The organism is Chitinibacter sp. ZOR0017 (assembly GCF_000799095.1).
In the GTDB taxonomy this organism is placed as follows: Bacteria; Pseudomonadota; Gammaproteobacteria; order Burkholderiales; family Chitinibacteraceae; genus Chitinibacter; species Chitinibacter tainanensis.
Map to the genome: position 1 here is coordinate 1 of NZ_JTLG01000029.1, position 55,719 is coordinate 55,719.

At 58.7% G+C, this 55,719-nt stretch carries 57 protein-coding genes and 1 riboswitch (1 of these 58 only partly in view); of the genes, 34 read left to right on the plus strand and 23 right to left on the minus strand.

Annotation, left to right across the window (positions count from 1 at the left end; genetic code table 11):
* Window positions 1-244, plus strand: a 244-nt coding sequence (locus L991_RS17745; RefSeq protein WP_231550530.1) for a hypothetical protein, incomplete at its 5' end; no start/stop codon positions are given.
* 28 nt (window positions 245-272) lie between these two features.
* On the opposite strand, the gene L991_RS10035 is transcribed toward L991_RS17745, so the two are convergent.
* From L991_RS10035 to L991_RS10045, 3 genes are read right to left on the minus strand one after another with little or no spacing between them, the layout of a single operon-like run.
* Window positions 273-707, minus strand: a complete 435-nt coding sequence (locus L991_RS10035) for an SCP2 domain-containing protein (protein WP_047394865.1) — start codon at window positions 705-707, stop codon at window positions 273-275.
* Complete coding sequence (locus L991_RS10040; RefSeq protein ID WP_047394868.1) at window positions 707-1,591, minus strand: U32 family peptidase; 885 nt, start codon at window positions 1,589-1,591, stop codon at window positions 707-709. The genes L991_RS10035 and L991_RS10040 overlap by 1 nt, the downstream gene beginning before the upstream one ends.
* A gap of 33 nt (window positions 1,592-1,624) precedes the next feature.
* A complete protein-coding gene (locus L991_RS10045) occupies window positions 1,625-2,632 on the minus strand; it encodes a peptidase U32 family protein (protein WP_047394871.1) in 1,008 nt (335 codons plus the stop codon).
* 307 nt (window positions 2,633-2,939) lie between these two features.
* Here L991_RS10045 and gnd point away from each other — a divergent pair, with 307 nt between their 5' ends.
* The 3 genes from gnd to L991_RS10060 all read left to right on the plus strand — a co-directional run bounded on the left by gnd (window position 2,940) and on the right by L991_RS10060 (window position 5,786).
* Window positions 2,940-3,851: a phosphogluconate dehydrogenase (NAD(+)-dependent, decarboxylating) gene (gene gnd, locus L991_RS10050; RefSeq protein ID WP_028450281.1), complete on the plus strand. Its 912-nt coding sequence runs from the start codon at window positions 2,940-2,942 to the stop codon at window positions 3,849-3,851.
* Between the two features lie 211 nt (window positions 3,852-4,062).
* Complete coding sequence (locus L991_RS10055; protein ID WP_052190801.1) at window positions 4,063-5,061, plus strand: succinylglutamate desuccinylase/aspartoacylase family protein; 999 nt, start codon at window positions 4,063-4,065, stop codon at window positions 5,059-5,061.
* 359 nt (window positions 5,062-5,420) lie between these two features.
* Window positions 5,421-5,786, plus strand: coding sequence for a DUF1801 domain-containing protein (locus tag L991_RS10060; protein WP_047394874.1), 366 nt, complete (start codon window positions 5,421-5,423; stop codon window positions 5,784-5,786).
* An 89-nt stretch (window positions 5,787-5,875) separates the two neighbouring features.
* Here the strand turns inward: L991_RS10060 and L991_RS10065 are convergent, their stop codons facing one another.
* Window positions 5,876-7,342 (minus strand): phytase, encoded by a 1,467-nt coding sequence (locus L991_RS10065; RefSeq protein ID WP_047394877.1) that lies wholly within the window; start codon window positions 7,340-7,342, stop codon window positions 5,876-5,878.
* 319 nt (window positions 7,343-7,661) lie between these two features.
* Between L991_RS10065 and L991_RS10070 the strand changes: the two genes are divergently transcribed.
* Window positions 7,662-8,402: a tetratricopeptide repeat protein gene (locus L991_RS10070; RefSeq protein ID WP_047394880.1), complete on the plus strand. Its 741-nt coding sequence runs from the start codon at window positions 7,662-7,664 to the stop codon at window positions 8,400-8,402.
* Between the two features lie 37 nt (window positions 8,403-8,439).
* Here L991_RS10070 and L991_RS10075 read toward each other — a convergent pair whose 3' ends face one another.
* On the minus strand, window positions 8,440-9,699 hold the full coding sequence (locus tag L991_RS10075; RefSeq protein WP_047394883.1) for an Hsp70 family protein: 1,260 nt from the start codon (window positions 9,697-9,699) through the stop codon (window positions 8,440-8,442).
* Window positions 9,700-9,905: 206 nt separating this feature from the next.
* Here L991_RS10075 and L991_RS10080 point away from each other — a divergent pair, with 206 nt between their 5' ends.
* From L991_RS10080 to L991_RS10115, 9 genes are all read left to right on the plus strand, one after another.
* Entirely contained in the window at window positions 9,906-10,595 is a 690-nt protein-coding gene (locus L991_RS10080) for a metallophosphoesterase (RefSeq protein WP_047394887.1), read from the plus strand.
* 109 nt (window positions 10,596-10,704) lie between these two features.
* Complete coding sequence (locus L991_RS10085) at window positions 10,705-11,109, plus strand: hypothetical protein (RefSeq protein WP_047394890.1); 405 nt, start codon at window positions 10,705-10,707, stop codon at window positions 11,107-11,109.
* A gap of 207 nt (window positions 11,110-11,316) precedes the next feature.
* On the plus strand, window positions 11,317-12,543 hold the full coding sequence (locus L991_RS17505; RefSeq protein ID WP_197053861.1) for a TonB-dependent siderophore receptor: 1,227 nt from the start codon (window positions 11,317-11,319) through the stop codon (window positions 12,541-12,543).
* Window positions 12,544-12,551: 8 nt separating this feature from the next.
* The gene (locus tag L991_RS17510) at window positions 12,552-13,307 is read left to right on the plus strand and encodes a TonB-dependent receptor domain-containing protein (RefSeq protein ID WP_231550534.1); all 756 of its coding nucleotides are present in this window, start codon (window positions 12,552-12,554) and stop codon (window positions 13,305-13,307) included.
* Entirely contained in the window at window positions 13,304-14,569 is a 1,266-nt protein-coding gene (locus L991_RS10095; protein WP_047394892.1) for an HmuY family protein, read from the plus strand. Before L991_RS17510 ends, L991_RS10095 begins: the two co-directional genes overlap by 4 nt.
* A gap of 116 nt (window positions 14,570-14,685) precedes the next feature.
* Entirely contained in the window at window positions 14,686-15,735 is a 1,050-nt protein-coding gene (locus L991_RS10100) for a hemin-degrading factor (protein ID WP_047394896.1), read from the plus strand.
* 3 nt (window positions 15,736-15,738) lie between these two features.
* Window positions 15,739-16,593, plus strand: a complete 855-nt coding sequence (locus tag L991_RS10105; RefSeq protein ID WP_047394900.1) for a hemin ABC transporter substrate-binding protein — start codon at window positions 15,739-15,741, stop codon at window positions 16,591-16,593.
* Entirely contained in the window at window positions 16,590-17,618 is a 1,029-nt protein-coding gene (locus tag L991_RS10110; protein WP_052190802.1) for an iron ABC transporter permease, read from the plus strand. Before L991_RS10105 ends, L991_RS10110 begins: the two co-directional genes overlap by 4 nt.
* Window positions 17,618-18,418 carry a heme ABC transporter ATP-binding protein gene (locus L991_RS10115; RefSeq protein WP_047394903.1) on the plus strand — a complete coding sequence of 267 codons (801 nt, stop codon included), beginning with the start codon at window positions 17,618-17,620 and terminating at the stop codon, window positions 18,416-18,418. The genes L991_RS10110 and L991_RS10115 overlap by 1 nt, the downstream gene beginning before the upstream one ends.
* Here L991_RS10115 and L991_RS10120 read toward each other — a convergent pair.
* The 9 genes from L991_RS10120 to L991_RS10160 form a co-directional block, all read right to left on the minus strand.
* Window positions 18,415-18,813 carry a DUF2306 domain-containing protein gene (locus tag L991_RS10120; protein WP_047394905.1) on the minus strand — a complete coding sequence of 133 codons (399 nt, stop codon included), beginning with the start codon at window positions 18,811-18,813 and terminating at the stop codon, window positions 18,415-18,417. The two genes, L991_RS10115 and L991_RS10120, sit on opposite strands and share 4 nt — an antisense overlap.
* A 224-nt stretch (window positions 18,814-19,037) precedes the next feature.
* Entirely contained in the window at window positions 19,038-19,832 is a 795-nt protein-coding gene (locus tag L991_RS10125) for an EAL domain-containing protein (protein WP_052190803.1), read from the minus strand.
* A gap of 184 nt (window positions 19,833-20,016) precedes the next feature.
* Window positions 20,017-21,075, minus strand: a complete 1,059-nt coding sequence (locus tag L991_RS10130) for a DUF1513 domain-containing protein (RefSeq protein ID WP_052190804.1) — start codon at window positions 21,073-21,075, stop codon at window positions 20,017-20,019.
* Window positions 21,076-21,088: 13 nt separating this feature from the next.
* Window positions 21,089-22,081, minus strand: a complete 993-nt coding sequence (locus tag L991_RS10135; protein WP_047394910.1) for an imelysin family protein — start codon at window positions 22,079-22,081, stop codon at window positions 21,089-21,091.
* Window positions 22,082-22,094: 13 nt separating this feature from the next.
* Window positions 22,095-23,486 (minus strand): di-heme oxidoredictase family protein, encoded by a 1,392-nt coding sequence (locus L991_RS10140; protein ID WP_047394913.1) that lies wholly within the window; start codon window positions 23,484-23,486, stop codon window positions 22,095-22,097.
* A 97-nt stretch (window positions 23,487-23,583) separates the two neighbouring features.
* A complete protein-coding gene (locus L991_RS10145; protein ID WP_047394916.1) occupies window positions 23,584-23,823 on the minus strand; it encodes a hypothetical protein in 240 nt (79 codons plus the stop codon).
* A gap of 28 nt (window positions 23,824-23,851) precedes the next feature.
* Window positions 23,852-24,991 (minus strand): imelysin family protein, encoded by a 1,140-nt coding sequence (locus L991_RS10150; protein WP_047395077.1) that lies wholly within the window; start codon window positions 24,989-24,991, stop codon window positions 23,852-23,854.
* Between the two features lie 309 nt (window positions 24,992-25,300).
* Window positions 25,301-26,161 carry a lysophospholipid acyltransferase family protein gene (locus L991_RS10155; protein WP_047394919.1) on the minus strand — a complete coding sequence of 287 codons (861 nt, stop codon included), beginning with the start codon at window positions 26,159-26,161 and terminating at the stop codon, window positions 25,301-25,303.
* A complete protein-coding gene (locus tag L991_RS10160) occupies window positions 26,158-27,045 on the minus strand; it encodes a lysophospholipid acyltransferase family protein (RefSeq protein WP_047394922.1) in 888 nt (295 codons plus the stop codon). The genes L991_RS10155 and L991_RS10160 overlap by 4 nt, the downstream gene beginning before the upstream one ends.
* Before the next feature lie 84 nt (window positions 27,046-27,129).
* On the opposite strand from L991_RS10160, the gene metK reads away from it, so the two are divergent.
* The 5 genes from metK (at window position 27,130) to L991_RS10185 (ending at window position 31,722) form a co-directional block, all read left to right on the plus strand.
* A complete protein-coding gene (gene metK / locus L991_RS10165; protein ID WP_028450260.1) occupies window positions 27,130-28,299 on the plus strand; it encodes a methionine adenosyltransferase in 1,170 nt (389 codons plus the stop codon).
* A gap of 142 nt (window positions 28,300-28,441) precedes the next feature.
* Window positions 28,442-28,894, plus strand: coding sequence for a hypothetical protein (locus L991_RS10170; RefSeq protein WP_047394925.1), 453 nt, complete (start codon window positions 28,442-28,444; stop codon window positions 28,892-28,894).
* Window positions 28,895-28,973: 79 nt separating this feature from the next.
* Window positions 28,974-29,062: riboswitch (S-adenosyl-L-homocysteine riboswitch) on the plus strand.
* An 87-nt stretch (window positions 29,063-29,149) separates the two neighbouring features.
* The gene (gene ahcY, locus L991_RS10175) at window positions 29,150-30,556 is read left to right on the plus strand and encodes an adenosylhomocysteinase (protein WP_374749643.1); all 1,407 of its coding nucleotides are present in this window, start codon (window positions 29,150-29,152) and stop codon (window positions 30,554-30,556) included.
* Window positions 30,557-30,625: 69 nt separating this feature from the next.
* Window positions 30,626-30,892 carry a Rho-binding antiterminator gene (locus L991_RS10180; protein WP_156129045.1) on the plus strand — a complete coding sequence of 89 codons (267 nt, stop codon included), beginning with the start codon at window positions 30,626-30,628 and terminating at the stop codon, window positions 30,890-30,892.
* 11 nt (window positions 30,893-30,903) lie between these two features.
* Window positions 30,904-31,722 (plus strand): dienelactone hydrolase family protein, encoded by an 819-nt coding sequence (locus L991_RS10185; RefSeq protein WP_081986627.1) that lies wholly within the window; start codon window positions 30,904-30,906, stop codon window positions 31,720-31,722.
* Here L991_RS10185 and L991_RS10190 read toward each other — a convergent pair.
* Window positions 31,703-32,554: a LysR family transcriptional regulator gene (locus L991_RS10190; protein WP_052190806.1), complete on the minus strand. Its 852-nt coding sequence runs from the start codon at window positions 32,552-32,554 to the stop codon at window positions 31,703-31,705. The genes L991_RS10185 and L991_RS10190 overlap by 20 nt on opposite strands.
* A gap of 119 nt (window positions 32,555-32,673) precedes the next feature.
* On the opposite strand from L991_RS10190, the gene L991_RS10195 reads away from it, so the two are divergent.
* Entirely contained in the window at window positions 32,674-33,396 is a 723-nt protein-coding gene (locus tag L991_RS10195; RefSeq protein ID WP_047395088.1) for an SDR family oxidoreductase, read from the plus strand.
* A gap of 14 nt (window positions 33,397-33,410) precedes the next feature.
* Here the strand turns inward: L991_RS10195 and L991_RS10200 are convergent, their stop codons facing one another.
* The 6 genes from L991_RS10200 to ftsY all read right to left on the minus strand — a co-directional run bounded on the left by L991_RS10200 (window position 33,411) and on the right by ftsY (window position 42,410).
* Window positions 33,411-37,334 carry an ATP-binding protein gene (locus tag L991_RS10200; protein ID WP_047394931.1) on the minus strand — a complete coding sequence of 1,308 codons (3,924 nt, stop codon included), beginning with the start codon at window positions 37,332-37,334 and terminating at the stop codon, window positions 33,411-33,413.
* 3 nt (window positions 37,335-37,337) lie between these two features.
* Complete coding sequence (locus L991_RS10205) at window positions 37,338-38,876, minus strand: response regulator (protein ID WP_047394934.1); 1,539 nt, start codon at window positions 38,874-38,876, stop codon at window positions 37,338-37,340.
* Window positions 38,877-39,017: 141 nt separating this feature from the next.
* Window positions 39,018-39,920, minus strand: a complete 903-nt coding sequence (gene ftsX, locus L991_RS10210) for a permease-like cell division protein FtsX (RefSeq protein WP_047394938.1) — start codon at window positions 39,918-39,920, stop codon at window positions 39,018-39,020.
* 10 nt (window positions 39,921-39,930) lie between these two features.
* The gene (gene ftsE, locus L991_RS10215) at window positions 39,931-40,584 is read right to left on the minus strand and encodes a cell division ATP-binding protein FtsE (RefSeq protein ID WP_047394941.1); all 654 of its coding nucleotides are present in this window, start codon (window positions 40,582-40,584) and stop codon (window positions 39,931-39,933) included.
* Between the two features lie 8 nt (window positions 40,585-40,592).
* Window positions 40,593-41,147 (minus strand): GNAT family N-acetyltransferase, encoded by a 555-nt coding sequence (locus tag L991_RS10220; RefSeq protein ID WP_052190807.1) that lies wholly within the window; start codon window positions 41,145-41,147, stop codon window positions 40,593-40,595.
* Window positions 41,148-41,177: 30 nt separating this feature from the next.
* Window positions 41,178-42,410 carry a signal recognition particle-docking protein FtsY gene (ftsY, locus tag L991_RS10225; protein ID WP_047394944.1) on the minus strand — a complete coding sequence of 411 codons (1,233 nt, stop codon included), beginning with the start codon at window positions 42,408-42,410 and terminating at the stop codon, window positions 41,178-41,180.
* Window positions 42,411-42,479: 69 nt separating this feature from the next.
* Between ftsY and rsmD the strand changes: the two genes are divergently transcribed.
* The 3 genes from rsmD to L991_RS10240 all read left to right on the plus strand — a co-directional run bounded on the left by rsmD (window position 42,480) and on the right by L991_RS10240 (window position 44,599).
* A complete protein-coding gene (gene rsmD / locus L991_RS10230) occupies window positions 42,480-43,061 on the plus strand; it encodes a 16S rRNA (guanine(966)-N(2))-methyltransferase RsmD (RefSeq protein ID WP_047394947.1) in 582 nt (193 codons plus the stop codon).
* Between the two features lie 79 nt (window positions 43,062-43,140).
* A complete protein-coding gene (locus L991_RS10235) occupies window positions 43,141-43,392 on the plus strand; it encodes a YfhL family 4Fe-4S dicluster ferredoxin (RefSeq protein ID WP_028450249.1) in 252 nt (83 codons plus the stop codon).
* Between the two features lie 139 nt (window positions 43,393-43,531).
* Entirely contained in the window at window positions 43,532-44,599 is a 1,068-nt protein-coding gene (locus L991_RS10240; protein WP_047394951.1) for a hypothetical protein, read from the plus strand.
* An 88-nt stretch (window positions 44,600-44,687) separates the two neighbouring features.
* Here the strand turns inward: L991_RS10240 and L991_RS10245 are convergent, their stop codons facing one another.
* A complete protein-coding gene (locus L991_RS10245) occupies window positions 44,688-45,440 on the minus strand; it encodes a DedA family protein (RefSeq protein WP_052190808.1) in 753 nt (250 codons plus the stop codon).
* Between the two features lie 193 nt (window positions 45,441-45,633).
* Between L991_RS10245 and L991_RS10250 the strand changes: the two genes are divergently transcribed.
* The 4 genes from L991_RS10250 (at window position 45,634) to L991_RS10265 (ending at window position 48,527) form a co-directional block, all read left to right on the plus strand.
* Entirely contained in the window at window positions 45,634-46,578 is a 945-nt protein-coding gene (locus L991_RS10250; RefSeq protein WP_197053863.1) for a sodium-dependent bicarbonate transport family permease, read from the plus strand.
* Window positions 46,579-46,587: 9 nt separating this feature from the next.
* Entirely contained in the window at window positions 46,588-46,890 is a 303-nt protein-coding gene (locus L991_RS10255) for a P-II family nitrogen regulator (protein WP_047395098.1), read from the plus strand.
* Window positions 46,891-47,215: 325 nt separating this feature from the next.
* Window positions 47,216-48,073, plus strand: a complete 858-nt coding sequence (gene rpoH / locus L991_RS10260; RefSeq protein ID WP_047394953.1) for an RNA polymerase sigma factor RpoH — start codon at window positions 47,216-47,218, stop codon at window positions 48,071-48,073.
* A gap of 190 nt (window positions 48,074-48,263) precedes the next feature.
* Window positions 48,264-48,527, plus strand: coding sequence for a hypothetical protein (locus L991_RS10265; protein WP_156129046.1), 264 nt, complete (start codon window positions 48,264-48,266; stop codon window positions 48,525-48,527).
* Window positions 48,528-48,534: 7 nt separating this feature from the next.
* Here L991_RS10265 and L991_RS17300 read toward each other — a convergent pair whose 3' ends face one another.
* Window positions 48,535-48,705 (minus strand): hypothetical protein, encoded by a 171-nt coding sequence (locus tag L991_RS17300; RefSeq protein WP_156129047.1) that lies wholly within the window; start codon window positions 48,703-48,705, stop codon window positions 48,535-48,537.
* 333 nt (window positions 48,706-49,038) lie between these two features.
* Between L991_RS17300 and mraZ the strand changes: the two genes are divergently transcribed.
* The 7 genes in view from mraZ to mraY are tightly spaced (at most 23 nt apart) and all read left to right on the plus strand, a layout consistent with a single transcriptional unit that may run on beyond the window.
* Window positions 49,039-49,476, plus strand: coding sequence for a division/cell wall cluster transcriptional repressor MraZ (gene mraZ / locus L991_RS10270; protein ID WP_028450242.1), 438 nt, complete (start codon window positions 49,039-49,041; stop codon window positions 49,474-49,476).
* Between the two features lie 23 nt (window positions 49,477-49,499).
* On the plus strand, window positions 49,500-50,426 hold the full coding sequence (gene rsmH / locus L991_RS10275) for a 16S rRNA (cytosine(1402)-N(4))-methyltransferase RsmH (RefSeq protein WP_156129049.1): 927 nt from the start codon (window positions 49,500-49,502) through the stop codon (window positions 50,424-50,426).
* Window positions 50,423-50,725 carry a cell division protein FtsL gene (gene ftsL, locus L991_RS10280; protein ID WP_028450240.1) on the plus strand — a complete coding sequence of 101 codons (303 nt, stop codon included), beginning with the start codon at window positions 50,423-50,425 and terminating at the stop codon, window positions 50,723-50,725. The genes rsmH and ftsL overlap by 4 nt, the downstream gene beginning before the upstream one ends.
* Complete coding sequence (locus L991_RS10285) at window positions 50,722-52,575, plus strand: penicillin-binding protein 2 (protein WP_231550531.1); 1,854 nt, start codon at window positions 50,722-50,724, stop codon at window positions 52,573-52,575. Before ftsL ends, L991_RS10285 begins: the two co-directional genes overlap by 4 nt.
* Window positions 52,572-54,053 carry a UDP-N-acetylmuramoyl-L-alanyl-D-glutamate--2,6-diaminopimelate ligase gene (locus tag L991_RS10290; protein ID WP_047394961.1) on the plus strand — a complete coding sequence of 494 codons (1,482 nt, stop codon included), beginning with the start codon at window positions 52,572-52,574 and terminating at the stop codon, window positions 54,051-54,053. The genes L991_RS10285 and L991_RS10290 overlap by 4 nt, the downstream gene beginning before the upstream one ends.
* Entirely contained in the window at window positions 54,053-55,432 is a 1,380-nt protein-coding gene (gene murF / locus L991_RS10295; RefSeq protein WP_308417285.1) for a UDP-N-acetylmuramoyl-tripeptide--D-alanyl-D-alanine ligase, read from the plus strand. The genes L991_RS10290 and murF overlap by 1 nt, the downstream gene beginning before the upstream one ends.
* A 3-nt stretch (window positions 55,433-55,435) precedes the next feature.
* On the plus strand, window positions 55,436-55,719 hold the 5' portion of the coding sequence (gene mraY, locus L991_RS10300) for a phospho-N-acetylmuramoyl-pentapeptide-transferase (RefSeq protein WP_028450236.1). It continues 802 nt past the right edge of the window; only the first 284 of its 1,086 coding nucleotides appear in the window; its start codon is at window positions 55,436-55,438; its stop codon lies off the right edge, out of view.

The window sequence follows — 55,719 nt, forward strand, 5'->3', positions numbered from 1 at the left end:
AAGAGCTGGGCTTTTTGCTTTGCGCGGCGGAAGTGGAAAAGCGCTGAACACCGGCAAAGCAAAGCCTCGCACAACACCCACGACAGCAGCACCGCGAACCGGCCACGCCCAAGCCAGCGGCGTAGCAAACCAACCCCAAAAACAAAGCCCAGCTACGCTGGGTTTTGCTCATTCAGGCATAGAGACAATCGTAGATCGATTGCAGATTGAACTGAGGGTATATCGCTCAGGTGCTTTGAAATGAAAGGGTTGGGCAATATACCCACACGGGGTTACAAGGCAAACCGTTGCCGCAGAGGGGCTGGCAGCCGTGCGAACAGCGGGGAAAAGTCGGTGGCATCCATCAAATTTTTAAGCTGCAAGCCCAACTCGGTGTCGCCACTAATCCGCAAACGGCGTTGGAAGAATAGCGTATCGGGGTCTTCTTGCCGGCGCGCGAGTATCCAGTAGTCGGCGAGGCTTGCAGCAAAGCAGACATCGGCGGGCGCTTGGCTGGCGATAAAGCGGCCATTGGCAAAGCTGTAACTGAGGCCGCAGCCTAGATCGCTGACTTCGAGGCGAACAGTGCGGCCCTCTAACCAGCTAAAGTCTTCTTCTGGCCATAGCGGTTGTTTCACCCAGTTGAGGGTTTGGCTCAGGATGAATGCGGGTGGTTGCTCCGGCAGCTTTTGCAGGGCTTTTTGTACTAGGGCAGGTAGCTTGACCATTAGATTGTCTCCAACTGAGCCGTCGGGCGAATGCCAGCTTGGCCGTGCCAATAACCGTTCACGATGCCTTCGGGATGAATTTGCAGCCAGTCGATGGTATGAGGCTGGGTATGGATCTGCGCGCTATAGGCAGCAATGATTTCAGCGGTATACCCCGGCTGCGGGCTGATGCGTAGGTAATCGATGCCCTGCAGTTGTGGGATGTCGGCAATCAAGGCATGACAGGCAGCGGATTGAGTCTGGATGCCATTCAGGCGCAAGAACGCCTGCCCCTCGCGGGTGTGGAGGGCGAGCCCAATGGGGTGATCCAGGCATTTGAACTCACAGGCGTCTTTATTCAGATCATAGTGACGCGCGGTAAAGCAGCGGGCGGAAAACGCCAAGGGCAGGTGCCCGTGCGCAAACAACTCGGTTTCGAGTGTACTGGTGCGCTCGGCCAGGATTTGCGTCACCATACTTTGGCTGGCTTCCAGCGGCGGTAGCCAGCGCACCGCGCCAGCTTGGGCGTGCCAATCTAGCGTGTTGCCGTTATAAATATTCAAATGCGTACCGGCCACATAGGGGATCTCGCTTTGCCGGGCCACGCGTATCGCCCCCAGATCATTAGCTTCCAACCAGCCACCCGCGGCGGCCAGGCGGCGCAGGCTATTCAGATCTGAGCCCGACTCCAATACCGCTTGCGAGCTAAAAACTACCTGCTTGCCCTGTTGCGCCAGCTCTTGGCCGAGGGCCAGCCAATCGGCGGTTTTCAATTCATGGCGGCGAGCACAAACGACTTCGCCCAGATAAATGGTGGCCACTGGCCAATCGGCGGCGGCGGCATAAAAATCGAGCACTTGCTGGCGTGGCCAGTAGTACAAAATAGGGCCCAGAGTCAGTTGCATGGGGCTACTCCAATTAGGTCAAGTCACTCGCCATTAACGCCAGGGGCGGCTGTAGGCGCCTAGCGTTTGCTGATGGCCTTCCGAGACTTTGTTCAAGGCCTGTTGCCACGCCGGTTTGACCGAATAGCGTGGGTCGGCGGCGGCATCCAGTGCGGCGCGTAATGTTTTGGTGACTTCGGCGGTATAGGCAGGGCTGCGCTGACGACCTTCCACCTTGATGGCTTTGACGCCGATGCGCAGTAATTCGGGCAAGACGGCGAGCGCATTCAGGCTGGTGGGTTCTTCCAGCGCGTAATAGGTGGCGTCGTTGACTTCAAAGCGCCCTTTGCACAGCGTGGGATAGCCGGCGGGCTCATCAGCGGCGAAATGGTCAATCAGGATGCCATTCAGCCGTGTAGACATGGTATCGCCCTGTGGAATCCATTGCACATGGCTTGCAGGCGAACACACCCCATGGGTATTGGGTGACTCGCCGGTGGCGTAGCTGGATAAAATGCAGCGGCCTTCCGCCATCACACACAAACTGCCAAAGCCAAACACTTCGATTTCCACGGGCGTGTTTTTGATCACGTATTCCACCTGTGGCAAGGTCAGTACCCGCGGCAGAACCGCGCGACGAATGCCAAAGTAATCGTGGGCCAGATTGACGGCCTCAAAATTGGTGGCCGAGCCTTGCACCGATAAATGCCGATGCAAGGTAGGGTGAACGCGGGTGGCGTAATCTAGCAAACCGAGGTCGGCCAGAATTACGGCGTCGGCACCGGCATCGGCAGCGGCATCAATGGCGCGATGCCACTCGGCCACGCGGCCGGCTTGGGCATAGGTGTTGATGGCGATCAGCACACTTTTGCCGTGCTGTTTGGCGTAATCGATGCCGGTTTTAATTTGGGCGTCGGTGAAATTGAGCCCGGCAAAGTTGCGGGCATTGGTGGCATTTTTAAAGCCCAGATACACGGCATCGGCGCCATGGTCGACCGCGGCTTTCAATGCGGGCAGGCTGCCGGCCGGACAAACCAGCTCGGGCAGGGCAGTAGCAGGCATGATGGGGCCTCTTTTGTGCAGATGCGTACAAAGACGGATGAAAGAGCTTAGGCCGCCGCACTGGCCAGAATGTTAATCCAAGTCAAGGTTTAGGCCTTCTGCGGCGCTAATCTGCCCAGTGTTGCGGCGCGCAAAACAGCCGAAAAGCGGCTAAAACCGCGAATTAGGTAAATTAATTAGGGGATTAGTGCAATTCTGGCTTGGCGTGCGCGCTGTCTTGCTAGAAAATACGGGTACGCATCTTATTGGCTACAGGCGAAGTTGCCAGCTACCCGCTCGCAACTCGACACCTAGAAGGGATTACACAATGAATATCGCAATGATCGGTTTGGGTAAAATGGGCGGCAATATGGCACGCCGTCTCGCGCGCGGCGGGGCCACTGTGTTTGGCTTTGACGTCAGCGCTGAGACTCGGGAAGGTTTGGCTAAAGAAGAAGCCAACTTCCGTGCTTTTGCCTCTGTACCTGAGCTGATCGCTGCGCTGCCTACCCCGCGCGTGGTATGGCTGATGTTGCCATCGGGCGAGATCTCTGAAGCGGCTTTTGCCGAAATGAAAACGCTGCTGGCCCCGGGCGATCTGATCATCGATGGCGCCAACGCGATGTACAAAGACAGCCAGCGCCATGCGGCTGAATTGGCTGAGCTGAACATCAAATTCGTTGATGCGGGCGTTTCTGGCGGTGTGTGGGGCCTGCAGAATGGTTATTGTTTGATGTTTGGTGGCGATAAAGATGCCGCTGAAATCGCCACGCCATTTATGAAAATCCTGGCGCCTGCTGCTGATCGCGGCTGGACGCATACTGGCCCAGCTGGCTCTGGCCACTTCACCAAAATGCTGCACAATGGTATCGAGTACGGCATGATGCAGGCCTTTGCTGAAGGCTTTGCCATGCTGAAAGCGAAAAAAGAATTCGATCTGGATGTGGCTGAAATCGCTGAAACTTGGCGTCATAGCTCGGTTGTGCGCTCTTGGCTGCTGGATCTGGTGGCCGAATCGTTCTCGCACGATACCGAGCTCGAATCGCTGAACCCATTCGTACCTGATTCAGGGGAAGGCCGCTGGTCGGTGCTGGAATCAGTGGAGCTGGGTGTACCAGCACCGGTGATGGCAACCAGCCTTTACTCGCGCTTTGCTTCACGTGGCAACGACGATTACGCGATGAAAATGCTGTCGCTGATGCGTAATGCCTTTGGCGGTCACGCCATGTCGAAAAAATAAGCGGCCTGCCTTGCTGCAGAAATAAGCGGTCACGCGATCTAGACGATCCAGTAGAAATCAGCAGGCGGCAGCAACCGCCTGCGTCGGCTTAAACCGCGTAGGCCACCCAAAACGCCATCATCGATGGCGTTTTTTTACGCCCATTGTCTCGCCATTTCGCGGTAATCCCGCGATAATTGCACCTCTTTGATTGTTTCGCGGAATCAACGCCATGCACCATCAGCACATGCTCAAATCTTATGTTTATCACGGCCTGACGGCTGGTCCCAAGCTGGTGGTGTTGGGTGCCGTGCATGGCAACGAGATTTGCGGCCCAATCGCGATTGAGCGCGTGATGAACGAGCTGGATTCCGGCCAATTGGTGCTGCAGCGCGGCCAGATCACGTTTATTCCGGTGACCAATCCGCTGGCGCATGCCAAAAATGAGCGCAATGGCGATCGCAACCTGAACCGCAATCTGCGCCCGAATGCGTTGCCACATGATTTTGAAGACCGCATCGCCAATATGCTCTGCCCGATCTTGGAGCAGCAGGATGTGCTGCTGGATCTGCATTCCACCACCAACCCACCGGGCGAGCCATTTATTATGCTCGGGCCTGAAAACAACGATGGCGAACTCTCGCCATTTTCTCGTGCCGCTGAAGAAGAAGCGCTGGCAATGCGCCTTGGTCCTAAACGCATTGTGGAAGGCTGGCTGGAAACCTACGCCGAAGGCGTGAAACATCGCCTGGCGCACAGCAAGGCCAGCGAGCGCGCGCACATGCTCAGCACCGACCCAAGCTACGGCGTGGGCACCACCGAATACACCCGCGCTCACGGCGGTATCGCGCTCACGCTGGAATGCGGTCAGCATCTGGACGCCGACGCGCCCGAAGTTGCCTATCAGGCCATCCGCAATACCATCGCCCATCTGCATCTGGCCGATGTACCAGCCCCTGCGGTGCAAACCGAGTTTGAATTACTGAAACTCACGCAAGTGATCGATCGCCATGATCTGGGCGACGCCTTTGTAAAAACTTGGGCCAGCTTCGATAAGCTGCACGCTGGCGATCTGATCGGCCACCGCGTGGATGGTAGCGCGGTGACCGCACCTGCCGATGGCTATATTTTGTTCCCGAATCCCGCGGCTAATCCGGGCAATGAGTGGTTCTACTTTGCGCAGCACAGCGATCGCTTGGTTGATGGGATGCATTCCACCCGTACGGCCTGATGGGTATAGCCCGCTGGGCTAGATCTAAATTGGCTTCTAGTCATATACCCAAAGCCGCCTGTTCGCAGGCGGTTCAGGCTGCGACCAAAGTGCAAGAGCAATCTTCTTCAAGTCTCGGCCAAGCCGAGCCTAGGAAATCAGGCTGTGAATCTGCAGCCTTGATGTTCTATACCCACCCCTCCCGTACCCTCCTTGAGGGGAGCCTCGCTTCGCGAGTGGGGGTAAACAATCTGAGCCGCCTGTTCGCAGGCGGTTTTTTATTGGGGCCTGCCGCAGCGACACCTGCGCTGGCGCGATAGTGCTGGGCGGGGCAAACGCGGTAGCATCAGGGCTTCGCTGATTGCCGCCCAGGTGTTGCCATGTCTGCCCAAACCGTTACGGCCTTGCTGGATGATATGCAATTTGTAAACCCGCCCCTGCATGCCATCGTGCAAGCCGTGCGCCAGCGGGTGCAGCAGCTATTTCCCGATTGTGGCGAGGTGGTGAAATATGGCGGCATTTTGTTCACCGCCGAGGTGCAATTTGCCGGCGTATTTGCCTATCAGGCGCATGTATCGGTGGAGTTTGGCCACGGCGCGCAGATCGCCGATCCATTTGGTTTGCTCGAAGGTCAGGGCAAAGGCCGGCGGCATCTCAAATTACGCACCTTGAGCGATCTGGATGACAAACATTTGCCTGAATATTTGCTGCTGGCGCAGCAAGCGGCGCGGTTGGCGCAGGCCTAAATCGTTCGCCCGACTATCCTGCGGGCAGAAATAACAACGCCTGCCCGCTCGGCGGACAGGCGTGTGCTGAAGAGGCCTACGCGAGCGGATTAAAGCTTGCGTGGGTCAAAGTTATTGTACTTTTCCAGCTTGAGTGCAGTGGCGATTTTTTCCCAGCTGGTGAATTTCAGATTGGTTTGCGCGGTCACGCCATCCAGATTATTCAGATCGTCGTTGTAGCCGTCCTGAGTCACTAGCAAACCAAACGGATAACCTGGCAATTGCAGTGCCACCACATCCGCACCATCACATTCCTGCACCCCTTCGGTATTGCCATTCGGCCCCTGGCTGAGACGGAAGCCTTGCTTGAGTACCGGTTTGGCATTGCCATTGAGGGCAAACACCGCAAAGCTATCGTCATACGGCGCATCGCTGACATTCGGCGCACCACCGTGGGCGCCACCCTGGCTCGAAGCGATCAGATAGCCGGTGCCATTCGGGCCGTAATAAATGCTCAGGCCTTCCAGATCGCGGCTGATTTTGCTCTCCGGGTTAAAGAAGCTGTGTTTCACCACGGTGGCAGGCGTGCCGGTGGTGTAGGTTTCGCGGCTACTACCGCGGGTTTCGTACACTGGCTGGGTATCGGCCTGACCGGTTTTTAGGTCCACTCGCCAGATGCCTACGTCTTCTTGGCCTGCATAGAGCATGCCATTGCGCTGATCGACCACCATGCCTTCAAATTGCGGGCTCCAGTCGCGGGTGGCATCCAAGTCATTGGTTTCTCGCAGATTTTGCCCGCGCCAGCTGTATGGGAAGCGCCAGTCGCGGCCCGCCACCGCCACCACATTCACGGTGCCGCCGGCTTCGGCGATCAATTCAAACTGACGAATACGCGCCTGTTTACGCTGATTTACCAGCACAAAATGTTTGCCGCTGGCTTTGTCCGAGAAATGGGTAATGCCATAGCCGGTGTTTTGTTTGGATACCGCAATCGCCGCATCTTTGCTCGCGTCGCTCTCGCTACCCTCGGTCGGAACGGTCGGGAACAGGCGCAGCGGGGTGGCCGAAGTGATATCGCTTAGTGGTGTGGTGCTGTTATTCGGATCGATTTTCCACACCCGGATCAAATCCTGGCCACGGTCGGTGGCGATGGCCAGATCGACGGTGCTGTTATCGTCCAGCTTAAAGCCATACACGATATCCACATTGTTGTAGCGGCTTTTGCCTTTGCTATCGTTATTCAGCGCACCTGGACCGATGCTCTGCACCAATTGCCCTTGCAGATCATAAACCCGCATCCCACCATCCTTGATGGCCGTTACGACTAAGCTTTTCGCGCTTTGGCTGGGGTGCACCCAAATGGCTGGATCATCCACATCGCCAGCGGCGCTCAGCACATTTTCGGTCTCGGCATCAAAGCTGACCGCGCTGACGGTATAAGGCTGCACGGTCGGAGCCGGGGTCGCCGTCGCAACCGGCGTGGCCGTCGGGGCCGGCGTCGCAGCCGGATCAGTGATATCACCGCCACAGGCGGTTAAAAGGGCGCTGAGCACACTCAGACAAAACAAATGGCGCATATTTTTGTAAGTGGGTTAGGGAAAACCCGAGGAGCTTACGCAGCAAAGCTTACAAATTTGTGGCGGATGCGTGATGGAATGATGACGATGGTTAGCCGCTATGTATCAATGAGGCCGACCGATCACCGCGCTGATCTAGGGGTATATGGCTACTGCGGTTTTTAGCGTTAATCCTTGGTCATATACCGGTATGGGTATTTTGATCTCATTGTTAATTAAGAGAATATTTGAGTAAGATGGCCGTTGAAAAAGATCAGCACGCAGTCAGTTTTTCTTAGCTTGGATGTGTGCGCCGCAAAAAAGTAAAGGGAGAAGGTCTATGCCGTTATTGCTAGTGGGGTGGGTCGTACAAATTTTCTTGATTATCCATGTGGTGCGCACAGGGCGGCCCACATGGTGGATTTGGGTTTTATTTGCCGCCCCCTTTATTGGTGGCCTGGCCTATTTTGTTGTTGAATTGCTGCCGGGTAGCCGAGCAGAGCGGCAGGTGGCCAAGAAAGGCCGTGACCTCGTCAAATCGCTTAACCCTGATCTTGATTTGCGCCGCCGTGCTCAAGAGCTGGCCATTTGTGGCAGCGTGGATAACAAACGCAAATTAGCGGAAGAATGCTTGGCGCGGGGGATGCCGCAAGATGCCGTTGAGCTTTACGCCAGTACCTTAGCCGGCCCGCATAAAAATGACCCGAATTTGCTGTTTGGTCTTGCCCGTGCGCATTTTGCCAATGGCGATGCCGCGGCGGTTGAACGTTTGCTGAATCAGCTTGAAGGCGAGCATCCGCAGTTTCAGCGAGAAGAGCGGCAGTTGCTGCGGGCAAGAAATGCAACTTATGGCGATGATGTTCCCGCGGCATTGGCGCAATTAGCGGCAGTCAGCCAAAACTACTCTGGGCTAGAGGCCGCCTACCGCTACGGCGAATACTTGCTGCAGGTGGCGCAGGTAGAGCAGGGGCGGGCGGTGTTGCAAGAGCTAATTGCGAAAGCCAAGCGGTTTAATATCCGCCACGATGAAGAGCTGTATTGGGTTAAGCAAGCCAAACGCTTATTAAGTCAGTCGCGCTGACCCAATCACGCCCATCCTTGCCAAACGCGCCTCACTATCAGCCATACCGCTGCTGCGCTACGACCGCCAGCCCACAGCCCACACTACCAAAATGATCTCCCTCCACCGCGCGGGCGGTGGGGAAGGCGGCGGCGAGGGCGGTGCGTAGAGCGGGCACGGCGGATGAGCCGCCGGTGAAAAACAGCGTATCGACTGCTTCGGGCGCGACACCGGCTTGCGCCAGCGTGGCCAAGGCGGCTTTGCATACGCGCTGGATTTCCTGTGCCACCGCGGTTTCAAATTGGCCGCGGCTGATGGCGGCGCTAAGGCCGGCTTCGGCTTCGGCCAGATCGAGCTGGGTCAGCGCCTCGGCCGAGAGGGCGATCTTGGCGGCTTCAACCCGCATGGCCAGCTGGTGGCCGGCCTGATGGCGAATGACATTCAGCAGCCGCTCAAAGCGCACCTGATCGACCACTTCCGGCGAAATATCCTGGAAAGTACGCCACATTTTGCGGGTATAGGCCAGCTGAATGGTGTGCCAGGTGGCGAGGTGGAAAAACACCCCGTTCGGAAATTCGGCGTTATTGCTTAGCAAGCTGCCCATGCCCAGCTCGGGCATGACGCCGGCCAGCGATAGTCGCTTATCAAAATCAGTACCCCCGATATGTACCCCGCCGCTGGCTAATAGATCTGCGCTCCGGTCAGCCATACCCCTGCGCTGGGGCGAAAGGCGCACCAGTGAAAAGTCGGATGTACCCCCGCCAATATCAATCACCAAGACCAGCTCTTCCTGCGTAATGCGCTGCTCGTAATCATGGGCGGCGGCAATCGGCTCGTATTGAAAGCTGACTTCTTTAAAGCCCAGCTGGCGGGCGATCTGGCTGAGGGTGTCTTCGGCTTGCTGGTCGGCGCTGCGATCTTCATCGACAAAATACACCGGCCGCCCTAGCACCACGGCATCAAACTGCTGGCCAGCGGCTTGTTCGGCGCGGCGTTTCACTTCGCCGATCAGTGCGCCGATCAATTGCTGGAAGGATAAATGCCGGCCGCCCACTTCGGTGCCGGCGTCCATCAGGCTGCTGCCGAGCAGGCTTTTAAGCGAGCGCATCAGCCGGCCTTCGTAGCCTTCCAGGTATTCCGCGAGCGCGGCGCGGCCAAAGGCCATGCTGTCTTCTTCCAGATTGAAGAACACTGCCGAGGGCAGCGTGAGCTTGCCGTCTTCCAGCGGCAAAAGGCGCGCGCCATCTGGGTGGTAGAGGCCAGCAGTGGAATTGGAAGTGCCAAAATCAATGCCGCAAGCGGCGCGGGATACGGTCATGCAAAAAGGTCCGAAGGGGGCGAGGGGGCAGCAAGGCTACGCGGCAGCGGGCGGGGCGTCAAATCGGTGTGACCAAAGACAGGTCAAGCAGCTTGTCTGGTTGCCCGGTGGCGCGAGCCAGCCCGCAGCCGGGCTGGAATTGAGCCGCAACGCCAGCGCGTTTTGCAATACAATAGCACTATCCTATCCCCCATTTCGGACGCGAAATGATTTTTTTCTGTGGCGACACGCATGGCCGGTTCGAGCATGTGATCCGCGCGGTGCACACGCATCGGCCGGACGCCATTGTATTGCTGGGGGATATTCAGGCGCAGCGCCCGCTGGAAGACGAGCTGGCGGCGATTCTGGCGCTGACCGAAGTCTGGTTTATCCACGGCAATCACGACACCGATACCTTCTACGATTACGCCCACCTGTTTGATTCGCCACTGGCCGAGCGCAATTTGCATGGGCGGGTGGTCGAGATTGCCGGCCGCCGGATTGCCGGCCTGGGTGGAATATTTCGTGGCCAGATCTGGATGCCACCTGCGGCGCCCAATTACCCCAGTCAGGCGCATTATCTGGCGCATTGCGGCCAGAGCAATCACTGGCGCGGTGGCCTGCCGCGCAAACATCGCAGCACGATTTTTTATGCCGATTACCAGGCATTAGCGCAGGAGCGCGCAGATATTCTGGTGACGCACGAGGCCCCGAGTTGCCATCCTTATGGCTTTCAGGCACTGGATCAGCTGGCCAATAAGCTGGGCGTGAGCACGGCTTTTCATGGCCATCAGCACGATTGCCTCGATTATCGGCCGCATGATGCCCGGCTAGGGTTTCGCGCCTATGGCGTTACCCTGCGCGGTATCACCGACGAGCACGGCAATATCATCGATCCGGGCATTCTGCCCGACTAAATCCCCGCGCGGCGCTGTGGCCGGCTTCACGCCGGCGCGCAGCTCAATTCAGCCGAGGTTCAGCCGCGGCTTTCCATACTGGCGACTCTGTGTGTGAAGGAGTTGTGCAATGTGGTCATCCCTTTCTTTGGTGAGTGCGCTGGCGCTGGTGAGTGCCATGGCACAGGCGGCTAGCCCCGCGGTATCGGTGCGGATGGGCGACCCTGATTTTTATGGCCGCATCGAGTGGGGCCAGCCGCAACGTCCGGCTGTGATCGTAGATGAGCCGGTGCTGATTCACCGCACCCGCTATGACGATGCCCCGGTGTATTTGCGCGTGCCGCCCGAACATCGCCGGGCCTGGGGCCGCCATTGCGGCTATTACCGCGCCTGTGCCCGGCCGGTGTATTTTGTGCAGGAGCGCTGGTATCGCGATACCTATTGGCCGCAGCGCGGGCGCTGGGAAAAGCATGGCCGCTGGCGGCATCATCATCATGATGGGCGGGGGCACCCTCGCCGGGGGCGGGATGATTGATGTTAGGTCAATTTTATTGACTTAATTTTGATTGGTGTATTGTGGGGTATAGCCGCTAGATCCTTTTAGATAAAGGCGCTGGCGGCTATACCCTTTTTTGTTTCTGCCCTACGGCATGGTGGCAGGCATAGAAATGACTTTTACGTATTGATAATTGTTATCAATATCACTATAGTGTTCACCTCTGTAGTGATAATGATTATCAATATGAAATTGAATCTGATCGCGCTCAGCCTGCTGGCTCTGCCAGCGCTGGGGCAGGCCGATACCGAGCTCGATACCGTGGTGGTCAGCGCCACCCGTAGCGAGCGCTCGCAAGCCGATGCGCCGGTGAAAACCGAAGTCGTTACCCGTCAGGAAATCGAGCGCACCCACGCCCGCACCTTGACGCAAGCGCTGGAAAACATTCCCGGGCTGCAGCTGCGCGAAATCCATGGCAAGTCGGGGTATGAACTTTCGCTGCAGGGGCTCAATAGCGATCAGGTGCTGGTGCTGATTGATGGCTTGCCGATTTCGGCCAGCACGGGCTCGACGGTGAATCTGAGCCAGTATCTGGTGGGCGAGATCGAGCGGATCGAAGTCATCAAGGGCGCGGCCTCGGCGCAATACGGTAGCTCGGCGATGGGCGGGGTCATCAATGTGATTACCCGCCGTACCCAGCCCGGCCTGCGGGGCAATCTGGATTTAAGCGTGGGCAGCTATGGCGAGCAAAACGATGCGGGTCGCGCCTTAGCCCCCGGTCGCAGCAGTGGCCGTGCCCAGCTGGCGGCGGGCAATGCCAACTGGCGCCTAGCGGCGCAGGCCGAGGTGCTGGACGATCAGGGCTTTGCGCTCGATCCGGCTGGCTGGAGCCGTCAGGGCGATGCCATGCGGCGCGAGCAATACGGTGCGCGACTAGATTGGCTGCCGGCGGCGGGGCTGCAATTTTGGCTGGATGGTAGCCGTTACCTCGAAAACGACACCCAGCGCTACCAGACGTACGCGCCACCCAAATATATTCCGCAGCAAAAGCAGGAAGAAATCACCCGCGATCGCTGGGTGGCGGGTGGGGAATGGCGCTTTGCCGGGCATGGCCGCCTGAGCGGAAATTGGCTGCACGAGCAATACGATACCCGTTCGGTGGCGCAGGCCAATGGCGCGCTCACCGGCGATCGCCGCGCGCGACAAACTTTGCAGCAAGCCTCGCTGCAACTCGATTTACCGGCATGGTATAGCCAGCTATGGCAGGTGGGGATTGATCTGCGGCGCGATACCCTGGCGCAATTAAATAATGGCTACAGCGAATTGCAACGCAGCGGCATGGCCGAGCGCGAAAGCCGCGAGCTGTATCTGCAAAATGATGTTTTCCTCGGCGACTGGCTGGAGCTGGTGGCCGGCCGCGCGCACAGCATGATTCCGATTTTGGTGGCCACGCTGCGCCCAAGCTGGCGCTGAAAGCCGACCTGCTCAATACCGCCGAGCAGCGCCTGGTGGGCCGCGCCAGCTGGGGGCAGGGCTACCGCGTGCCCAATCTGAAAGAGCGTTACTACCTGTTTGACCACAGCGCGCTGGGCTATATGGTGCTGGGCAATCCGGCCCTGCAACCCGAGCGCTCGAATAGTTACCAGCTGGGGCTGGATTGGCACTGGGGTACTACGCTGGCGGTGCAGGCCAATGCCTTTTACAACCAGATTCGCGATCTGATTCAGGTCGATCAGGATCAGGCCGCCGTGGTGCAGGGCGTGGCGCAATACCGCTACGAAAACCTGGCCAACGCCCGCACGGCCGGGCTGGAGCTGGCTACCCAGTGGCAGGCGCTGCCAACGCTGGCGCTCAATGCCGCTTACACCTACACCCATACCCGCGATGAGCAAACCGGCCAGGCGCTGACGCGGCGGCCCGAGCATATTGCCCGCTTTGGGTTTGATTGGATGCTTCGCGCTGGCAGCACCCTCAGCTGGCGTACCCAATGGCAAAGCCGCGAGCTGGTGAGCAGCGCCAGCCAGGCGTATTCACCCGCCTGGAGCAAAAGCGATCTGAGCTTTAACCAGCAGCTGGGGCGCGATCTCACCGCCTATGCCGGCATCAGCAATCTATTTAACGCGCAGCGCGACTTTAGCGATGCCAATGATTTCGGCCCGCTGGCCGGCCGTTTTGTTTATCTCGGTGCCCGTTATCAATGGGGCGCCGGTTCAACCCCAGGGAAGGAAACATCATGAAACTGAGATTGCTGGCGCTGGGTAGCGCCCTCGTACTGACGGCGTGTGGCGGTGGTGGGCTGGATACCCCGGTCGCCGTGGCCACCCCAAGCCCCGCGCCTACCGCTGCGCCAACGGCGGCGCCGGCCAAAGCCGTGCAATGGCAGGCGCAATTGCCTGCCGCTGGTAGCGCGGTGTGTTTTGATTTTGACGCGGGTAGTGAAGTGGCGTGCAGCACCGCCAATTGGGATCTGAAACTTGCGAGCGCCACGCGCGGGGTGTCGCTGTGGAGCAATAGTGGCGAATCGGGCAGCGGCAAGGGTGGGGTGTTTGGTAGCCCATTCGATTACACCTGGAGCGCACTGCAAAAATGGCAGGCCGGCTTGCTCGACCCAACGACCGGGCAGGCGATTCCAGATACGCTGTATCTGAAAGACACCGCCGATAGCGTCTTTACCGGCAGCAATGGCATTCAAAGCAAGGCCTTTGAATATGGCGTGGGCGGCAGCAATGATCACAAGCTGTATCCGAATTTCCGCGTGTTCTTGGTGACCACCGACCATAGCGCAGCGAGTGCCACGGGTAATAGCACGTCCCCGGTGTATGCGCTGCAAATGACCGGCTACTATGGCGGTCAGAGTGGTACTACCTCGGGGTATCCAAGTTTCCGCTGGGTTGACCGCAGTGTGGCCGGAGCGCCTGTGCGCGATGCAACGGTCGATGCCCGCACCGGCTGGGTGTATTTCAACCTCACTAGCGGGCAAGCTGTGGCGGAGAGCGATGCATGGCATATCGCCTTTAACCGCTACAACGTGAAACTCAATAGCGGCACGTCGGGCACCGGCAAAGTCGGCGGCTTCCTCGCCAAAACCCCGGCGGGCTTCTATGCCGCCGATGGCAGCACCCCGGTGGCGGCGAAATTCACCGAAAACAATATTCTGGCTACGACCCTGCCTGACCTCACTGCCAGCGATTTGCAGCTGCCCACTCAAGCCAGCCAGTGGAAAAAAGACAGCGTGGCTTCCAAGCTCAACCCTGCGTATCAGGGCAATTACCCCGGCAAGCTCGATTTTGGTTGGTATAGCTACTATCCGGTGGCCAATGGCGCGATTGTGGCGCACAGCCAGGTGGCCAACCCGGATCGCGGCACGCTGCTGCGCTCGGCCGAGGGCAATAGCTACGCCCGCGTGCGGCTGAAGGAAATCCGCTACGCCACGCCGGGTAATGTGAGCAGCCAGCAAACCTGGCAGTTTGAATTCGAAACCCTGCCCGCGAACAAATAAGCCTCGGCGGCGCCCGCTGCAGCGCTGGCTGGCGGGCGCAAACCAAGCCTTTCTCTTTACGATCCGGCTGGCGTGCTGTGGCGCGCCGGCCAGCCTATTGCACAGGAAATTGAACCATGAATGCGATTACTTTTGCTGCCCAAGCTTCGGCTTTGCAAGCCAGTTACCAAAGCCTGAAAGACGCCGAGCCCAAGCTGCGCGCACGCGAGGCCGCCAAACGCCTGCAGGTGAGCGAAGCCGAGCTGGTGGCGGCGCAATGCGGCGTGACGGCAATCCCGCTGCAGGGCTTGCCGCAGGCCATGTTCCGCGCTTTGCCGCCGTTTGGCCGCGTGATGGTGCTAAGCCGCAACGAGCATTGCGTGCACGAGCGCCACGGTGAATACGAAGACCTGCATTGCGAAGACAAACCGGTGGGTATGGTATTGGGCAAGGATATTGACCTGCGCATGTTCTTTAACCACTGGGTGCATGCCTTTGCCGTGACCGAAGGTGAGCGCCGTAGTGTGCAGTTTTTTGCCGCGGATGGTGAGGCGGTGCACAAGGTGTATCTCACCGAGCACAGCAATGCGAGCTACTGGACCGAGTTTGTCGGCCGCTTTGCCGCCGAAAATGCGACTTGGCCACAAATTACGCACTATCCGGCCGACACCGCGGCTACCGCAGTGGCCGATCCGGCCGCATTCCGCAAGGCTTGGCAGGCTCTGACCGATACGCATGGCTTTTTCCCGCTGCTGAAAAAATTCAATGTCAGCCGTTTGGCCGCTCTGCAGGCCGCTGGCGCTGATTTGGCGCAGCAAGTGGAGCAGGATGCCGTAGAGACGATGCTGAGCCGCGCTGCCGAGCAAGCCCTGCCGATTATGTGCTTTGTGGGTAATCGCGGCATTGTGCAGATTCATTCGGGCCCGGTGGCCAAATTGCTGCGCACCGGCCCGTGGTTCAATATTCTTGACCCCGATTTCAATCTGCATCTGAACACCACCGCTATTGCCTCATGCTGGGTGGTGAATAAACCGACCGATGATGGCTGGGTGACTTCGCTGGAAGTGTATGCCGCCGATGGCGAGCTGATTGTGCAGTTCTTCGGCGTGCGTAAACCGGGCGTGCCCGAGCTGCCCGCTTGGCGTGCGCTGCTGCGTGATTTGTGCAGCCAGCCTTTGGCGGAGTAAGCCATGCGTTTTGTGTTGTCTGTATGGTTTTTGGCCAGCGCCTTGCTGCTGGGGACGGCGGCCAGCTTTGCCGCGCCCCCGCAGCGGGTGGTGAGCCTTGGTGGGCCGCTGACCGAGATTGTGTACGCCCTCGGTGGCGGCGCGCAGCTGGTGGCGGTGGATCAGTCGAGTATTTATCCGGCGGCGGCCGCGCGCCTGCCCAAAGTCGGCTACTACCGGCAGTTTTCGCTCGAAGGCGTGGTGGCGATGAAGCCCGATCTGGTGCTGGCTTCGGATCAGGCTGGGCCGCCGGAAGCGATTGAGCAGCTGCGCCGCTTGGGTTTGCGGGTGGTGGTGTTGCCGGCGAAGGCCGATCTAGAGTCGTTGCAGCGCCGGATTTATGGCGTGGCTGGGGCTTTGCAATTGAATCAGGATGGCAAAGCGCTGGTCAGCCGCTTGCAGCGCGAGCTGGCGGCGGTACCCAAGCTTGCTGGCCAACCACGGGCGCTGGTGCTGATTAGCCGTACCGGCCAGCCCGAGGGCGCCGGCAAAGACACCGCCGCCGATGCCACGCTGCGGCTGGCGGGCTATCGCAATGTGCTGGCCCAGCAGCAAGGCTATAAGCCGTTGTCGGCCGAGGCCATTGCGGCGCTCAAGCCCGAGGTGATCATCACGTCAAGCATGTCGCTACAAAGCTTGGGTGGGCTGGATAAATTGCTGGCCTTGCCCGGTTTGGCGCACACCAGCGCGGCCAAACAGCGCAAAGTGCTGGTGCTGGATGACTTGCTGTTGCTAGGCTTTGGTCCACGCTTGCCAGAAGCGATTCGCGCCTTGCGGCAGCCGGCCTTACCCGCCGCCACTGCGGTGAGCGCGCCATGAGCCAAAGCTTGCGCGTGCCCTTGCCGCTCGTTCCCGGCCCGGTTGGGATCGCCTGGCTGTGGCCGGTGCTGCTGGCGGTATTGCTGCTTTTGCTCTTGCTGTCGGCGGCCAGCGGTGCGGTGGAAATTCCGCTGGCGGAGTTACCGCGCGTGGTGCTGGGCTACAGCACGGCGGCCGAAGCCGAGCTGTGGCGCTCGATCGTGCTGGAAGTGCGCTTGCCACGGCTGCTGTTTGCCGCGCTGGCCGGGGCCGTGCTGGCGCTGGCGGGGGCGGTGATGCAGGCGCTGTTTCGTAATCCGCTGGCTGAGCCTGGCTTGGTAGGTATATCGTCCGGCGCTTCGCTGGGTGCGGTCTGCGCGATTGTACTGGGTGGGGGTAGTTTTGCTTTGCTGGCCAGTAGCGCCTTTGTCGGGAGCTTACTGGCCACGGCGGCGGCCTATCATCTGGGGCGGCGGCATCCGGGCATGGCGGGCTTATTGCTGGCGGGCATTGCGATTAATGCGGTGTGCGGCAGTCTGATTGGGCTGTTTACCTATCTGGCCGATGATAATCAGCTGCGCAGCCTAACCTTTTGGAATATGGGCTCGCTAGCTGGTGCCAGCTGGCCGCGACTTTTGGTGTTGTTGCCGCTCTTGCTGCTGCTGAGTGCGCTGGTGCTGCGCTACTGGCGGGCGCTGAATGCCTTGCTGCTGGGCGAGCGCGAGGCGCTACATTTGGGCTTTCCGTTTAAAAGCATTCGTCGGCAGCTGATTTTGCTGACTGCCTTGCTGATTGGCCCACTGGTTGCGGCTACCGGTGGCATTGGCTTTGTGGGCTTGGTGGTGCCGCATGTGGTGCGCATGCTGCTGGGCGCCGATCATCGGCGGCTGTTGCCGGCGGCCATGCTGGGTGGGGCGATTGCGCTGGTGTTGGCCGATTGGCTGGCGCGCACCGTGGTGCAGCCAGCGGAATTACCGATCGGCATTGTCACCAGCTTGGTGGGCGGGCCGTTTTTCCTGTGGTTGCTCTTAAGCCGGAGGCGCTGATGCTGCAATTAGACCAAGTGAGTTTTCAGCGCGGCGAGCGGCCGATTTTGCGCGGCATCGATCTGACCCTGCCGCGCGGCGAAATCACCGCCATTCTCGGGGCCAATGGGGCGGGAAAATCCACGCTACTGCAGCTCTTGACCGGTGAGCTGGCGCCAAGCGCCGGGCGCGCGCTACTGGATGGCCGGCCTCTGGCGCAATGGCCCGCCGCCGAGCTGGCGGCACGGCGGGTGGTGTTGCCGCAGCAAGCACAGCTGACTTTTCAGCTGAGTGCGCATGAGGTGATCGCCATGGGGGGGTATCCGTTCCCGCTGCTTAGCCCCGCCGAGATCCGCGCCCTGCTGTTGCAAGCAGCGGCGCTGGCGGATGTGAGCGAGCTCTTGCTGCGGCCGTATCCGCAGCTATCGGGCGGCGAGCAACAACGGGTGCAGCTGGCGCGGGTGTTGTTGCAAACCTTGGCCGCGCTGCAGCACAGCACGCAGCCGGTGTATTTGCTGCTGGATGAACCTACTGCCAGCCTTGATCCGCGCCATCAGCAGCATGTGCTGGTGCAGTTGCAAAGCTTATTAGCCAGCCTGCCGGCTGGGCAGCAGCTGGCGGTGGGCGTGATTTTGCATGATGTGAATCTGGCCGCACGGTATTGCCAGCGGCTGGTGCTGTTGGCTGCCGGGCAGTTGGTGGCCAGCGGGCCGGTGGCGCAAGCACTCACCGGCGCGCATCTGGAGCAGACCTATCAGCTGCCCGCCACCGTGTTGCCGCATCCCTTGCATGCGGGACAGCAGCTGGTGGTGTTTGCTTAAAAGCCTAGCCAGTGCTGGGCCAGCTGATTGAGCAGGCGGCCAGGCAGAAAGGCCAGGCTGCCGGCCACCACCAGCGCGCCGAGATATACCCCGCGCATTTTGGCGCGATGCACCGCAATCTGCCCCCGCCGTGCCGCCAGCACTGCGGTGGGAATCTCGTACCACACCAGCAGGCTAAACAGGTGAATCAGCCCCCAGTGGCTAAACAGCACCGGGCCAATGCTGGCCGGAATTAACAGCGAAATCGTGGCCGTGCCCAGCATCAGCAGCACATACACCCGCCCCAGCCAGCGATGCAGCGCATCCCCTTTGCGCCGCCACAATAGCCAACTTCCCAGCCCAAAGGCGGGCACCACCGTGGCCAAGTGCCACTGGACTAAAACAGGGATGGACATGCAGGCTCCTGCCAGAACGGATGAGAGGTTGAACGCTGGGGAAGAAATCTGCTCCCGCAGCTTGGCCGGATATGCTAATGGGATTGCTGACTGACGCTCAACTTTTGCGCTGCGATTGTGCTGTTTGGGCGTCTGAAGGGCGAGGCAGATCGGGGGATGAATTAACTGTGCCGCTGAGGCAGATCACTGTGCCGAGTTTGCTTAAGATGGCGCTATCACTACTTTTATTTGCCAACACTCACCGTGGGTAATGCTTCGATGTGTGGTTTGGCAAAGTAATAGCCCTGAAAAAGATGAACGCCCATGGCATTTAATACCGCGAATTCATCGGCAGTTTCTACGCCTTCGGCGATGGCTTGGATATTTAAATGCGAGCAGGTGAGCAAAATACCCGCCAGAATAGCTTGCCGGCTGGCGCTGTGATTAATGCCCCGCGTCAATTCCATATCAATCTTCAGAATGTCGGGCTGAAAAGTCGCGAGCAAATTCAGCCCTGAATATCCGGCCCCGAAATCATCGATGGCTGTGGTGAAGCCGCGCTGGCGATAGGCCGCAAAAATGCCAATCAGATGCTCGCTATCCACGACTCTTTCGCCTTCCGTGACTTCAAACATCAGCCGATCGGTTGGAAACTGGAAACGCTCGGCAGCTTCGAGAGTGGCGCGAATGCAAGTTTCAGGGCGATAAACTGCATTGGGTAAAAAATTAATCGAGAGTAGGCAATCAGGCAGATGCTGCAAACCGAGCCCCGCGGCTAATTCAATCGCCTTAACTCGGCAGGCTTGGTCGAATTTATAGCGGTTGCCATCATTCACCTGGCTCAGAATATCTGCTGCGGTTTCGCCGTTCTTTCCCCGAATCAGGGCTTCATAGGCAAATGGCCGGGCTTTCGTGACATCCCAGATCGGTTGGAACGCCATCGTAAAATCAAAGCCTAGATCGTCCAGATTGCGGCATTGGTCACAACCGATCGACTGAAAATGCCCCTGAAATGCGGGCGTGATCTGGTTTTTCTGCATGCTCGACTCTCTTTTTGGTGCAATAAATTACGCTCAACCTAAGCAGCATAGCCGGTTTTACTCGGTAGTTCTGAGGGCCATGCCAAGCGTTTCGTGAGTGTTTCAGCTAGTCAGGGGTCCAGTTTTTAATAAATTGCACCTCTGTTGCTCGGCCGATTTAGCGGCGCTAAGCTCGGTCTCTGGCTTAGGCAATTACCAAATGGTTATCCCATTTTTGCTGGGTATAGCCCGCTAGCCTTTGAATGGATTGGTCTGCAGCCTGATACTGGTAGAGGCCGCCTTCTTCGCTGCTAATCCAGGCCTGTAGGCCGCGGCTGGCGATGCCTGCGGGGCGGGGGATGGCGAGGGCTGGCAAAGGGCTGCCGTCGCTGCGCCAGCGGGCCAGCTGGTTGCCGCGCATGGCGCTGATGAGAAACTCGTTCCCCACTGCCGCAATGCTGGCGCCGTAGCCCATTAGCCCCGCGGGCTGCTCGGCGAGGATCAGCCGCTCGCCACCGGGCGGCAGCAGGGCCAGTAGCGGCGCATCGCGATGCTGGCTGGCGCTAGCGTATTCGGCCTGCATGGCAACGCCCAGCGTGCCGTCGCTGGCGCGCGCCAGATGGCGCAGGCTGAGGGCTTTATCCGGCAGGCTGTAATTGGCCAGCAATTTGCCCGATGGCCATTCGAGCAGCGCCACGCTTGGGTTCATGGCGCCACGATTGAGTTTGGTGCGACCGGTTTCCGGCAGGGTGAGAATCCCGCCATTCGCTACCGCTATTATCTTGCCCGGTACTAGCCATAGCAATTCATGCGGGCCAATGCCCCCGGAGGGTATTTCGCCCAGCCGCTTAAAGGTGTGGGCTTCGTAAATGCCCAGCAGGCCGGCGCTGGTGTCGTCGTTGTTTTCGGTGGTCAATAAGGTTGACGCATCGGGGGTGAGCAGGGCGTGGCCGAAAAAGTGCCGGTCAAAGGCCGCGTCAGCCAGCTGCAGTAGCTCGCCACGCTGCCAGTTGATGCGGGCCAGCCACAACCCCAGTCGGCGGCTAAGCACAATCGCCTCGCCATCGGGCAAGGGCAAAATGGCGTGGCCACGGCTAGGTAGGTCAACCCCTTTGCCATTGATCGCGCCAAAGCCATTGACGGTCTCGCCCCAGTAGGCACTCAGCAGGGTGGGCGCCGGCTCGCTGGCTTTCACCCACGGGCTAAGTAGCGAAATGGCGCTAATTTGCAGCGAACAGCGCAGAAAATCGCGGCGGCTAGGCATGCATCACCATCGCTTAATCTCCGTCGCCTTCGGTAAAGCCCAGCGTCAGGTCGAGCTTTTCCGCAACCTGATCTTGCAGGATTTTGCGGGCCTGCTGGATGGCTTTGCTGCAGCCCAGCCGCGCGGCGCTGGTGGCCTTGTCGAGGTTGGCGGGCAGCTGGCCGCAGCTACTTTGGGCGCTCGTGAGGGCTTGCTGCATGCGCTGATCCAGCGCGCTATGGCCATCGGCCTGTAATTGCCGGCTAATGCCGCCATAGGCCTGCGCTGCCCCTTGCAGCTGTGCCAGAAGCTGGGCTTTGCTGCTGCCGCTGCGCCATTCCACAAACTGCTCGGCGCTTACCGCGTCGGCGGTGGGCATGCGTTTACCCAGCCCGGTCAGGCTGGCGATCAGTAGGTTCACATGCTCAGAAAACATATTGCGGCGGAAAAACGGGTTCTCTGCGCCCAGCTGCTCGCGATAAATCCGCCAGCCTTCATCGAGGGTATGTGTCTCAGTGGCAATCTGCTGGCTGATTTGCTGCAGATACCCGCAGCGAGCTGGGTTTTTCAGCTTGGCCAGCTGTGCCTTGGGCTGATTATCGCCCCACAGCAGGTATTCGGCTGCGCCCAGCCCCTGAGTGGCCACATTGGCTGGCCCACCGCTGATGGCGGCTTCGAGCTCCGCGATGCGGGTGGGGCGAAAATCAATTTTGCGGCCCAGCCGCGCCAGCACCATCGGCCCGGCCGGTGCGCCATCCAGCGCGCGCCAGGCGCTGCTGGTGGCTAGCCAAGCTTGGCGGGTGGCTTGCAGCTGCGCTTCGTCGGGTTTGGCGCACAGCGTGGTGCTGCGGCTGGCCAGCTGCTCGGCCGCGCTGGTCAGCGCCTGCTGGCGTGGCAGATAGCCTTCGTCCAGCCATTGCTGGGCTTGCGCGGCAGTGGGCTCGGGGCCGCTAAATTCGGGCTCGGCGGCTTGGGCGAGCTGCGTCAGCGCCAGCAGCAGAGTGGTAAAAAGCAATGAGTTGCGCATAGTGGCCTCGGGCTTAGAGCGAATTAAGGAAGGTCAACAGGTTTTCCCTATCCTGCGCCGTGAGTTTCAGTACATATTGCTGGCTGGCTGCGGCTTCACCGCCGTGCCAGAGCACCGCTTCCATCAGGTTACGCGCGCGGCCATCGTGCAAAAAGCGCGTGTGGCCGTTCACGGTATGCACCAGCCCCAAGCCCCACAGCGGCGGGGTTTTCCACTGGCGGCCATTGGCGCGGCCATCGGGGCGACCATCGGCCAAACCTTCGCCCATATCGTGCAGCAGCAAGTCGGTGTACGGATAAATGGTCTGATTTGCCAGCTGCGGAATGGCTTTGAATTCACCCGTTTTATAGCTTGGGGTATGGCAGCTGACGCAATTGGCGTCGTTGAAAATCTGCTTGCCACGCAGCACGGCGGCGCTGTCGGCATCGCGGCGGGTCGGTACAGCCAGCGTTTGCGAATACAAAATCACCTGTTTTAGCGTTTTGTCGTCGATTTCGGGTTTGCCACCGCTCGGTGCTTTTTTGCAATCAGTCTGCGCTGGCATGCAGTCTTCGTGCGGGTTGATGCTCGAGGTAATGCCGATATCGCCCAAGAAAGCGCCCGCGCTTTGATGGCCAATCGAGGCGACATTGGCCTTCCAGCCAAAGCGGCCGATGAGCTCTTTTTTGGCAAAGGCGTCGTACACATAGTTGGGCTCGCCAGCGATGCCTTTATTGTCGGCCTTTTGCTTGGCCGCATTGGCAAGGATGACCTTCTCGGGTATTGCCTCTAATAGCCCGAGACCAATCATCTGCGGGGCAATACGGGGGGAGAGCATCACGTCTTTATGCATAGCCCCGTAGGCTAAATCGGTGATTTTGTAGTGCGGTTTCAGTAGTTCATACGGCGTGCCATCGGCAAATTGGCCGGTGATGGGCTCATATTTAATCTGCACCTGGCCTTCGGGCTTCACATGCGGAATGGCGCGATTATTGAGCTGGCCGCCGTAGACTGGATCGGGCTTCTGGCCGGGAATCGACAGACGAATCAGCAAGGCCATTGGCTGCTCTTGCTGAATGCCATTGCTAAAGTCGGGCGGCGCGCCGCGACCATCGAGCGTATGACAGGCGCCGCACGATTGCGCGACAAAGTGCGGGCCTAGGCCATCGCGCGCTTTGGTCGATGACGGTGCTTCTACCCAGGCTTTTTTAAAGAAGGAATTACCGACCACAAAATCGGTTTTTTGCTGATCGGTGAGGCCCGGGTAGGGCAGCGAGAAGGCGTTTTTGCCGTGATCGTCGGTAGTGCCGACTTCGCCGCCGGGCGTTTCCTCGGCGGGCTCAAACGCCGCGAGCAGCGCCGCGCCTTCATACGCCAGCACCGAGCCCGCGAGCAAGCAGCCCAGTAGGGTGAGTTTGGTTTTCATCGGGTTTCCCTAACAATGACAAAACCCCAGCCCGTGGGCTGAGGTTTTGTAAGCGCTAATCAGTTAGCTGTATTTGTTGATAATTTGAGCCAGCGCCTTATCGTTTGAAAAGGGCGATGTAATCCGCCCATTTACCGCTGACCCCCAATCGCTCTAGCTTGGCGCGATTGCAGCGGTAAAACACGTACAGCGCCAGACCGAGCGCAATGGCAATGCCCAGCAGCAAGACCACAACGACCTCAAGGCTTTCATTGCGCAGCGTTTGCACAAAACTGTGGTCTGGGAACGCGAGTAACACCACTAACGCCCCAAGGATGCATGCTAAAAATTTGGCCATTTGCTTGCTCGATCAGGATTGAGTCGCCTTAAACGCTGGTATTCAGCCGTTTAATGCCCAGCTCTTTGGCTGCATTCACTAGATTTTTAGTCTGATTTTTCAGCGATTCCACCACCGCTTGCACGCGTTTGCGGCCCGGCGCGTCTTTTTTGCCGACGATTTCGCGATCAAACGGCGCTTGGATCGCTTCGGCGGCTTGCACGCTGGTGGCCATATCGTGGCTCACTGCGTCGGCGACTTCAGCATTTTTCTGTGCCACCAGCGCTTTCAGACTCGCGCCTTCGAGCACTTCGCCCGAGCGGCGTACAAAGCGGCCTTCCCACACGTTTTGAATGCCTTTGGCGTTGGCCACGATATCGCGGTGGGTGTTATCCGAGAAGCACGAATGCTCGTCTTCCTGGTTTTGCGTATCCAGCGCCACTTCAATGCGCTCGCCCGCCAGCTCGCCACGGCTTAAAGTGCCGAGGCTGGTGAAGATTTTCTTGATGCTATCTTGGCCGCCTTTTTCAAACTGGGCGCGGAAATTCTTTTGGTTGGGCTGCCATTCTTTTTCCACGCTGGCCAAGTCATCCACCAGCATTTGCGTGACTAATTTGAGGTATTCGCCGCGGCGTTTGGCGTTCGGCGCGGTGGTGTAGTCGCTGTATGGGCGCTGGCCGGCGCTATCGCGGCTCAAGTCTTGGCCCCACAGCAAAAACTCAATCGCGTGCCAGCCGGTGGCGATGTTTTCTTCGCCGCCGCGCTCGTTCAGGCTGCGCAATTTGGCTTCGGTAATTGGCGTTTTGCTATTGATAATGCCGGCTTTTGCCTTGCCTTTCACATAGTCGATATACGCTTCATCGAGCGGCCAGGCGTTGATAAAGCCTTCCGGGCCGGTTTCACTATCAATTGGGCCGCCGTAAAACCGGAAAGCTTCGGTCTGGCCATACCATTCGCGCGCTTCCAGCCATGCGGCTTGGGCGGCCTTTTGTGTGTCGGCAGATGGGTTGGCGATAAAGGCGTCGATCTTGGCTTGCATCTCGCGCGCGCTCGCCAAGCTGTCTTGGTAGCCGGCCGCTACCTGCGTGGCGTATTGGCTGATGACTTGTTGTTGGGTGATGTCTGCGGCCATGGCTGGCGCGGCGTGCAGCAGGCCGCTGCAAAGCAGGGCAAGGGCTAGTTTTTTCATCATCGCTCGCTCGCGGCTAGGGGCCGCTGTGTCGTTATTAAAATAGAATGATTCTCAGTGTATTTGATAACGCTTCTCAATGGCAAGAGCTGGCCCGGCAGGGTTGGGCCGCGCCTGCGGCCAGCTTGCTGCGCGGGTGGCGTAAGCACTCGGCGTAACCACCGTGGAGCGAGCGCAGCCGATGAGCCGGCAAACGCGGCTTGGCCTGAGGCTGGTGCTGGCGGTGTCCGGGTGATCGGGGTGGGATATTGCTTTGGGGTATGCGCTGTAGGCTATTGCTCTTATTGCCCTACAGCGCAATACCTACTCCTAGTAAACGCTGGCTTCGCCTTCGGGGCGGGTTTTAAAGCGGCGGTGCAGCCAGAAATACTGGCTAGGATATTCCAGCACTTTGCGCTCGATAAACTGATTCATGCGCAAGGTATCGGCCGCTGCATCGGCGCTGGGGAAATTGTCCCACGCCGCTTCGTAGCGCAACACCAGCTGCGAGCCACGCAGTGTGGCGATCATCGGGATGACCGCGGCACCGCTCATTTTGGCAATGCGTGAGAGCGCCGGGATGGTGGCGGTAGGCACGCCAAAAAACGGCACAAAGATCGATTCTTTCGGGCCCAAATCCTGATCAGGCAGGTAGTAAAAGGCAATGCCCTGCTTTAAAGCGCGAATAATCGGCCGGATACCGTCGGCGCGGGGTACCAGCAAAGGCTGGCGAAAGCGCCGGCGGATGCGCAGGCTAATTTCATTAAACGCACCGCGCTGCGAGGCCAGATAGGCCGAGCCATCGTGTTCCATCGCGTAGCGCACGCCACCAAAATCCAGCCCCAAGAAGTGCGGCGAGAGCAAAATCACCGGCTGGCCGGCCTGCGCCGCCAGATGTTCTTCGCCTTCAACCCGTACCAAGCGGCGAATGCGGGCGGCACTGCCCCAATACAAAATGCTGTAGGCCAGAAACAAATGCGCGGCCTGACAAAAATGCTGGCGCAACACCTGCGCGCGCTGGACGGGCGGCCAAGCGGGGAAGCACAGGCGCAAATTGGTTTCGCCAATATGGCGGCGGCGTTTGAGCGTGGCGTAAAGCAGCAGCCCGATCGGCATGCTGACCCAGCGCATCAGCGGGAAGGGAATCCAGTGCAGTAGCCACAACAGGGCGGCGAGCAGGCGGGTACTCATGCGGCCTCCGACGGGTAGCTAGGCGGCAGTGGTGCCCCTGCCGGGTGTTTAAAGCGGCTGTAGCTCCAGAAATATTGCTCGGGGATCTGGCGGATCAGGTCTTCCAGATTTTGATTCATCACTGTGGCGTCATGCTCGGGCTCGCCGGTAAGCTCACCCACAAACGGCTGCACATGAAAGCGGTAGCCACGGCCAATGCCGAGGCGTTCGGTATAGCAGGGCAGAATAATGGCATTGCTGGCGCGGGCCATTTTGGCCAGCAAAATCATGGTGTAGGCCGGCTGCCCAAAAAAAGGCGCCCACACGCCTTCGCCGCCGCCCGGCACTTGATCGGGCAGCAGATAGGCCACGCCGCCTTGCTTGAGGGTTTTGAGTAGCACGCGCACGCCAGCGGCATTGGCCGGGGCGGGCTCGGCGCCGCCGCGCGAGCGTGAATAGATCATCAGTGGCTCAAGATAGGGCTGTTTGGGCGGGCGATACAGCGGGGCCAGTTTGCGTGGGATGAGCCCGGCGACGCAGACGCCGGTCATCTCTAGCGCGCCCAAATGGGGCGACATAAATATAATCGGCCGACCGCTGGTCAGCGCGGCTTCAACATGCTCCCAGCCGCGTTTCTCGCGCACCAAGGCCGTGAGGCCATGCAAAGGTCTCATCCAGTGCGGTAAAAATTCGAGGGCCGCGATGCCATGGGCAGGAATACTTGAGTGTAATAATCGGTTATAATCGCGGCTATTTTTCGCAATCGCACTTAACCTTAGATTGGTTCGCAGCACGCGCCGGTGACGGGGGGAGCCCCACCACACCAGCCAGCCAACGATCCAGCCTAGCGCTTGCAGCAAGGGCAGTGGCAGTCGGGCAAAGAGTTTGGTAATGGTCAGCAGCATTGACAATGTTGAAAGCCGGAATCAAATGCCGATTGTAGCTGCGATTGGCCCAAAAGGGGTCATGTAACCGAGGACAATACTGCAATGAAAGACTTTCTGTTTACTTCCGAATCGGTTTCTGAAGGCCATCCGGACAAGGTGGCAGACCAGATTTCCGACGCGATTCTGGATGCCATTCTGACTCAGGATAAAACGGCCCGTGTGGCAGCCGAGACTCTGGTGAACACGGGGTTGGTTGTGCTGGCCGGTGAAATCACCACCACCGCGAACATCGATTACATCCAGATCGCCCGCGATACCATCAAACGCATTGGCTACGATCATTCCGACATCGGCTTTGATTACAAAACGTGTGCCGTACTGGTGGCCTACGACAAACAGTCGCCCGATATCGCCCAAGGCGTGAACGAAGGCGAAGGTATCGATCTGGACATGGGCGCTGGCGATCAGGGCCTGATGTTTGGCTACGCTTGCGATGAAACGGCCCAACTGATGCCGGCATCGATTTACTACGCCCACCGTCTGGTACAGCGCCAAGCTGAATTGCGCAAAGATGGCCGCCTGCCTTGGCTGCGCCCCGATGCCAAATCGCAAGTGACCCTGCGTTACGATGGCGAAACCGGCAAAGTGAAAGAAGTGGATACCGTGGTACTGTCAACCCAGCACCACCCGGATGTATCGCACGAAGAATTGTCGGCTGCGGTGATCGAGCATGTGATCAAGCCGGTATTGCCGGCCGAGTGGGTCACTGAAAACACCAAATTCATGGTGAACCCAACTGGTCGTTTCGTGATCGGCGGCCCAATGGGCGATTGCGGCCTGACTGGCCGTAAAATCATCGTGGATACCTACGGCGGTGCCGCGCCACACGGTGGCGGCGCTTTCTCGGGTAAAGACCCATCCAAAGTGGATCGCTCCGCCGCTTATGCGCTGCGCTATGTCGCGAAAAACATCGTGGCAGCCGGCATTGCCAAGCAATGTCTGGTGCAGGTGTCATACGCGATTGGCGTGGCTAAACCGGTATCGATCATGGTCGACACCTGGGGCACTGGCGTGATTCCGAACGAAGCGATTGTGGAACTGATCCAGAATAACTTCGATCTGCGCCCGAAAGGTATTATCCAGATGCTGGATCTGCAGCGCCCAGTGTATGGCCGCACTGCTGCCTACGGCCACTTTGGTCGCGAAGAGCCTGATTTCTCTTGGGAGCGCACCGATAAGGTTGAGCAGCTCAAAGCTGCGGCAGGCCTGTAATCTTGCGCTAGCTAAAAGCCGCCTTCGGGCGGCTTTTTTTATGCCTTTTTTGAGCGAGGGAGATACAGATCAAGATCATTGTCTTATCCCTGTGCTGAAATCAGCTCATAAATCCCCATAAATCAAAAACTGGAGCAGCATCATGCGCATTGTTACTCGACTCGCCTCCCCACCCGAATACCGCAAACTCGCGCCGTGGTTTAAAGCGGCCGGTCAGGCCGAGCCGACACTGGCCGATATGGTGTTGCTGGCCGAAACCGAGGGCGAGCTTTGTGGCGCACTGCGCGTGGTGATGGCTGGAGTGATCCGGCTAGATAGTGTGATTGCCCGCGATGACGAAGTGCTGGCCACCTTATTGCAGCAGCTGGGCCGCTGGATCGGGCGCGAAGCCTGCTGGGCCGTGGCGAGCCCAGATGCCCTGCCGGTGTATCTGGCGGCAGGCTTTGTTGAGCAAGCCACGGAGCCAGATACCCTAGTGAATGAAGCGACAACTCAGGCGCGGGTGCTGCTGCAGCGGCCGGCGCCCGTCGATGCCGAGCCTACCGAGGCGATTGCGCTGGCGGCCAGTGGCGCGCTGCCCAATGCAAGCGAATAGGCGTATAGTCCTTGCCGCCCATCAGTTGACTAGCCTGAAAGTAGGCAGCCAACGGCGCTAATTTACGCTAAAATTGCCCCACACCGAGGGGCGCTGCAGCCCGCCGGCCCTACCCGGGCCGCGTGAGTCAGGCTCGGTGCTTATCCAATTTAACGGCGCTCACCTATCGTTAAACCCTGCCGGGTTCGATGACCGTCGCTGCAGCACACCATCTGTTGCCGACTTAAGGTGAGCATCGACCCGGCCACATGGAGCATTATCGTGGCCGAATTCAAAGACTATCACGTAGCCGATATCAGCCTTGCCGCCTGGGGCCGCAAAGAGCTGAGCATTGCCGAAACTGAAATGCCAGGCCTGATGGCCGTGCGCGACCAATTTGGCGCGCAACAGCCATTGAAAGGTGCGCGCATTGCCGGTTCGCTGCATATGACGATCCAAACTGGCGTCTTGATCGAAGCGCTGAAAGCATTGGGCGCAGATGTACGCTGGGTATCGTGCAATATTTTCTCGACGCAAGACCACGCTGCAGCAGCAATCGCTGCGGCGGGCACGCCCGTGTTCGCGTACAAAGGCGAATCGCTGGAAGAATACTGGGAATTCACGCACCGCATTTTCGACTTTGGTAACGGTGAATTTGCCAATATGATTCTGGACGACGGCGGCGATGCCACGCTGTTGCTGCATTTGGGCGCACGCGCGGAAAGCGACTTGAGCCTCGTTGCGAATCCAACCAACGAAGAAGAAACCGTACTGTACGCCGCGATCAAAGCGCAAATCGCCAAAGATCCAACATGGTACTCAACGCGCCTGAAACACATCATCGGCGTAACCGAAGAAACCACCACCGGCGTACACCGTCTGTACCAGATGCACGAGCAAGGCAAACTGGCTTTCCCTGCGATCAACGTGAACGACTCGGTAACTAAATCAAAATTCGACAACCTGTACGGCTGCCGCGAATCATTGGTTGACGGGATCAAACGTGCAACCGACGTGATGATCGCCGGTAAAGTGGCGGTAGTCTTGGGCTACGGCGACGTGGGTAAAGGTTGTGCGCAATCACTGCGCGGCCTGGGGGCAACGGTTTGGGTTACTGAAATTGATCCAATCTGCGCGCTGCAAGCGGCGATGGAAGGCTACCGCGTGGTGCGGATGGACGATGTGGCCGGCGAAGCCGACATTTTCGTTACCACTACCGGTAACGTTGGCGTGATTACGCACGATCACATGAAAGCGATGCGCCACAATGCGATTGTCTGCAATATCGGTCACTTCGACTCAGAAATCGAAGTGGCGAGCCTGCGCCAATACAACTGGGACAATATCAAACCACAGGTTGACCACATCGAATTCCCGGACGGCAAACGCATCATCTTGTTGGCTGAAGGCCGCTTGGTGAACTTGGGTTGCGCAACCGGCCACCCATCATTCGTGATGTCCAACTCGTTTGCCAACCAGGTACTGGCGCAAATCGAGTTGTTCACTAAACGTGAGCAATATCCAGTGGGCGTGTATGTATTGCCAAAACATCTGGATGAAATGGTAGCCCGTTTGCACTTGCAGAAAATCGGCGCGAAGCTGACCGTGCTGAGCCCTGAGCAAGCCGCCTACATCGGCGTGCCAGTGGATGGCCCTTACAAGCCAGCGCACTATCGCTACTAAGCAACTCGCAAAAACGCCCCTTGTGGGCGTTTTTGTTTGTCAGCGCATCAAAAAGATATCGAGGTCGTGATGAGTACCCCTGCTACTTATACCCCGATTGCCTGCGCCGCCTACGATTATCTGGAAATCACCGCCATGCACCGCGAGCCGGTGCAACTGGTGCTCCACGATGGCACGTGCCTGCAGGCCGTAGCCTGCGATGTGCGGGTGCGTGAACAGATTGAGTATTTTGTCGTTGAATGTGCTGGTGCTGTGCAAGAGATCCGGCTTGATCAGTTGGTGTCGATCGAGTCGCTGGCGCAGCCCCCACGTTTTGCCTTAATCCAGATCCGCTAACGAGGATAATGATGACCACCGAAACTCGCCGTGATTTTCTCAAAGCATCTGTGGCCAGCGGCTTTGCGCTGGCCGTGCAGCCCGTGGCCGCGACCACGCTGCAAACCGATAGCACAGGCCTAACGGCAGGCATGGTGCAGATTGGCCCGCTGCCCGCCTATCGGGCGATGCCCGCGGCGGCCACTGGCCCCTTGCCAACTGTGATTGTGATTCAGGAAATCTTTGGTGTGCACGAGCATATTCAGGATTTATGCCGCCGGCTGGCCAAGCAGGGCTATCTGGCCATCGCGCCTGAATTTTTTTACCGCTATGGCGATGCGCGGCAGTATGCCGATGTGGATAGCCTGATTCGCGAGCTGGTGAGTAAAGTGCCCGATGCCGAAGTGCTGGCCGATCTGGATGCCACCGCCGCCTGGGCTACCAGCCAAGGTGGTGATCCGCAGCGCCTGGCGGTAACGGGGTATTGCTGGGGCGGCCGCATTACATGGCTGTATGCAGCACATACCCCCAAGGTAAAAGCCGGCGTGGCTTGGTATGGCCGCTTGGTGGGGCCAACAAATCCAAATACGCCGCGCCAGCCCATTGATGTGGTCAGCCAGCTAAAAGCGCCAGTGCTGGGCCTGTATGCCGGGCAGGATAAAGGCATTTCGCTTGAGAGCGTGGCGCAAATGCAGGCGGCGCTCAAAGCGCAAAAGCAATCGTTTGCCTTCCAGATTTACGATACGGCCGCGCATGGTTTTAACGCCGACTATCGCCCCAGCTACAACGCCGCCGCGGCGCAAGATGCGTGGGCAGCGATGCTGGCGTGGTTCAAGCGCTTCGGGGTGTAGCCATAAAGACGGGGGCAGCGCTGAGCGCGGCCACCGCTTGATTATGAATCGGCTGCTCCAGCAGAGCGGCGCGGTAGCACAAACCATAGCGGATGCTGGGCAGTGTTTGCGCGAGCGTCACTGGGCGTACGGCATAATCGGCGGCGAGGCTGGCGGGCACCAGCGCCCAGCCTTGGCCCGCCTCGACCAGCTGCAAGACCAGTGGCAGGGTATTAGCCCGATGATTGGTTTGCATCGCCACCGTATCCACCCCCAGCAGCGCCAATAGCTGCTGCTGGCTCGGCGCATCCGGGCATAAAATCCAGTCATCCAGTGCAATATCGTGCAGCTGCTCAAGCGGCTTATCTTGTGACCAATCGCGGGGCGCGACCACACACAGCGGGTCATCCAGCAGCGGTAGAAATAACTCATCCTCGCAGCGCTCCGCCTCGGTCGCGAGCCGCACATCGCCGGCGCAGCCAGCTTGTAATTGCCACTGTATCGCTGGCAATGCGCTGGCCAACACCGCTAGCCAATAATTCACCGCCTGTCGGGGTACATCGGCCGCCACGCCCAGCGCCAGCGGCTGGCAATGATGTTGGGCGGTGAATTGCTGGCGAATGCCGGCCAGTTGCGCCAGCAGACGCTGCGCTTGCGGATACAGTAGCCGTGCCGCTTCGGTGACGGCTACGCCGCGTGGCTCGCGGATAAACAACGGCGTCGCCAGCTCGTCTTCCAGCTGGCGGATGGTGACCGACAAAGTGGGCTGGGTGATAAACAGCCGCTGGGCGGCCAGCGTGATATTACGCTCTTCAAACACCGCCAGAAAGGCCTTGAGGTGACGGGTATCCATAGATTAAACCGATAGCAGCCAGCGATATTTCCCATTTTACGCCGCTTATGGCCGGGGAATACACTCTCTTTCATCGCAAGCCATTATTAATGGCGATTACAGAACCAAAGGATACCATCATGCAAAAGAAACTAGTCATTATCACCGGTGCCAGCTCAGGGATCGGCGCTGAATTAGCCCGCCAGGTAGCGGCCTTGGGCCACCCCATGCTGCTGTTGGCTCGCCGCATTGAGCGGCTGCAAGCGCTGAATCTGCCCAATACCCTGTGCCGCAGTGTGGATGTCTGCGATGGCGCCGCGGTACAGGCCGCGGTGGCCGAGGCCGAGGCGCTGTATGGCCCGGCTGATTTGCTGGTGAATAACGCCGGAGTGATGTTGCTGGGCAAAATGGCCGAGCAAGCGCCGGGCGAATGGCAGCGTATGCTGGATGTGAATATCGGCGGCGTATTGAATGGCATTCACAGTGTCTTGCCCGGCATGGTAGCGCGCCAGCATGGCACCATTATCAATATCAGCTCGATCGCTGGGCGCAAAACTTTCCCTAACCATGCCGCCTATTGCGGCACCAAATTTGCGGTGCATGCACTGAGCGAAAATCTGCGCGAAGAAGTGGCCGAGCACAATGTGCGGGTGATTACCATTGCCCCGGGCGCAGTGGAAACCGAGCTGTTAAGCCACACTACCGATGCGCAAATCAAGGCGGGCTACGAAGACTGGAAAACCGCGATGGGTGGTGTTTTGGCCGCCAGCGAGGTGGCGCAAGCGGTGTTGTACGCCTATCAGGCGCCGCAGTCGGTGTGTATTCGCGAAATCGTACTGGCCGCCACGCGCCAGCCCGCCTAAACCACGCGGCGGATTTAGGCTGGGCTGGTCAGGGTTTGGGCTACCCAGTCTGCCAGTGGCGCAAAATCATAGTCATCCAGCGCCGCTTGCAGTGCGGCCAGCTCGGCCCTTGGGTAATGCGCCGCGATACTTGGGCGCAAGCGGGCAAAGGCGGCGCTAGCGCGGCGATCATTGCTTTCGAGCCAAAGCTGCAGTATTTCCAGCTCATTCAGTAGCTCGGCTGGGCTGAGTAGCGGGGCGGTGGCCTCGGAGGGGCTGGTTGGCGCAGGTAGCTTGGCCTGAATTTCGGCGCAGGCGCTGCTTAGCGCCTTGGCCAATTCAGCCAGTAGCGCCTCAGCAGCGGCAGGCTGGGCGGCGGCGGGAGCGCAGGCGTTTTCCAGCTCGGCCGCCAGCGTGGGAATACGCTGCAGCCCCAGATTGCCGGCAACGCCTTTCAGCGTATGCGCCAGCCGCTGCGCGCTGGCCCAATCGGCGCTGGCGATGTGGGTGGCGAGCGTGGCCGCGGCCTGTTGATAGTTACGAGCAAAATCGCCCAGTAGGTGGTTGAGGGTGTCGGCCTTATTGGCTAGCCGGCGCAGCGCCTGGGGGTAGTCTAGGCATTGCCATTGATTATCGTTAGGGGTATTGCTCTGTAGGCTATCATTTTCAATATCTACAGCGGAATACCTCAGGTATTTGCTCAGCGTTTGGGCCAGCTGCTGCGGGTCAATCGGTTTGCTGAGGTAATCATTCATGCCGGCAGCGCGCACTGCGGCCTGATCCTCGGCGCTGGTGTTGGCGGTCATGGCAATAATCGGCAGCGTGGCCAGCGCCGGCAAGCGGCGAATGGCGCGCGTGGCGGCATAGCCATCTAGCCGCGGCATTTGAATATCCATCAAGACCAAGGCATGGGCCGCAGGCGCGGCGCTCAGTTGCTCTAGCGCGGCCTGGCCATCACCGGCCACGCAGGCGTGCAGGCCCAGCTCGGCCAATAATTCGCAGGCAATTTGCTGATTGATGGCGTTGTCTTCCACCACCAGCACACTGGCGGGGGCAAAGCGCAGCGTCGGTGCGCTTGGCGTAATGCTTTGGGCTTCGCCTCGCCAAGCTGCGGGCAAGTAGGGCGCCGCAATGGCGCGCGCACCCAGCGCTTGCCAAGCTGGCCAATCTTCGGCGGCCGGTTCGCCCAGCAGCCATAGCTCGGCCGCGGGCTGCTGCGCTTGTAGCTGGCGGGCGATGGCCAGCAGGCTGGTTGCTGGCGCAAACAGCACATCCAGTAAATAGCACTCACTCGGCCCAAGCGGGCTATCGTCGATGACTTGCTGAAACGTCGTTGCCGGGCAATAGCGCTGGGCCAGCTGCGCGAGCCCCGTATGCCGGCTCAATAGAGTGACATGGCCGCGCGTGGGCGGCTGAATGGGCGTGGCGGCGGCGCTGGCGCTGAGCCGCACCTTAAAACGAAATACGCTGCCTTGCTCGGGGGTACTTTCGACGCTGATTTCGCCCGCCATCAGCTGAACCAGTCGCTGCGCAATACTCAGCCCCAGGCCGGTGCCGCCAAATTGGCGGGTGGTTGAGCTATCGGCCTGCGTGAAAGGCTGAAACAGCCGCGCCAGCTGCTCGGGCTGCATGCCCACGCCGGTATCGCGCACAGCGGCGCTAAGCCAGCAAGCATCCCCCTCCTGAATGGCCTGCAAGTGCAGGCTCACTTCGCCATGGGCGGTGAATTTGATCGCGTTATTGAGTAGATTGATCAGCACTTGCCCCAGCCGCAGCGGATCGCCTTGCCACTGCTCGGGCAGGGTGGGGGGCAGATCAAACCAATAGTGCAGGCCTTTTTCTTGCGCCCGCCCGGCAGTGACCGTCGCAACCTGGGCGAGCACGTCGCTTAACGAAAAAGGAATCTGCTCTAAAGTGAGCCGATCGGCTTCGATCTTCGAGAAATCAAGCAGGTCATTAATCAGGCTGAGCAATACCTGGCCGGCATGACTGATTTTGTTTAGGTAATCGTGCTGGCGCGGATTGTCGCTGTGTTTCGCCGCCAGATGCGCCAGACCCAGTACGGCATTCAGTGGAGTGCGGATCTCGTGGCTGATATTGGCCAGAAAGCGAGATTTGGCTTCGGTGGCGGCTTCGGCGGTGTGGCGGGCTTGCTCCAGCGCGGCGGCTTGCTCTACCGCGCGAGTGATATCCATAAAAAAGCCATTCCAGTAATCTTGCCCATCGGCGCCACGCGCCGGCACACCCACGGTGCGAATGTGATGCAGCTCGCCCGCCAGCAGCACGGTATGTTGCACATCTGCCGTTCGCCGCTCGGCAATGGCCGCGCGGATTTCGCTGCGGGCCTGCTGCATTTCCGCCAGCGGCACATGCCGCCAGCGCTGCGCCGGATCGGCGTAGATTTCCTGCAGACTCACGCCAAATAGCTCGGCGGTTTTGGCGCTGAGGAAGGTAAATTCGCCTGCTTCCCCTTGCTGGCGATATTGAAAGACCGCCAGCGGCAGGGTGTTGGATAAGTCCACCATCTGCTGTCGCGCCAATTCGGCCGCTTGTTTGGCATTGGCCAGCGCTGTCTGCTGCGCCAGCTGCTCGCTGATGTCGCGCGAGGTGACGAGCACGCTTTGCACCTGCCCGTGCGCATTCAGCTCGGGTGTGAGCATCCATTCGCGCCATTGCTCGGCCAGCCCATAGGCAAAACTGCGGCGCAGTGGTTGCGCCAGCTGGCTCACGCTGGCAATGGCGGCTTCACGTTCGGCCGCTTCGCTGGCGCTAAAGCCCAAATCGGCCAGCCGACAGGTGCTGACCTCGCGCGGCGGCTGCCGCAATTGCCGAAACAGCGCCGGGCTGGCATACAGCAGCCGGCCATCGGGGGTAAAGCGCATGATCACATCCGAGGCATTTTCAGCCAGAGTGCGAAACGCGGTTTCCCGCTCCTGCAATTGCCGCGCGGCGGCGGCTTGCTCGTCCTGATGGCGCTGTTGCAGCGCCCGCCAGCGCTGGCGGGCATGCAGCAACAAGCTCGCCACCAAGACCAGAATGCTAGCCAGGCTCGCTAAGGGTAGCCAATGCCACCAGGGCGAGAGCTGGCTGCGATCTTGTAGCACCATGACTTTCCAGGTTCCGCGCGGGTCGGGCCAGCTCAGTTGGGATTCAGCCACCATATAGCGCATGCTACCCAGTCGCAGCTCGCCCGAGCCCGCTGGCGCCCAATCCAGCAGGCTGAGTGGGGTATTGCCCAGCAAGGCATCAAATTGATGCAGCTGGCGCAAAGCCAGTAAATCATCGGCGGCGAGCGGCTTTAGCCACTGAAATAAATCCCCCGGTTGGCTGCTGCCAAAAATCAGCCCATCGGGCGAAAGTAGCCAGGCACGCGAGCCGTGCTTGCGCAGCAGCCCATCAATAAAGTCACCGCCCATTTTGATGACCAGCACGCCTTGCGGATAGTGTGGCACTTGCGGCAACCACACCGGGGCAGCGAAGTAGAGGCCGCGCTCATGCGAATGAATACCAATGGCCGGATAAATATGCGCTTCACCGCGCATGGCTTGCTGCCAGTACGGGCGCTGCCCCAGCTGTTCGCCCAGCAGCAACTGGCGGTTTTGGTTGTCGGTGTAGGCCAGTACCTGGCCGGTGCCGCTCAGTAGGTAGGTGCTCTCGGCGCCAAATTGCCGCAACACATGCTGGCTATCTTCGACCAGGCGCGCCATGGCGCTCGCCTCGCCCAGTAGGCTGCCGCGCACACTGGCCGAGGTGCGCCCCATCAGCTGGGCGGCACCCAGTACGCGTCCTTCACTGGTATTGGAGCGAATCTCTAACGCCAGATCATGCGCCAGCAATTGCAAATGGGTTTGCTGGGACGCCTGCTGCTGTGCCGCTTGCCACTGCACTGTGGCCCAGCCCGCGAGCCCTGCGAGCAGTAGGCTTATTAACCACCAGCGCCAAGCAAAGCGGGCGGGCATGGCTTAATCTGCCTGCCGCGGTAGACGCAGCGTGAGGGTGGTGCCGGTATCATCATCGGTCTGCATCTCTAGGCTGCCATGCTGGGCCTCGGCATACAGCCGGGCGGTGTAGGTGCCGATGCCATTACCCTTGGCTTTGCCCGCGGTGACATATTTCTCGAAAAAGCGTTGGCGGATCGCCATGGGCACCGCGCCCTGATTGTGAATGGCTAGCTGAATGTCTTTCTGACCCACGGTGGCCGAGCAATGAATCTGGCTGCCTTCGGGGGCTGCCTCGGCGGCGTTTTTCAGTAGATTGGACAGAATCCCCAGGCTTAGGCCGGTATTGCCCAGCACATTTAAAGGCTGCTCACCCAGGCCGGTGAGATCCATGCTGATTTTGTCGGCAAAGGCGAGCTCAACCTCGGCTGCCACGCGGCGCACTTGCTCGCCCAGCTCGAATACCTCGGCATCGAGCAGATAGCTGCCGGTTTCCATCCGCAATAAATCGAGGGTGCGATCAATTTGCTCTAGCGCGGCATGCGTGGCATTGGTGGCCAGCCGTACCAATTTTTGCTGGCTACTGGTGAGGCTATCGGTGAGCAATTGCTCGGTGGCTTGCAGTACCGCGCTGAGCGGGCTTTTCAGATCGTGTTTATTGAGCTGTTCTACTTCCTCGCGTAAGCGGGCGTCTTCTTCCAGGCGGGCTGATTGCAGCTGCAGATTGCTCACCGCTTTGGCTAGACGCAGCTGGGTGCGCACACGCGCGCGCAGGATGGTTGGGTGAAAAGGCTTCACCACATAATCGACCGCGCCCATTTCCAACCCTTTCGCAACATCATCCGGCTGATCTTTGGCGGTCATAAAGATAATCGGAATCTGGCGGGTGGCTGGGTCTGCTTGCAGTGCCTGACACACGGCATAGCCATCAGGCTCGGGCATCATCACATCGAGCAGAATCAGATCGGGCGGGGTAGCGCCGCGGGCGAGCTCCAGGGCTTTGTTCCCGCTTAAGGCCACTTGCAACTGGTAATCATCTTCCAGCACCGTGGCGGCGGCTTCGATATTGTCTTTGGCGTCATCCACAATCAGGATGCTGGCGCGGCGGGTTTCCTGCTCGAGATTGAGTTCGCCAATCAGGGGCCGGCGGCTGGCCGGTTGAGGCCGAGCCGGCGCCGAGCGTTTGCCCAGCAGCATGCGGTGCATGCGGTTGGCAAAATGTTGGGTGGTAAAAGGTTTGATTAGGTAATCGGTAACGCCGTTTTCCAGAGCAGCTTCGATGCTGCTGCGCGTGGCATTGGCGGTGATCAGCATAAACGGGATATGCGCGGTGCCCGGCTGATTGCGAACCCATTGCAGCAGCTCCAGCCCGTCCATGCCGGGCATATTCCAGTCACTGATAATGCAGTTGATGGGCTGCTTTTTGAGGATCTGCAGCGCCTCGCGGCCGCTGCTGGCTTGCTCAATGCCGGTAAAGCCCTGCTCAGACAGAATGCTTTTTAGGGTTTGCCGGAAGGTGGTTTGATCATCAATGATCAGCACATTTTCTTTGCGGAGCGCCACGCGGTTGCCTCATCCAAACAATCATATTCCTGCTTGGATTATGCGTGGCACGGCAAGCCCTTGCCAAACAAAACGCCCCATTCGCCAGCGGCTGTTGTAAAGCGCGGCGGGATGGGGCGTGCGCTGGGGAGTAGCGTGGCTTTAACGGTATTGCCGCAGATGACGCCACACTGCCAGCAAGGCGCCAAGCAGGCACAGCGTAGCGACAATGCCGCAGACTGCGGCGATGGTCAGCAGATCGGGTGTTTGTAGCGCAAATTGCTGGCCATAGGACTGCGCCAGTGCATTAATGGCCGGATTTAGATGCCCGATCACGCCCCAAACTATGCCAGTAGCCACCAGCCCGCCCAGAAAGCCCTGCAGCAGCGCGCTATGGATAAAGGGGCGGCGGATAAAGGCATCGGTGGCGCCGATCAGTTTCGCTACTTCGATTTCGTCTTTGCGGGTCAGGATTTGCATGCGGATCGCGTTGCCGGTAATCAGCACCAAGGCCGCGCCGAGCATGCCGGCTACGACTTCAAATACGTTTGCCCCCAGCTGGGTAATCCGCGCCAAGCGGCGAGCCCATTCGGCATCCAGCTGCACTTCTTCCACGCCGGTGTGGCCGCTGAGCTCTTTTTGCAGTGCTTCCAGCGCGGCCGGATCAACGCTTTTCGGTTGCAGTACAAAGGCATCGGGCAAGGGGTTATCTACCAGCCCAGCTAGCAAATCGGCATTGCCAAAGCTGCCTTGCAAGCTTTTGAGTGCTTCATCTTTCGGCGTGAAAGTAAGCTTGGCGATGCGCGGGTCGGCTTTAAGCTGCTGCTGCAGGGCGCTCACCTGCGCAGGCTCGGCGCTGGGCGCCATAAAGATCGAAATCTGTGGCTCGATGCTGATATGTTGGCTGATCTGGCCAACGCTATTCACGATCAGCCACAGCGCGAGTGGGAAAGCGGCGGTGATGCCAATCACCAGCAGATTCAGCAGGCTGCCGATGGGCTGGCGCACCAGCGCCCCGATCGAGCGAGTAAAAGCTTGTAGGTGAGAGCGGAACCAGGCTGTCATTGTGTGCCCCTCAAGCGGTAAATTGGCCGTTTTTCAGGCGCAGAATGCGGCGGCCATAGTCGGCCATCAGGCTTTCATCGTGGGCCGAGATCACCAATGTGACGCCCACCTGATGGAAGGATTTGAACAGCTCCAGAATATCGTGCGCGTAATCGCGATCGAGATTGGCGGTGGGCTCATCGGCCAGCAAAATCGACGGACGATGGACGACCGCGCGGGCAATACACAGCCGCTGCTGCTCGCCACCCGAGAGTGAAATCGGGTTGAGTTTTTCTTTGCCGGCGAGGCCGACTTTATCTAGCGCGGCCAATACGCGGCGGCGGCCTTCCTGATGCTCAAAGCCGATGATATCCAGCGGCAGGCGCACATTATCAAAGACACTGCGGTCGTACAGGATTTTGTGATCCTGAAAAATCAGGCCAATATGCCGGCGCACAAAAGGCAGCGAGGCGCGGCTCATCCGCGCCAGATTTTGCCCATTCAGCAATACCGCCCCCGCGGTGGGCTTTTCGATGCCGGCCATTAATTTGAGTAGCGTCGATTTACCCGCACCAGAGTGGCCGGCCAGAAACACCAGCTCGCCGCTGGGGATTTCGAAGCTCAGATTCTTGATGGCATCAAAACCACCCGGATAGCTTTTGCTAACTTGCTGAAACTGAATCATACAAATCCTCAATTAAAACTGGGTTCAGCTCGACTGCTATCCCAATGTCCATCTAGATGATAAAACATCAGCTCAACACCTGCGCCCTCACGCCCCTCGCCAAAATACTGCCCTTTAGGCTGAAACCCCAGCTTTTCCAACACGCGGCCACTACGAGGGTTGCTGACTAAATGCTCGGCATAAAAATATTGTGGGGCCTGTGCCTGTCGGCAGTAAGCGATGGCGGTCTGAGCGGCTTCAGTGGCGTAACCTTGCCCCCAGAATGCCTGCCCAAACCAATAACCTAATTCGGTGTGTTGCGGCTGGTAGACCAGCCCGACACACCCAATCAAGTCGCCGCTGCCGCGTAAAGTGACAGCAAAAACATCTTCAACCCGATCCCGGCTGGCTTGCGCTTGACAGGTGAGAAATTCTTGCGCCATTGTTAAATCATAAGGATGCGGAACGCGGCGGGTATTGCTCGCAACTGCCCATTCTCCCGCAAGTTCAGCAATATACGGGGCATCCGTATCTTGCAGTGGCCGCAGTATCAGCCGGGCGGTGGTGAGGGTGGGTAGTTGCATGCGCGGGTGTTTTAAACTGGGCTGAAACGGCTATTCAAACAGCGCGTCGATGTAGTCTTTGGCCACAAACGGGCGCAGATCATCAATGCCTTCACCCACGCCAATAAAGCGCAGCGGTACTGGGCGGTTTTTGGCAATGGCGGCGATCACGCCGCCTTTGGCCGTGCCATCCAGCTTGGTGAGCACCAGCCCAGTCAGGCCCAATGCATCATCAAAAGCCTTGGTTTGCGCCAGCGCATTCTGGCCGGTATTGGCATCGAGCACCAACAGCACTTCGTGCGGGCCAGTCGGCTCGGCTTTTTGCACCACGCGTTTTACTTTTTTGATTTCTTCCATCAGGTGCAGTTGGGTGGGCAGGCGGCCGGCGGTGTCGACGATCACCACATCAATACCGCGCGCTTTGGCGGCGTTCACGGCATCAAAGGCCACGGCGGCGGCGTCGCCCGACTCCTGGGCAATCACATGCACGCCATTGCGCTCACCCCACACCACCAGCTGTTCGCGTGCGGCGGCGCGGAATGTATCGCCGGCGGCCAGCAGCACCGATTTGCCTTGGCTTTGGAAATATTTGGCCAGCTTGCCGATCGAGGTGGTTTTGCCGGCGCCATTCACGCCTGCCACCATCAAAATAAACGGCTTGTGCCCGCTGACATCGAGCGGGATTTGCAGCGGCTGGATCAGCTCGGTGAGGCTGTCTTTCAGCGCGCCTTTTAGCTCGGCCGCGTCTTTCAGGCCCTTGAGCGACACGCGATCGCGCACGTCATTCAGCAAATGCTGGGTGGCATCGACGCCCATATCCGCAGTGAGCAAGACGGTTTCCAGCTCGTCATACAGATCGTCATCGATCTTGCCGCCGCCAAACACGCTGGCCAGACTTTTACCCAGTTTATCGCGGGTTTTCGCCAGGCCCAGCTTCAGGCGCTCGGTCCACGAGAGCTTGGGTTTTTCTTGCGGCTGCGCTACTGGGGCCAACTGGGCTGGGTCGCTCTCGATGTATGTGTCTGTAGTTTGCGTGGGCGCTGAATCTGCAGGCAATACCTCGGTGGAGTATTCTGGAGCGGCACTGGGCGCAGGCGCCGCCGGCTCGGCGTGCTCGACGGCGGCAGGGGGCAAGGCCTCGCTGGCGGCTGCTGGCGGGCTAAGCGGCTCGGCTGCGCTCTGGTTCAGCGTCGGGCTGGCCACCGCGGGCGTGGTGGTGTCCGGGGCCGGTGAAGTCGTTACCGGGGTATCGGCCGGCTTCTTTTTACGAAAAAAACTAAACATGGTGTTGGCTTGATTCCTGCAAATCGCGGAAAATACGAATCTATTTGCGAGATTTTAACTGGAGCAGCCGTGTCCGCACAGCACAAAAATCAGGTGCGTATTATTGGCGGCCAATACCGGCGCCGTATCCTGAAGTTTCCCGATTCACTGGGCCTGCGCCCCACCCCCGACCGCGTGCGCGAAACGCTGTTCAACTGGCTGGGCCAAGACCTCACGGGCTGGCACTGTCTGGATCTGTTTGCCGGCAGCGGCGGGCTGGGGTTTGAAGCCGCCAGCCGCCATGCCAAGCAAGTGGTGATGGTCGAAATGGCCCGGCCGGTGTATCAGGCCTTGCAGGCCAGCCAGCAAACGCTGGGTGCGCGCGAGATTCAGCTATTGAACGCCGATGCGCAGCGCTTTTTAAGCCAGAATCGGCAAGCTTTTGATCTGGTGTTTCTTGATCCGCCCTTTGCCAGTACCTTGCTGGCCGATACATTGGCGCTGTTGCCGCCCCATCTGAGCGAGCGGGCGCGGGTGTATATTGAATGCGAAACGTTGCCCGATCTTAGCGGCTGGGAGATCTTGCGCGAAGGCAAAGCCGGCACGGTGCGGTATGCTTTACTCTGCCGTGCGGCGGCTGGGGATGCAGAAAACAGTACTGAATCTGCATAGGAAAGTTGTTCTTCCCGCATGAAAGTGGGAGAATTCCGCATATCTAGTTTTTCGATTGTTTTGTTAAGGATTATCTGTCATGGCTCTGATGATTACGGACGAGTGCATCAACTGCGATGTATGCGAACCAGAATGCCCCAATAGCGCGATTTCTCAAGGCGAAGAAATCTATGTGATCGATCCGAACCTGTGTACCGAGTGCGTGGGTCACTATGATGAGCCACAGTGCCAGCAAGTCTGCCCAGTGGACTGTATCCCGCTCAATCCGGAACACAAAGAAAGCAAAGAAGAGCTGATGCAAAAGTACATGATCATCTCTGGTCAAGCCTGATTGAGCACCCTATGCAGCTGACAAGCGGGCTTTATGCCCGCTTTTTTGTCGCCTTATAATTCAGTAAGCACTAATATTTTAATAAAAAAGCAGTAAGGCGGGGAGATCGTGCGTCAGTCTCGCCCGTGAGGAGGCAGCAATGGGTCACTACAATGTCCGCAATCAGGTCATCGAACTATTAGATATCGCACAAACGCTGGTGCATTCCAGCCCAGCGCAAGCCGTTGAATTGGCCAATCAGGCCGCCGACCGGGCGCAAGCCCTGGGCTATGGGGAGTTAGAGGCGCAAGCCTGGCTTACCCGCTTGCAAGCTTATCGCGCCCAGCCGCGCACCACCCTCGATCAAATCGAAGTTACCGCCCTGCAGGCGATTGACCTCACCCGTGCCGCTGGGCAAACCGCAGGCTGGGTCGAGGCGATGAACTGCTACAGCGACATCATGTACGGCATTGGCCAATACGATGTGGCCATGAGCTACTGGCTGCAGCTCTTAGAGGCCGGGATCGATCAAGATTTACCGCTGGCGCGAGCCTATGGCTATATCGGCGTCGGCAAGCTTTTTTGGACGTTTGAAGACCCGAGCTCCAGCCTGCAATACACCGATAAAGCCAGCGAAGCTTTGCAGGCGGTGGCGCTGATCAATCCGAAAGTCTGTTTGCTGATCAATCAGGCCTCGTATTGTTATCAACATCGCGATTACCCGGGCGCGCATGGCTATCTGGATCAGGCCGAAGCCTTGTTGCAGGATGTGGCCTTTTGCGAGTACGAGCCCGAAATCTACTACTACCGCGGTTATTTGCTGCGTGCGGCGGGCGATTTGCGCGGGGCGCAAGAGCAATTCAAACGCGCGCTGCTGCTCAATGCCCACAGCAGTAATTTCTGGGGCAAATCAGTCACCATGATTGGCTTGGGTGAGGTCTCGCTGGATCTGCATGAGCCACATAAAGCGATGTATTTTATGCAGCAGGCGCTCGAGATCGCCAGTGCCACCCCGAATTCCTACCGCTATCTTGTGATGCAGGCGCATCATGGGCTGGCGCGCTGCTATCAGGCGCTGGGGCAAACCGAGCGCGAATTCCGCCACTGGACTTTGCATTTCGATTTGGCTGACGAGCTACTCAATCAGGTGATGAACAAACGTCTGGCCGTATTCAAGCGCAACTCGCTGCAACTGCGGGTGCATGAGCTGGAGCAGTTGGTGGCCTAAGCGCTAGCGGGTGAGCCTTTGATTTGATAGAGGGGTATTTCATTGTGGACCATATAAATTATGGTTTGCGGTGGAATACCCCTAGTTGTTAGCTCATTACCGCCCACAGCCGCTCGCCGTAGGGCCCGGCCTGCGGGTGAGTGAGCAGCAGCCAGCCTAAGCCGATCACCGCCACGCCGCTACTCGGCGTGCCCCAGCGCAGGTGGCGGGGCAGGGCTTGCCAGCGGCCGTGCTGCCAAAGCTGCAGCCCGCTTTGCCAGTTCAGCCAAATGGCCAGCGCCACGGCGCACAAGGCAGCCGTGAGGAGCGCTGGAAAGCCTAGTACCCCTTGTTCGGCCAACCCGACACTGGCGCCGGCCAAAATTCCCGGCAATAGAAATGCAGGTGTCCACAGCAGGCAGGCTACCACGCACGCCGGGGCAAAGCGTCGGCGTGGCATGGCTAGCATGCCGGCCACCAGCGGCAGCACTGGGCGGGTGGGGCCGATAAAGCGCCCGGCAAAAATCCCCACCGGGCCATGTTGGCGCAACACCATTTTGGCCTGCACCAGCAGCTTGCGTTGCTGTTGCAAGATCGGTAGCCGCTGCAGCCACTGTCGATGGCGATAGCCCAGCCAGTACGACACCCCGTCGCCAATCAGGGCGGCCACGAAACCCACTGCGCAGGCGGCCCAGAAATCCATTTTTCCCTGACCGATCATCGCGCCCATGGCCAACATCAGCACCGTGCCGGGGATCAGCAGGCCTAGAATGGCGGTGGACTCGGCCAACACCAGCACAAAAAGTAAAACCAAGGCGTAATCTTGGGCCTGTTGCAGCAGTAGGGTTAGCCAGTCACTCATCGGGTGGTCTGCAGTAGAAAAATCGCAAATTGGAGAGTGCAGGCTGGGAAAGGTTCCATGCAGCATTCATTTGGTATGAAATGTATTTTTACTACGTAACTTTAAACAAAACCACATTGTTTTTAGGCGTTTTTTCTTGGGGTGAAATGTAGTAAATTCACACCCATATCTAAAAAAGGTGAAATAAATCTACATGCAGATGGATCCGGTAGTGCTCTTTTTCCTGCTCGGCCTGTTGGCCGGCTTGGCGAAGTCCGATTTAAAGCTGCCCAGCGCGCTGTACGACACCTTGTCGGTGTTTCTGCTGCTGGCCATCGGGATTAAAGGCGGGCTGGAGCTCGCAAAACAGCCCTTTTTGCAAGTGCTGCCGCAGGCTTTGCTGGTGCTGGCGATGGGATTTGTGATTCCGCTGTTGGTGTACCCGGTATTGCGGCTGAAATTTAGCCAGGTGGATGCCGCCAGTATGTCGGCGCACTATGGCTCGGTATCGGTGGTGACCTATGCCGTGGGCGTGGCCTATCTGTCGCGGCTGGGGGTGAGTCACGAATCGCAAACCACATTGTTTCTGGTCTTGCTGGAAATGCCGGCGCTGATTGTCGGGGTGATTCTGGCGCGGCAGGGTGCGAATCAGGCCGGCAAAGGCAGTGGCCACGGCTGGGGCAAATTGCTGCATGAAGTGCTGCTGGGCAAGAGTATTGTGCTGCTGATGGGCGGCTTGCTGATTGGCCTTTTGGCCGGCCCAGAAGGCATTAAGCCGCTGGATCGGCTGTATCTGGATTTATTCAAACCCGTACTGACCTTGTTCCTGCTTGAAATGGGCTTGGTGGTGGCAGGGAAATTTGGTGCGCTGCGCCAGCAAGGCTGGTTTATCCTGCTGGCCGGCATTGGCTTACCGCTGGCCTTAAGCTGGATCGGCATTGGTGTGGGGCATTTGCTGGGCTTGTCGGTGGGCGGCGTGACCCTGCTAGCGCTATTGGCCGCATCGGCCAGTTATATTGCCGCGCCAGCCGCCATGCGGATGGCCGTGCCGCAGGCCAACCCGGCGCTGTCGCTGGGCGCGGCGCTGGGGATTACCTTTCCATTTAATTTATTGATCGGCGTTCCGCTGTATTACCAATTTGCCCATTGGGTGGCCTAAGGAGTCATGATGCAGTTTCATTCCAAATCCATGCTGACCATCGTGACCGAAGCGCTGCTGGAAAATGATCTGGTTGAATTATTCGAGGCGCGCCAGATTCGCGGCTGGACCATCGTGGCGGCTCGCGGCAAGGGCGCTCACGGCGAAAAGCGCGGCAGCTTTGATGCTAACGAGAATATCCAGATCGAGCTGATCGCCAGTACCGCCACGGCCGAAGCCTTGGCCGAGGAAATCCAGCTGGAATACGGCCAGCACTACGCGCTGGTGCAGTGGCTGTCTGAGGTGCGCGTGCTGCGGGCGGATAAGTTTTAAATTTGCCTTGGGGTATTTCCTTCTAGCTCTTTTATTTAAAGGCTTGTAGAGCAATACCCCTTTACTTGATTGTTTGAGTTTGCTGCGCTCGGGTCGCTTCAGTGAGCTGTGGGCTGGGCGCTAGCGCAATGAGGCCCTGACCGTTAGGCTTAATTCCCGCTCCTGCCATCCCGATTGGCGCAAGCTATCAATCAGATAGTAATAATTACCGTGCATGCTAAGCGGGCATGTGATTGAATCAGTGAACTTCTTGCACCATTAGCACTCCCATGGTATGAGTGCTAATATTGCAGTAACCGAATGAATTTCATCAGGAGATCTAACCATGAGCACAGCCCTGGCGCTACCGACTCTAGCGGTCGGCGATAGTATCGAGCGCTATGTTCAGCGAGTTAACGCATTTCCGATGCTCACGCCGGAAGAAGAATACGATCTGGCTAGCCGCCATCAAGAGCAAAATGACCTCGAGGCAGCCCGCCAGCTCGTGCTCTCGCACTTGCGCGTGGTGGTGTCGATTGCCCGCGGTTATAGCGGTTATGGCCTGCCGCAAGCCGATCTGATTCAGGAAGGCAATATTGGCTTGATGAAAGCTGTGAAACGCTTCGAGCCCAGCCGTGGCGTGCGCCTGTACTCTTTTGCCGTGCACTGGATTAAAGCCGAGATTCACGAATACATCCTGCGCAATTGGCGTCTGGTGCGGGTAGCAACCACGAAAGCCCAACGCAAATTGTTTTTTAATCTGCGCTCGATGAAAAGCAGCTTTGCCGCGCTAACGCACAAGCAAGCGCAGGAAATCGCTGACGATTTGGGTGTGAAGCCCGAAGAAGTGCTCGAGATGGAAACCCGCATGAGCGGGCAAGATGTCGCGCTGGTCGCCGATGAAGGCGATGACGAAGGTTTTGCGCCGATCGACTGGCTGGCCGATCATCACAGCGAGCCGACTGCGGTGCTGGCGCGTCAGCATATGGATCGCCTGCAATCGACCGGCATTAGCGCCGCACTGGATACGCTGGATGAGCGTAGCCGCCGGATTATCGAGGCGCGCTGGCTCACCGATGAGGGCGAATCCTCTACGCTGCATGATTTGGCGGCTGAATTTAAAGTCTCGGCCGAGCGAATTCGCCAGATTGAAGCCAAAGCGCTGCAAAAAATGAAGCAGGCTTTGTTGCCAGCAACGGTATAAAGCGCATTTGAATCGATCGGCCGTCCGGCCGATGGTGTAACTAGGGAGCCCGCGGGCTCCCTTTGTTTTGTAAGCTTCATCACTTCAAGAAAATGCGTATTTTGCCGATAATTGGCTAAGTGCTTGAATTGATTTCATAATTTACATGAAGCTAACCTCTGCCTATGTGCGAAATCGCTTTTTCTCTGACATGTCAGTTAAGAAGTATGCCGATTTGCATCCTCATGACCAGCCATTGCCCCCTGATGATTTAAGCGGCGCAGCGGTGGGCGAGCTGTTGCCCAGTTCTGGTGGTTGGAACGGCATTGAGCGGCGTGCCGGCGAGCGCCGGCAGATTGAGCGCCGCCAACAGCGCGGCGCAACCCCGCTCGATACCCGCACCGAAGAGCGGCGGCGGCAAGGGCGGCGGCTGACCGATCGGCCGCAATGGGTCTTTATACCCTGTAAAATCTGACCCCGACTTAGTGCGACCAGAAGTGCAAGCCCAGTCCCAGGGTGGCGGCCACTAACAGCACGATGGCACTGGTGCGGGCGGTATGCCGAATGGCCGCGCGGTTGGGGCGGACGAAGTGACGCCACACCATCAGTACAATTAAACCGAGCAGCAAGAGCGAGAAAAGGCGACCGTTCATCGGGGAAAGCGCGTCCTAAATGTAAGAATAAGGGAAAACGAGGCGGTTTTTGGTAAGCTTGGTCAGAAGACAGGAACTTACTTAAAGTAATACTTTAACTTTTGAATGTTTCTTATTGATTTGATATGAAATGATTTTTTCTAAAAATTAAATCTAAATCATTGTATCAAAACAGAAAAACGCCCGACGCAACTTGTGTCGGGTTTTTTTTTCCTCTATAGTGGGGCGCAGTGGGAGAAAGTGGGTAAAAGTGCATTTTTCGGGCAGAAAACGCACGCTTAGTCACTCCGAGTGGTGATCAATTCCGGGCACATTGCGCAAGGCTATTTGTTCATGTTTGGTGGTGTTTCGTCTTTAAACCTCGACAGCAAAGGGCGGTTGGCCATTCCGGCTAAGCACCGTGACGCCCTGTTGTCGCGGGCTCAGGGCAAACTGGTGATCACCATCGAGCCGGCAGGTTGCTTGCTGATTTATCCGGAACCGGACTGGATTCCAGTGCGGGATCAGCTCAATCAACTCTCAGGCGTGCATATGCCAATTCGCCGTTTGATTGTCGGTCATGCGGAAGAGCTGGATATGGATGCGGCTGGACGGGTGTTGATTCCGCCCACATTACGGCAACGCGCTCAGCTGGATAAAAGCGTGGTGTTGGTGGGAATGGGTAGCAAATTTGAGTTGTGGGATGAGGCGAAATGGAATGCCGTGACCGATCAGGTTATGGCCATGGCGCCGCATGAGTTGGAAAGCAATATGCAAGGGATTGTGCTGTGAGCGAAGGCGCGGCAGGAAACTTCGTGCACCGCACGGTATTACTGCAAGAGGCAGTAGACGCACTGGCGATCAAGCCGGATGGCGTGTATGTCGATTGCACATTTGGTCGTGGTGGTCATTCGCGTTTGATTTTGTCGCGCTTGGGGCCGACGGGCCGGCTGATTGCGTTTGATAAAGATCCATATGCGATTGCCGAAGCGGCCACGATTAGCGATCCGCGTTTCACCATCGTGCACGAGGGCTACGTCACGCTGACTGAATCGCTGGCGCAACTGGGCGTCTCCCGCATCGATGGTCTGCTGATGGATTTGGGGGTTTCCTCGCCACAGCTGGATGACGGTGCCCGGGGGTTTAGCTTCCGGTTTGATGCTCCGCTTGATATGCGCATGGATACCACGCGGGGTATAACCGCGGCCGATTGGTTGAATACGGCCGATGAGAAAGACATTGCAGAGGTGGTAAAAGATTATGGCGAAGAACGGTTTGCTAGGCAGGTTGCAGCAGCGATTGTTGCGCGTAGGGCAGTCCAACCTTTTGCAACAACAGGCGAACTTGCCGCGGTCGTGGCAACGGCAGTCCGGACCCGTGAGCCGGGCCAGGACCCGGCGACGCGTACCTTCCAAGCTATACGGATTTACGTCAATCGCGAGCTTGAGGAGTTATCGCTAACGCTGCCGCAGGCGCTGGCTTTGCTCGCGCCCGCCGGTCGTTTGTCGGTGATTGCCTTTCATTCGCTGGAAGACCGGATCGTGAAACGCTTTATGCAGGATCAGGCCACGGCTGATCAGCTGCCTAATCGTTTGCCGGTGATGGCCAGCGAAATTGCGCCCGCCCCGCTGAAGGTCTTGGGCAAACCCGTGCGGCCGTCGGCCGACGAAGTGAGCGCTAACCCGCGTGCGCGCAGTGCGATTCTGCGCATTGCCGAGCGCACCAGCGGGGCGCTGCGATGACCCGTTTGAATCTGTTTTTGCTCAGTATCTTGATTGTGTGCGCGATGGGGGTGATTACCAGCCAGCATAAAGCGCGCAAGCTGTATATCGAGCTGCAAAAACAAGATGCCCAAACCCGCAAACTGAATGTTGAATGGGGCCAGCTGCAGCTAGAGCAAAGTACCTGGGCGATGCATTCACGGATTGAATCTGAAGCGGCAAACCGCCTGAGTATGCAGGTGGCACCGGCTAATCGCACCCAAGTGATTCTCGAACACGGGCAACAAGTCCAAAAACCGCAGGTGTCGGACTTGCCATGATGAAACAGGCCCGTCTGATGACCAGTGGTCGTCGCCAACCCAAATACGCGGTTAAGCCCAAATTAGAACGCTGGCGGGTGTGGTTTGTCCTCACCTGTCTGCTCGCCCTGTTTGCGACCCTCTTGGGTCGCAGTATTTATTTACAGGTCATGAATGAAGAGTTTCTGCAGGATCAGGGCGATGCACGCTATCGCCGGACGCTGAAACTCGAGCCTAATCGCGGCATGATCACCGATCGTAATGGCGAGCCATTGGCGATCTCGACGCCGGTGCAATCCATTTGGCTAAGCCCGCGCAATATGCGCGTATTGCCCGAAGGCGAAACGCGCCACAAAGAATGGAAGCAGGAAAGCGATGATGATCAGGTGCCGGTGTCACGTGCCGAGATCAAATCACTGGCTGGCCTTTTGGGGCTCTCTTACGACGACTTGCTGGGCAAAGTCACCGTTACCCGCAAAAACAAAGAGGGCAAAGAAACTCGCCCCGATTTTCTATGGGTGAAGCGGCATATTTCGCCGGCTGATGCCAAGCGGGTACTGGCGCTCAATATCCCGGGCGTATATTCGCAAACCGAATACCGCCGCTACTATCCGGCCGGTGAAGTGATGGCCCATGTGGTCGGCTTTACCAATCTGGATAGCAAAGGCCAGGAAGGCTTTGAGCTCACCAAAGACGCCATGCTGGCCGGCAAACCTGGCTCGCGCACAGTCATTCGCGATCGCCGCGGCTATATCGTTGAAGACGTCTCAACTATCGTGCCGCCGCAAGAAGGGCAAAATCTGCAGCTTTCGATCGACCGGCGAATTCAATATTTGGCCTATCGTGAGCTGAAAAATGCCGTGGATAACAGCAAGGCCGTGGGCGGCGCAATTGTGGTGCTGGATGCCCGCACCGGGGAAGTGCTGGCGATGGCCAATGCGCCGTCTTACAACCCCAATAGCCGCGCCCGTATCGACCCGGCTCACAAGCGCAATCGCGCGCTCACCGATCTGTATGAGCCCGGCTCGACCATGAAAGCCGTAACCGCAGCCATGGCGCTGAATGCCGGCAAGGTCAAACCCACCACCGTGCTCAATACCGATGGCGGGCGGATGACCATTGGCCCAGCCACCATTCGCGATGATCACCCCGGTGGCGCGATGACCATCGAGCAGATCATCCAGAAATCATCCAACGTCGGCGCCGTGAAAATGGCGCTGATGATGGAGCGCGAGGAGATGTCGAATTTCCTGCATGACGTAGGCTTTGGCGAAAAACTCAATACCGGCTTTCCGGGTGAATCGCCAGGCCGGGTGCGGCCATGGAAAACCTGGCGCCCCATCGAGCAGGCTACCATGTCTTATGGCTACGGGGTATCGGTGACCGTGATGCAGATGGCGCGGGCGTATCAGATGTTTGCTGGCAATGGCGAAGTGCACCCCGTGACCTTTACCAAATTGGTGGCCCCGGCGCCGGGCAAGCAGGTCATTAGCGCTGAGACTGCCGCACAAGTGCGCAAAATGCTGGAAATGGTGACCTTGCCGGGTGGTACCGCCACCCGCGCCCAAGTGGTCGGCTACCGCGTGGGCGGCAAAACCGGTACGGCGAAAAAACTGGTGAATGGGGTGTATTCCGACACCGCACGGGTGGGCTCGTTTGTCGGTTTGGCGCCGATTTCGAATCCACGCCTGATTGTGGCGGTGATGATCGACGAGCCGGCTTTTGAAATGCGCTATGGCGGTCTGGTGGCCGCACCGGTATTCAGTAATGTGGTGGCGGGCAGTCTGCGTTTGCTGGGTGTACCGCCGGATGCGCCGACCAACAATATCCTGTTGCCAAGCGAAGAGCTGGAAATCAAGGAAGAAACATGAAACCTGCGAGCTGGACACTCCCTGCATATGATTTCGCCGCCATCGCCGCCTTGGTGAATGGCCGACCGCTGGTGACTGATAGCCGCAAGGTACAGCCCGGTGATGTGTTTGTGGCTTATCAGGGTGAATACGCGGATGGCCGGCGCTACATCGCCAGTGCGCTCGCCAATGGCGCGGCGGCCGTGATCTGGGAAGCCGAAGGTTATCAGTGGGATGAGAGCCACCAGGTGCCCAATATCGCCGTGCCCGGCCTGCGTGATCAGGTGGGTATCTTGGTGGGGCGCTTATTAAATAACGACTTCAGCCAGATACCGGTGGTTGGTATTACTGGCACCAATGGCAAAACTTCCATTGCGAACTGGTTGGCACAGGCGTTTAATGCGCTGGGTGGCAAGGCTGGCGTGCTCGGTACGCTGGGTAATGGTTTTGTCGGTGAATTGGAAAGCTCGACGCATACTACGCTCGATCCGGTTAGCCTGCAGCATTGGCTGGCGCGCTTTCAGCATGCTGGTGCGACCCAGGTGGCGATGGAAGTTTCTTCGCATGGATTGGTGCAAGCGCGCGCGCATGGCGTGCCGTTTCATACCGCGGTGTTTACCAATTTAACCCGCGATCATCTGGATTATCACGGCAGCATGCAGGCCTATGGCGCGGCCAAGGCCAAATTGTTTGAGTGGGATGGTTTGCAGGCAGCGGTTATCAATGCCGATGATCCGTTCGGGCGGGAACTGCTGGGCTTTACCAGCGCCAAAACGGTCTTTTCGTATGGCTTTTTTGCTGGCGATTTGCGCTGTACCCAGCTTGATTCTTCGCTGCAAGGGCTCACGCTGACGGTGCAAACCCCGCTGGGCGAAACGCAAATCCGCTCGCCGATGCTGGGCCGCTTTAATGCCAGCAATCTGCTGGCGTGCTTGGGTGTGCTGCTGGCGCAAGGCGTGGCCTTGGATGCAGCCAGTGCCGCGCTGGGCGCGGTGCAGCCGGCGGCGGGGCGGATGCAGCGGCTGGGTGGTGATGGCCTGCCGCTGGTGGTGGTGGATTACGCCCATACCCCTGATGCGCTGGAAAAAGTGTTGATGACGCTGCGCGAAGCCATGCCAACAGGGGCGCGGCTGTATTGCGTGTTTGGCTGCGGCGGGGATCGCGATAGCGGCAAACGCCCGCTGATGGGCGAGATTGCCTGCCGGCTGGCCGATTCGGTGGTAATTACCAGTGACAATCCGCGCAGCGAAACCCCGAAAGCGATTATTCAGGACATCGTTGCGGGTGTGTCGGGCGTGCCGGGCACGGGCCATGCCAATTACGCGATCGAATCCGACCGCGCTGCGGCCATTGCCGACGCGATCGAGATGGCGCATGCCAATGATGTGATTCTGATCGCCGGCAAAGGGCACGAAAACTATCAGGAAATTCAGGGCCAGCGTTACCACTTCGATGATGTGGAACAGGCCCAAAAAGCGCTGTTAAGGAAAAAGAAGTAATGATGTTGAGTTTGCGGGAAGCCGCGCAAGCGCTTCAGGCCCAACTGCAGGTCAGCGATGCTGAGCTGCAATTTAGTCGCGTCACGACCGACAGTCGTGATGTGCGACCGGGTGATCTGTTTGTCGCGCTCAAGGGCGAGCGCTTTGACGCCCATGATTTTGTCGCCGGCGCTTTGGCGCAAGGCGCCGTGGCCGCGCTGGTGGAGCAGCCGGGTGCAGGCAATCGCCTGCAAGTAGCGGATACGCTAGCCGCGTTGGGGCAGCTGGCGGCCTATTGGCGGCGCCAGCATGCGGCGATTCCGCTGGTGGGCGTGACCGGCAGCAATGGCAAAACCAGCGTGAAAGAAATGCTGGCATCGATTTTTGCCGTGGCCGCAGGCAGTAGCGAATACGTACACGCCACCCAAGGCAATCTGAATAACCATATTGGTTTGCCACTCACCGTGCTGGGTATTCGAGCCCAGCATCGCTATGTGGTGGCCGAAATGGGGATGAATCATTTCGGTGAAATCGATTACCTCACCCATATTGCCCAGCCCGATGTGGCGCTGGTGAATAACGCAGGCGCAGCGCATCTGGAAGCGCTGGGCTCGGTGGAGGGCGTGGCGCGGGCGAAGGGCGAGATTTTTGCCGGCTTGGTGTCGCGCGGGGTGGCGGTGATTAACGCCGATGACCCGCATGCCCCGCTGTGGCAGCAACTGGCTGGCGCGCAAGCGCAGCTCACATTTGGTTTGGCGGGCGACATCCGCGCCCACGCGGTGCAGCTGGCCGCCACGGGTAGCCAGTTCGAATTGCAGACCCCTGCGGGCACCGCAGCGGTGAATTTGGCTGTGCCGGGTGAACACAATGTGCGCAATGCCTTGGCAGCGGCTGCCGCGGCCCATGCCTGCGGCGTGACCGTGGCGCAGATTGCGCAGGGCTTGTGCCAGTGGCAGGGCGTGAAAGGCCGCCTGCAAGCCAAGCAGGCCTTTAATGGCGCCGCAATGCTGGATGACACCTACAACGCCAATCCCGATTCAATGAAAGCGGCAGTAAATGTGCTGGCCGCGATCGGTGCGCAAGGCCGCCCCACCCTGCTGATCTTGGGCGATATGGGCGAAGTGGGCGCAGATGCGCCAGAGCGCCATGCCGAGATCGGGGGGTATGCACGTGAAAAGGGTATTCAGCAATTAATTACGGTGGGTACCCATATGCAGTATGCGGTAGCGGCCTTTGGCGCCGGCGCGCAGCATTGCGCTGATCACGCTAGCGCCATCGCCGCCGCCCGCGCGCTGCTCACGCCCGAGACGCAAGTGCTGGTTAAAGGGTCGCGCTTTATGCGCATGGAAACGGTCGTGGCCGGTTTGGCGCACGAGCAAGCATCAACGGAAGGAGCTTAAGTCATGTTGCTTATTCTCACGCAATGGCTGGGCGAATCGATCCGGGCCTTTAATGTATTCAACTACCTCACGCTGCGCGCGGTGCTGGCCACCATCACGGCGCTGGGCATCTCCTGGGTGCTGGGGCCGTATGTGATCCGCAAGCTCACCGAGCTGAAAGTGGGGCAGGCCGTGCGCGATGATGGCCCGCAAACCCACTTGGTAAAGGCCGGCACCCCGACCATGGGCGGCACGCTGATTCTGCTCTCGATCGGGCTGACCACCTTGCTGTGGGCCGATCTAAAAAA

What these genes read in the sequence shown, in the direction of transcription:
- L991_RS10035 (WP_047394865.1), bottom strand. Translation starts at nt 707, where the DNA reads ATGGTCAAGCTACCTGCCCTAGTACAAAAAGCCCTGCAAAAGCTGCCG.
- L991_RS10040 (WP_047394868.1), bottom strand. Translation starts at nt 1,591, where the DNA reads ATGCAACTGACTCTGGGCCCTATTTTGTACTACTGGCCACGCCAGCAA.
- L991_RS10045 (WP_047394871.1), bottom strand. Translation starts at nt 2,632, where the DNA reads ATGCCTGCTACTGCCCTGCCCGAGCTGGTTTGTCCGGCCGGCAGCCTG.
- gnd (WP_028450281.1), top strand. Translation starts at nt 2,940, where the DNA reads ATGAATATCGCAATGATCGGTTTGGGTAAAATGGGCGGCAATATGGCA.
- L991_RS10055 (WP_052190801.1), top strand. Translation starts at nt 4,063, where the DNA reads ATGCACCATCAGCACATGCTCAAATCTTATGTTTATCACGGCCTGACG.
- L991_RS10060 (WP_047394874.1), top strand. Translation starts at nt 5,421, where the DNA reads ATGTCTGCCCAAACCGTTACGGCCTTGCTGGATGATATGCAATTTGTA.
- L991_RS10065 (WP_047394877.1), bottom strand. Translation starts at nt 7,342, where the DNA reads ATGCGCCATTTGTTTTGTCTGAGTGTGCTCAGCGCCCTTTTAACCGCC.
- L991_RS10070 (WP_047394880.1), top strand. Translation starts at nt 7,662, where the DNA reads ATGCCGTTATTGCTAGTGGGGTGGGTCGTACAAATTTTCTTGATTATC.
- L991_RS10075 (WP_047394883.1), bottom strand. Translation starts at nt 9,699, where the DNA reads ATGACCGTATCCCGCGCCGCTTGCGGCATTGATTTTGGCACTTCCAAT.
- L991_RS10080 (WP_047394887.1), top strand. Translation starts at nt 9,906, where the DNA reads ATGATTTTTTTCTGTGGCGACACGCATGGCCGGTTCGAGCATGTGATC.
- L991_RS10085 (WP_047394890.1), top strand. Translation starts at nt 10,705, where the DNA reads ATGTGGTCATCCCTTTCTTTGGTGAGTGCGCTGGCGCTGGTGAGTGCC.
- L991_RS17505 (WP_197053861.1), top strand. Translation starts at nt 11,317, where the DNA reads ATGAAATTGAATCTGATCGCGCTCAGCCTGCTGGCTCTGCCAGCGCTG.
- L991_RS10095 (WP_047394892.1), top strand. Translation starts at nt 13,304, where the DNA reads ATGAAACTGAGATTGCTGGCGCTGGGTAGCGCCCTCGTACTGACGGCG.
- L991_RS10100 (WP_047394896.1), top strand. Translation starts at nt 14,686, where the DNA reads ATGAATGCGATTACTTTTGCTGCCCAAGCTTCGGCTTTGCAAGCCAGT.
- L991_RS10105 (WP_047394900.1), top strand. Translation starts at nt 15,739, where the DNA reads ATGCGTTTTGTGTTGTCTGTATGGTTTTTGGCCAGCGCCTTGCTGCTG.
- L991_RS10110 (WP_052190802.1), top strand. Translation starts at nt 16,590, where the DNA reads ATGAGCCAAAGCTTGCGCGTGCCCTTGCCGCTCGTTCCCGGCCCGGTT.
- L991_RS10115 (WP_047394903.1), top strand. Translation starts at nt 17,618, where the DNA reads ATGCTGCAATTAGACCAAGTGAGTTTTCAGCGCGGCGAGCGGCCGATT.
- L991_RS10120 (WP_047394905.1), bottom strand. Translation starts at nt 18,813, where the DNA reads ATGTCCATCCCTGTTTTAGTCCAGTGGCACTTGGCCACGGTGGTGCCC.
- L991_RS10125 (WP_052190803.1), bottom strand. Translation starts at nt 19,832, where the DNA reads ATGCAGAAAAACCAGATCACGCCCGCATTTCAGGGGCATTTTCAGTCG.
- L991_RS10130 (WP_052190804.1), bottom strand. Translation starts at nt 21,075, where the DNA reads ATGCCTAGCCGCCGCGATTTTCTGCGCTGTTCGCTGCAAATTAGCGCC.
- L991_RS10135 (WP_047394910.1), bottom strand. Translation starts at nt 22,081, where the DNA reads ATGCGCAACTCATTGCTTTTTACCACTCTGCTGCTGGCGCTGACGCAG.
- L991_RS10140 (WP_047394913.1), bottom strand. Translation starts at nt 23,486, where the DNA reads ATGAAAACCAAACTCACCCTACTGGGCTGCTTGCTCGCGGGCTCGGTG.
- L991_RS10145 (WP_047394916.1), bottom strand. Translation starts at nt 23,823, where the DNA reads ATGGCCAAATTTTTAGCATGCATCCTTGGGGCGTTAGTGGTGTTACTC.
- L991_RS10150 (WP_047395077.1), bottom strand. Translation starts at nt 24,991, where the DNA reads ATGAAAAAACTAGCCCTTGCCCTGCTTTGCAGCGGCCTGCTGCACGCC.
- L991_RS10155 (WP_047394919.1), bottom strand. Translation starts at nt 26,161, where the DNA reads ATGAGTACCCGCCTGCTCGCCGCCCTGTTGTGGCTACTGCACTGGATT.
- L991_RS10160 (WP_047394922.1), bottom strand. Translation starts at nt 27,045, where the DNA reads ATGCTGCTGACCATTACCAAACTCTTTGCCCGACTGCCACTGCCCTTG.
- metK (WP_028450260.1), top strand. Translation starts at nt 27,130, where the DNA reads ATGAAAGACTTTCTGTTTACTTCCGAATCGGTTTCTGAAGGCCATCCG.
- L991_RS10170 (WP_047394925.1), top strand. Translation starts at nt 28,442, where the DNA reads ATGCGCATTGTTACTCGACTCGCCTCCCCACCCGAATACCGCAAACTC.
- L991_RS10180 (WP_156129045.1), top strand. Translation starts at nt 30,626, where the DNA reads ATGAGTACCCCTGCTACTTATACCCCGATTGCCTGCGCCGCCTACGAT.
- L991_RS10185 (WP_081986627.1), top strand. Translation starts at nt 30,904, where the DNA reads ATGACCACCGAAACTCGCCGTGATTTTCTCAAAGCATCTGTGGCCAGC.
- L991_RS10190 (WP_052190806.1), bottom strand. Translation starts at nt 32,554, where the DNA reads ATGGATACCCGTCACCTCAAGGCCTTTCTGGCGGTGTTTGAAGAGCGT.
- L991_RS10195 (WP_047395088.1), top strand. Translation starts at nt 32,674, where the DNA reads ATGCAAAAGAAACTAGTCATTATCACCGGTGCCAGCTCAGGGATCGGC.
- L991_RS10200 (WP_047394931.1), bottom strand. Translation starts at nt 37,334, where the DNA reads ATGCCCGCCCGCTTTGCTTGGCGCTGGTGGTTAATAAGCCTACTGCTC.
- ftsX (WP_047394938.1), bottom strand. Translation starts at nt 39,920, where the DNA reads ATGACAGCCTGGTTCCGCTCTCACCTACAAGCTTTTACTCGCTCGATC.
- ftsE (WP_047394941.1), bottom strand. Translation starts at nt 40,584, where the DNA reads ATGATTCAGTTTCAGCAAGTTAGCAAAAGCTATCCGGGTGGTTTTGAT.
- L991_RS10220 (WP_052190807.1), bottom strand. Translation starts at nt 41,147, where the DNA reads ATGCAACTACCCACCCTCACCACCGCCCGGCTGATACTGCGGCCACTG.
- ftsY (WP_047394944.1), bottom strand. Translation starts at nt 42,410, where the DNA reads ATGTTTAGTTTTTTTCGTAAAAAGAAGCCGGCCGATACCCCGGTAACG.
- L991_RS10235 (WP_028450249.1), top strand. Translation starts at nt 43,141, where the DNA reads ATGGCTCTGATGATTACGGACGAGTGCATCAACTGCGATGTATGCGAA.
- L991_RS10240 (WP_047394951.1), top strand. Translation starts at nt 43,532, where the DNA reads ATGGGTCACTACAATGTCCGCAATCAGGTCATCGAACTATTAGATATC.
- L991_RS10245 (WP_052190808.1), bottom strand. Translation starts at nt 45,440, where the DNA reads ATGAGTGACTGGCTAACCCTACTGCTGCAACAGGCCCAAGATTACGCC.
- L991_RS10250 (WP_197053863.1), top strand. Translation starts at nt 45,634, where the DNA reads ATGCAGATGGATCCGGTAGTGCTCTTTTTCCTGCTCGGCCTGTTGGCC.
- L991_RS10255 (WP_047395098.1), top strand. Translation starts at nt 46,588, where the DNA reads ATGCAGTTTCATTCCAAATCCATGCTGACCATCGTGACCGAAGCGCTG.
- rpoH (WP_047394953.1), top strand. Translation starts at nt 47,216, where the DNA reads ATGAGCACAGCCCTGGCGCTACCGACTCTAGCGGTCGGCGATAGTATC.
- L991_RS10265 (WP_156129046.1), top strand. Translation starts at nt 48,264, where the DNA reads ATGTCAGTTAAGAAGTATGCCGATTTGCATCCTCATGACCAGCCATTG.
- L991_RS17300 (WP_156129047.1), bottom strand. Translation starts at nt 48,705, where the DNA reads ATGAACGGTCGCCTTTTCTCGCTCTTGCTGCTCGGTTTAATTGTACTG.
- mraZ (WP_028450242.1), top strand. Translation starts at nt 49,039, where the DNA reads ATGTTTGGTGGTGTTTCGTCTTTAAACCTCGACAGCAAAGGGCGGTTG.
- ftsL (WP_028450240.1), top strand. Translation starts at nt 50,423, where the DNA reads ATGACCCGTTTGAATCTGTTTTTGCTCAGTATCTTGATTGTGTGCGCG.
- L991_RS10285 (WP_231550531.1), top strand. Translation starts at nt 50,722, where the DNA reads ATGATGAAACAGGCCCGTCTGATGACCAGTGGTCGTCGCCAACCCAAA.
- L991_RS10290 (WP_047394961.1), top strand. Translation starts at nt 52,572, where the DNA reads ATGAAACCTGCGAGCTGGACACTCCCTGCATATGATTTCGCCGCCATC.
- murF (WP_308417285.1), top strand. Translation starts at nt 54,053, where the DNA reads ATGATGTTGAGTTTGCGGGAAGCCGCGCAAGCGCTTCAGGCCCAACTG.